The sequence below is a fragment of the Nocardioides sp. P86 genome (assembly GCF_023712465.1).
In the GTDB taxonomy this organism is placed as follows: Bacteria; Actinomycetota; Actinomycetes; order Propionibacteriales; family Nocardioidaceae; genus Nocardioides; species Nocardioides kribbensis.
Genome location: NZ_JAMAYE010000004.1, coordinates 1 through 55486 on the forward strand (window position 1 = coordinate 1; position 55486 = coordinate 55486).

58 protein-coding genes, 1 tRNA gene and 1 pseudogene (1 of these 60 cut by a window edge) are annotated in these 55486 nt (G+C 73.6%); 36 read left to right on the top strand and 24 right to left on the bottom strand.

The window, feature by feature from the left end; genetic code table 11:
- Positions 1-823: pseudogene (locus M3673_RS17625) on the bottom strand (hypothetical protein); the annotation flags it as partial.
- Between the two features lie 155 nt (positions 824-978).
- Here M3673_RS17625 and M3673_RS17630 point away from each other — a divergent pair.
- Both M3673_RS17630 and M3673_RS17635 read left to right on the top strand, forming a co-directional pair.
- Positions 979-2043, top strand: a complete 1065-nt coding sequence (locus tag M3673_RS17630; RefSeq protein WP_251535308.1) for a phosphotransferase family protein — start codon at positions 979-981, stop codon at positions 2041-2043.
- Positions 2044-2587: 544 nt separating this feature from the next.
- Positions 2588-3421 (top strand): enoyl-CoA hydratase/isomerase family protein, encoded by an 834-nt coding sequence (locus tag M3673_RS17635; protein WP_251535310.1) that lies wholly within the window; start codon positions 2588-2590, stop codon positions 3419-3421.
- An 18-nt stretch (positions 3422-3439) separates the two neighbouring features.
- On the opposite strand, the gene M3673_RS17640 is transcribed toward M3673_RS17635, so the two are convergent.
- Complete coding sequence (locus tag M3673_RS17640; protein ID WP_251535312.1) at positions 3440-4156, bottom strand: HAD family hydrolase; 717 nt, start codon at positions 4154-4156, stop codon at positions 3440-3442.
- Positions 4157-4282: 126 nt separating this feature from the next.
- Here M3673_RS17640 and M3673_RS17645 point away from each other — a divergent pair, with 126 nt between their 5' ends.
- Both M3673_RS17645 and M3673_RS17650 read left to right on the top strand, forming a co-directional pair.
- A complete protein-coding gene (locus M3673_RS17645; protein ID WP_193665457.1) occupies positions 4283-4555 on the top strand; it encodes a Rho termination factor N-terminal domain-containing protein in 273 nt (90 codons plus the stop codon).
- A gap of 147 nt (positions 4556-4702) precedes the next feature.
- Positions 4703-4984, top strand: a complete 282-nt coding sequence (locus tag M3673_RS17650) for a hypothetical protein (protein ID WP_193665454.1) — start codon at positions 4703-4705, stop codon at positions 4982-4984.
- 57 nt (positions 4985-5041) lie between these two features.
- Here M3673_RS17650 and M3673_RS17655 read toward each other — a convergent pair whose 3' ends face one another.
- A complete protein-coding gene (locus M3673_RS17655) occupies positions 5042-6034 on the bottom strand; it encodes a TIGR03557 family F420-dependent LLM class oxidoreductase (RefSeq protein WP_193665452.1) in 993 nt (330 codons plus the stop codon).
- Positions 6035-6268: 234 nt separating this feature from the next.
- On the opposite strand from M3673_RS17655, the gene M3673_RS17660 reads away from it, so the two are divergent.
- Entirely contained in the window at positions 6269-7069 is an 801-nt protein-coding gene (locus tag M3673_RS17660; RefSeq protein WP_193665450.1) for an SDR family NAD(P)-dependent oxidoreductase, read from the top strand.
- A 49-nt stretch (positions 7070-7118) separates the two neighbouring features.
- Positions 7119-8315 (top strand): FAD-dependent oxidoreductase, encoded by a 1197-nt coding sequence (locus M3673_RS17665; protein ID WP_308196179.1) that lies wholly within the window; start codon positions 7119-7121, stop codon positions 8313-8315.
- Positions 8316-8545: 230 nt separating this feature from the next.
- On the opposite strand, the gene M3673_RS17670 is transcribed toward M3673_RS17665, so the two are convergent.
- The gene (locus M3673_RS17670; protein ID WP_228942501.1) at positions 8546-9223 is read right to left on the bottom strand and encodes an SDR family NAD(P)-dependent oxidoreductase; all 678 of its coding nucleotides are present in this window, start codon (positions 9221-9223) and stop codon (positions 8546-8548) included.
- Between the two features lie 113 nt (positions 9224-9336).
- Positions 9337-10050 (bottom strand): response regulator transcription factor, encoded by a 714-nt coding sequence (locus tag M3673_RS17675; protein ID WP_193665446.1) that lies wholly within the window; start codon positions 10048-10050, stop codon positions 9337-9339.
- A gap of 162 nt (positions 10051-10212) precedes the next feature.
- On the opposite strand from M3673_RS17675, the gene M3673_RS17680 reads away from it, so the two are divergent.
- The 3 genes from M3673_RS17680 to M3673_RS17690 all read left to right on the top strand — a co-directional run bounded on the left by M3673_RS17680 (position 10213) and on the right by M3673_RS17690 (position 12835).
- The gene (locus M3673_RS17680; protein ID WP_251535314.1) at positions 10213-10620 is read left to right on the top strand and encodes a hypothetical protein; all 408 of its coding nucleotides are present in this window, start codon (positions 10213-10215) and stop codon (positions 10618-10620) included.
- Positions 10617-11564: a DICT sensory domain-containing protein gene (locus M3673_RS17685; RefSeq protein WP_193665442.1), complete on the top strand. Its 948-nt coding sequence runs from the start codon at positions 10617-10619 to the stop codon at positions 11562-11564. Before M3673_RS17680 ends, M3673_RS17685 begins: the two co-directional genes overlap by 4 nt.
- Before the next feature lie 95 nt (positions 11565-11659).
- Entirely contained in the window at positions 11660-12835 is a 1176-nt protein-coding gene (locus M3673_RS17690) for a glycosyltransferase 87 family protein (protein WP_251535316.1), read from the top strand.
- A 16-nt stretch (positions 12836-12851) separates the two neighbouring features.
- On the opposite strand, the gene M3673_RS17695 is transcribed toward M3673_RS17690, so the two are convergent.
- Positions 12852-12924 (bottom strand) — tRNA-Lys (locus M3673_RS17695).
- Positions 12925-13259: 335 nt separating this feature from the next.
- Between M3673_RS17695 and M3673_RS17700 the strand changes: the two genes are divergently transcribed.
- From M3673_RS17700 to M3673_RS17720, 5 genes are all read left to right on the top strand, one after another.
- Positions 13260-13463 carry a cold-shock protein gene (locus tag M3673_RS17700; protein WP_056863399.1) on the top strand — a complete coding sequence of 68 codons (204 nt, stop codon included), beginning with the start codon at positions 13260-13262 and terminating at the stop codon, positions 13461-13463.
- Positions 13464-13684: 221 nt separating this feature from the next.
- Complete coding sequence (locus M3673_RS17705; protein ID WP_193665765.1) at positions 13685-13891, top strand: hypothetical protein; 207 nt, start codon at positions 13685-13687, stop codon at positions 13889-13891.
- Positions 13892-14005: 114 nt separating this feature from the next.
- Positions 14006-14308: a metal-sensitive transcriptional regulator gene (locus tag M3673_RS17710; RefSeq protein WP_193665297.1), complete on the top strand. Its 303-nt coding sequence runs from the start codon at positions 14006-14008 to the stop codon at positions 14306-14308.
- Positions 14309-14352: 44 nt separating this feature from the next.
- The gene (locus tag M3673_RS17715) at positions 14353-14559 is read left to right on the top strand and encodes a heavy-metal-associated domain-containing protein (RefSeq protein WP_251535318.1); all 207 of its coding nucleotides are present in this window, start codon (positions 14353-14355) and stop codon (positions 14557-14559) included.
- A gap of 83 nt (positions 14560-14642) precedes the next feature.
- Complete coding sequence (locus M3673_RS17720) at positions 14643-16940, top strand: cation-translocating P-type ATPase (protein ID WP_251535320.1); 2298 nt, start codon at positions 14643-14645, stop codon at positions 16938-16940.
- Between the two features lie 37 nt (positions 16941-16977).
- Here the strand turns inward: M3673_RS17720 and M3673_RS17725 are convergent, their stop codons facing one another.
- Complete coding sequence (locus tag M3673_RS17725) at positions 16978-18078, bottom strand: hypothetical protein (protein WP_193665293.1); 1101 nt, start codon at positions 18076-18078, stop codon at positions 16978-16980.
- Between the two features lie 43 nt (positions 18079-18121).
- On the opposite strand from M3673_RS17725, the gene M3673_RS17730 reads away from it, so the two are divergent.
- The 9 genes from M3673_RS17730 to M3673_RS17770 all read left to right on the top strand — a co-directional run bounded on the left by M3673_RS17730 (position 18122) and on the right by M3673_RS17770 (position 26560).
- Positions 18122-19078 (top strand): NUDIX hydrolase, encoded by a 957-nt coding sequence (locus M3673_RS17730; RefSeq protein ID WP_251535322.1) that lies wholly within the window; start codon positions 18122-18124, stop codon positions 19076-19078.
- Between the two features lie 211 nt (positions 19079-19289).
- Entirely contained in the window at positions 19290-20423 is a 1134-nt protein-coding gene (gene pstS / locus M3673_RS17735) for a phosphate ABC transporter substrate-binding protein PstS (RefSeq protein WP_193665289.1), read from the top strand.
- Between the two features lie 166 nt (positions 20424-20589).
- On the top strand, positions 20590-21543 hold the full coding sequence (gene pstC, locus M3673_RS17740) for a phosphate ABC transporter permease subunit PstC (protein ID WP_082500102.1): 954 nt from the start codon (positions 20590-20592) through the stop codon (positions 21541-21543).
- A gap of 4 nt (positions 21544-21547) precedes the next feature.
- The gene (gene pstA / locus M3673_RS17745; protein ID WP_193666297.1) at positions 21548-22630 is read left to right on the top strand and encodes a phosphate ABC transporter permease PstA; all 1083 of its coding nucleotides are present in this window, start codon (positions 21548-21550) and stop codon (positions 22628-22630) included.
- 29 nt (positions 22631-22659) lie between these two features.
- Complete coding sequence (pstB, locus tag M3673_RS17750; protein ID WP_193666296.1) at positions 22660-23439, top strand: phosphate ABC transporter ATP-binding protein PstB; 780 nt, start codon at positions 22660-22662, stop codon at positions 23437-23439.
- A gap of 59 nt (positions 23440-23498) precedes the next feature.
- Positions 23499-23867, top strand: coding sequence for a metalloregulator ArsR/SmtB family transcription factor (locus M3673_RS17755; protein WP_251535324.1), 369 nt, complete (start codon positions 23499-23501; stop codon positions 23865-23867).
- Positions 23864-25003, top strand: a complete 1140-nt coding sequence (gene arsB, locus M3673_RS17760; RefSeq protein WP_285839752.1) for an ACR3 family arsenite efflux transporter — start codon at positions 23864-23866, stop codon at positions 25001-25003. The genes M3673_RS17755 and arsB overlap by 4 nt, the downstream gene beginning before the upstream one ends.
- 1 nt (position 25004) lies before the next feature.
- On the top strand, positions 25005-25406 hold the full coding sequence (locus M3673_RS17765; protein WP_193666295.1) for an arsenate reductase ArsC: 402 nt from the start codon (positions 25005-25007) through the stop codon (positions 25404-25406).
- 38 nt (positions 25407-25444) lie between these two features.
- Positions 25445-26560 (top strand): NAD(P)-binding domain-containing protein, encoded by a 1116-nt coding sequence (locus M3673_RS17770; protein ID WP_251535326.1) that lies wholly within the window; start codon positions 25445-25447, stop codon positions 26558-26560.
- Between the two features lie 16 nt (positions 26561-26576).
- Here the strand turns inward: M3673_RS17770 and M3673_RS17775 are convergent, their stop codons facing one another.
- The 6 genes from M3673_RS17775 to M3673_RS17800 all read right to left on the bottom strand — a co-directional run bounded on the left by M3673_RS17775 (position 26577) and on the right by M3673_RS17800 (position 34543).
- A complete protein-coding gene (locus M3673_RS17775) occupies positions 26577-27218 on the bottom strand; it encodes a DUF4396 domain-containing protein (protein WP_251535328.1) in 642 nt (213 codons plus the stop codon).
- Positions 27219-27364: 146 nt separating this feature from the next.
- Positions 27365-29050, bottom strand: coding sequence for a ribonuclease J (locus tag M3673_RS17780; protein WP_251535330.1), 1686 nt, complete (start codon positions 29048-29050; stop codon positions 27365-27367).
- A gap of 72 nt (positions 29051-29122) precedes the next feature.
- On the bottom strand, positions 29123-30700 hold the full coding sequence (locus M3673_RS17785; protein WP_251535332.1) for a peptide chain release factor 3: 1578 nt from the start codon (positions 30698-30700) through the stop codon (positions 29123-29125).
- Positions 30697-31701 carry an inorganic phosphate transporter gene (locus M3673_RS17790; RefSeq protein WP_056863412.1) on the bottom strand — a complete coding sequence of 335 codons (1005 nt, stop codon included), beginning with the start codon at positions 31699-31701 and terminating at the stop codon, positions 30697-30699. The genes M3673_RS17785 and M3673_RS17790 overlap by 4 nt, the downstream gene beginning before the upstream one ends.
- A gap of 7 nt (positions 31702-31708) precedes the next feature.
- A complete protein-coding gene (locus tag M3673_RS17795; protein WP_228942510.1) occupies positions 31709-32329 on the bottom strand; it encodes a DUF47 domain-containing protein in 621 nt (206 codons plus the stop codon).
- Positions 32330-32398: 69 nt separating this feature from the next.
- On the bottom strand, positions 32399-34543 hold the full coding sequence (locus M3673_RS17800; protein WP_251535334.1) for an RNA degradosome polyphosphate kinase: 2145 nt from the start codon (positions 34541-34543) through the stop codon (positions 32399-32401).
- A gap of 185 nt (positions 34544-34728) precedes the next feature.
- Here M3673_RS17800 and M3673_RS19765 point away from each other — a divergent pair, with 185 nt between their 5' ends.
- Both M3673_RS19765 and M3673_RS17810 read left to right on the top strand, forming a co-directional pair.
- On the top strand, positions 34729-35661 hold the full coding sequence (locus tag M3673_RS19765) for a glycoside hydrolase family 16 protein (protein WP_251535336.1): 933 nt from the start codon (positions 34729-34731) through the stop codon (positions 35659-35661).
- 82 nt (positions 35662-35743) lie between these two features.
- Positions 35744-36814: an alpha/beta hydrolase gene (locus tag M3673_RS17810; RefSeq protein ID WP_251535338.1), complete on the top strand. Its 1071-nt coding sequence runs from the start codon at positions 35744-35746 to the stop codon at positions 36812-36814.
- A gap of 7 nt (positions 36815-36821) precedes the next feature.
- Here M3673_RS17810 and M3673_RS17815 read toward each other — a convergent pair whose 3' ends face one another.
- The 5 genes from M3673_RS17815 to M3673_RS17835 form a co-directional block, all read right to left on the bottom strand.
- Complete coding sequence (locus M3673_RS17815) at positions 36822-37250, bottom strand: hypothetical protein (RefSeq protein WP_251535340.1); 429 nt, start codon at positions 37248-37250, stop codon at positions 36822-36824.
- A 392-nt stretch (positions 37251-37642) separates the two neighbouring features.
- On the bottom strand, positions 37643-38218 hold the full coding sequence (locus M3673_RS17820) for a DUF6318 family protein (RefSeq protein WP_251535342.1): 576 nt from the start codon (positions 38216-38218) through the stop codon (positions 37643-37645).
- A gap of 382 nt (positions 38219-38600) precedes the next feature.
- The gene (locus tag M3673_RS19405; RefSeq protein WP_285839753.1) at positions 38601-41975 is read right to left on the bottom strand and encodes a hypothetical protein; all 3375 of its coding nucleotides are present in this window, start codon (positions 41973-41975) and stop codon (positions 38601-38603) included.
- An 81-nt stretch (positions 41976-42056) separates the two neighbouring features.
- Complete coding sequence (locus M3673_RS17830; RefSeq protein WP_251535344.1) at positions 42057-42617, bottom strand: hypothetical protein; 561 nt, start codon at positions 42615-42617, stop codon at positions 42057-42059.
- Positions 42618-42751: 134 nt separating this feature from the next.
- Positions 42752-43114: a DsrE family protein gene (locus M3673_RS17835; protein ID WP_056863419.1), complete on the bottom strand. Its 363-nt coding sequence runs from the start codon at positions 43112-43114 to the stop codon at positions 42752-42754.
- Positions 43115-43313: 199 nt separating this feature from the next.
- Between M3673_RS17835 and M3673_RS17840 the strand changes: the two genes are divergently transcribed.
- From M3673_RS17840 to M3673_RS17850, 3 genes are read left to right on the top strand one after another with little or no spacing between them, the layout of a single operon-like run.
- On the top strand, positions 43314-43808 hold the full coding sequence (locus M3673_RS17840) for an FABP family protein (protein ID WP_193666286.1): 495 nt from the start codon (positions 43314-43316) through the stop codon (positions 43806-43808).
- A 7-nt stretch (positions 43809-43815) separates the two neighbouring features.
- Positions 43816-44295 carry a Fur family transcriptional regulator gene (locus M3673_RS17845; RefSeq protein WP_193666285.1) on the top strand — a complete coding sequence of 160 codons (480 nt, stop codon included), beginning with the start codon at positions 43816-43818 and terminating at the stop codon, positions 44293-44295.
- On the top strand, positions 44292-45242 hold the full coding sequence (locus M3673_RS17850; RefSeq protein WP_251535346.1) for a folate-binding protein: 951 nt from the start codon (positions 44292-44294) through the stop codon (positions 45240-45242). Before M3673_RS17845 ends, M3673_RS17850 begins: the two co-directional genes overlap by 4 nt.
- A gap of 27 nt (positions 45243-45269) precedes the next feature.
- Here the strand turns inward: M3673_RS17850 and mshD are convergent, their stop codons facing one another.
- Positions 45270-46100: a mycothiol synthase gene (mshD, locus tag M3673_RS17855; RefSeq protein WP_251535348.1), complete on the bottom strand. Its 831-nt coding sequence runs from the start codon at positions 46098-46100 to the stop codon at positions 45270-45272.
- Positions 46101-46178: 78 nt separating this feature from the next.
- Here mshD and M3673_RS17860 point away from each other — a divergent pair, with 78 nt between their 5' ends.
- Entirely contained in the window at positions 46179-47255 is a 1077-nt protein-coding gene (locus tag M3673_RS17860) for a YihY/virulence factor BrkB family protein (RefSeq protein WP_251535350.1), read from the top strand.
- Positions 47256-47316: 61 nt separating this feature from the next.
- Here the strand turns inward: M3673_RS17860 and M3673_RS17865 are convergent, their stop codons facing one another.
- Complete coding sequence (locus M3673_RS17865; RefSeq protein ID WP_056863424.1) at positions 47317-47745, bottom strand: Hsp20/alpha crystallin family protein; 429 nt, start codon at positions 47743-47745, stop codon at positions 47317-47319.
- A 130-nt stretch (positions 47746-47875) separates the two neighbouring features.
- Between M3673_RS17865 and M3673_RS17870 the strand changes: the two genes are divergently transcribed.
- Complete coding sequence (locus tag M3673_RS17870) at positions 47876-48184, top strand: MerR family transcriptional regulator (RefSeq protein ID WP_251535352.1); 309 nt, start codon at positions 47876-47878, stop codon at positions 48182-48184.
- A gap of 18 nt (positions 48185-48202) precedes the next feature.
- Here M3673_RS17870 and M3673_RS17875 read toward each other — a convergent pair whose 3' ends face one another.
- Positions 48203-48937 (bottom strand): response regulator transcription factor, encoded by a 735-nt coding sequence (locus M3673_RS17875; RefSeq protein ID WP_193666282.1) that lies wholly within the window; start codon positions 48935-48937, stop codon positions 48203-48205.
- Positions 48938-49050: 113 nt separating this feature from the next.
- Here M3673_RS17875 and M3673_RS17880 point away from each other — a divergent pair, with 113 nt between their 5' ends.
- The 5 genes from M3673_RS17880 (at position 49051) to M3673_RS17900 (ending at position 51867) form a co-directional block, all read left to right on the top strand.
- Positions 49051-49326 (top strand): MoaD/ThiS family protein, encoded by a 276-nt coding sequence (locus tag M3673_RS17880; RefSeq protein WP_193666281.1) that lies wholly within the window; start codon positions 49051-49053, stop codon positions 49324-49326.
- A 69-nt stretch (positions 49327-49395) separates the two neighbouring features.
- The gene (locus M3673_RS17885) at positions 49396-49893 is read left to right on the top strand and encodes a thioredoxin family protein (protein ID WP_251535354.1); all 498 of its coding nucleotides are present in this window, start codon (positions 49396-49398) and stop codon (positions 49891-49893) included.
- 291 nt (positions 49894-50184) lie between these two features.
- Entirely contained in the window at positions 50185-50640 is a 456-nt protein-coding gene (locus M3673_RS17890) for a DUF4395 domain-containing protein (RefSeq protein ID WP_193666279.1), read from the top strand.
- 67 nt (positions 50641-50707) lie between these two features.
- Positions 50708-51571 carry a sulfurtransferase gene (locus M3673_RS17895; RefSeq protein ID WP_193666278.1) on the top strand — a complete coding sequence of 288 codons (864 nt, stop codon included), beginning with the start codon at positions 50708-50710 and terminating at the stop codon, positions 51569-51571.
- Positions 51571-51867, top strand: a complete 297-nt coding sequence (locus tag M3673_RS17900) for a DUF1416 domain-containing protein (protein WP_056863429.1) — start codon at positions 51571-51573, stop codon at positions 51865-51867. Before M3673_RS17895 ends, M3673_RS17900 begins: the two co-directional genes overlap by 1 nt.
- Positions 51868-51951: 84 nt before the next feature.
- On the opposite strand, the gene M3673_RS17905 is transcribed toward M3673_RS17900, so the two are convergent.
- Positions 51952-53247: a sulfate adenylyltransferase subunit 1 gene (locus M3673_RS17905; RefSeq protein WP_056863430.1), complete on the bottom strand. Its 1296-nt coding sequence runs from the start codon at positions 53245-53247 to the stop codon at positions 51952-51954.
- Complete coding sequence (gene cysD, locus M3673_RS17910) at positions 53247-54161, bottom strand: sulfate adenylyltransferase subunit CysD (RefSeq protein WP_251535356.1); 915 nt, start codon at positions 54159-54161, stop codon at positions 53247-53249. Before cysD ends, M3673_RS17905 begins: the two co-directional genes overlap by 1 nt.
- Positions 54162-54372: 211 nt before the next feature.
- Here cysD and gmd point away from each other — a divergent pair, with 211 nt between their 5' ends.
- Positions 54373-55410 (top strand): GDP-mannose 4,6-dehydratase, encoded by a 1038-nt coding sequence (gmd, locus tag M3673_RS17915; RefSeq protein ID WP_193666277.1) that lies wholly within the window; start codon positions 54373-54375, stop codon positions 55408-55410.
- Here the strand turns inward: gmd and M3673_RS17920 are convergent.
- A protein-coding gene (locus tag M3673_RS17920) for a sulfite exporter TauE/SafE family protein (RefSeq protein ID WP_251535358.1) crosses the window boundary here: on the bottom strand, positions 55378-55486 show its final stretch. Its footprint extends 950 nt past the window's final position; only the last 109 of its 1059 coding nucleotides appear in the window; its start codon lies beyond the right edge, outside the window; the stop codon is at positions 55378-55380. The genes gmd and M3673_RS17920 overlap by 33 nt on opposite strands.

Here is a 55486-nt window from a genome sequence, read left to right on the forward strand (position 1 = left end):
GGGGGGGGGGGGGGGCGGTGCGGGGGGGGTGGTTTCGAGACGCTCGCTGCGCTCGCTCCTCAACCACCGGGGTGGGGGCCGGTGCTCGTCCCTCGGCCGTCGGGGTGGGGGCTGGTGCTCGCTCCTCGACCACCGGGGGCGGGGCTGGTGCACGCTCCGCGGCCGTCGGGGGCGGGGCGGGGTGGTCGATGAGGTCGACGATGGCGCGACCCGCGGCCACGGCGTCACCGGGCTGCGCGGGGGAGGGCCTCGGCTCCGGATCCGGCTCCGGCTCCGGAGCAGCGTCGACGACGGGGGCGGGCTCGGGGAGAACGGCAGCGGGGGCGCCCGTCGTCGAGTCGGCCACGGTGCCAGGGACGGTGCCGGGGACCGGGTCGCCCGGGTCGCCCGGGTCGCCCGTGTCGCCCGTGTCCACCGCGACGGCGTCGTTGGGCTCGCTGGCGCGGCGGCGGGCGAGGAGGCCGCGGCGGGGCTCGGACTTCGGGCGGCGCGCCGAGGGGATGATGACCGGCTCGAAGTCGGCGAGTCCGAGACCGGGGCGGATGCCCCCCGAGGGGGGCCGCGGGCGGGCGGGGGCAGCGTCGTACGCGTCGAGCTCGCGGCTGGCGGCCGGGGCCGGGGCCGGAGGGATGGTGGTGCTGTCGAGCCGCTCGGAGGCCGGGGCGGCGACGTCCTCGGGCGGTGCCGGCCGACCCGTGCGCTCCCGCAGCGCCGCGCCTTGGCGGCGCAGCTCGGCAGCGCGCGCGTCGGCGCCGCCGTCGCGGTGCGTGAGCCACCGGTCGACGAGGTCGGCGCCGGCCTCGTCGGGTGTCGCGTCTGCCATGGACGGCAAAATACGCGGATCCGGGCCGCAGCGAGGCTGAACGCAGCAGACCGCGCCGCCACGGTGCACTCGCCGACGGGCACGTGCCGCCACGGTGCGGCGGACCTCCGTAGAGTGCGAGCCGACGCCGGGGCCGCCCGGCAGGAGAGGCCCCGGTGACCGCGACCGATCAGGACACCCCCGGCGACGCCGGGCTCAGCGCCGACGAGCTCGTGGCCGTGGCCGCGGTCATGACCGGGGCCGGCGAGCCGCCGGCGGCGCCCTTGCGGGCGCGCCTCGTCTCCGGCGGCCGCTCCAACCTCACCGTCCGCCTCGACGACGGCGAGGCCGCATGGGTGCTCCGTACGCCGCCGCGTGCGGGCCGGACGCCGTCGGCGCACGACGTGGCCCGCGAGTTCCGGGTGACCAGCGCCCTGGGCCGCGCGGGGGTCCCCGTGCCGCCGGCGGTGGCGCTGAGCGAGGACGAGTCGCTCATCGGCGGTCCCTTCGCCGTGGCCCGCTTCGTCGAGGGCCGCTCGCTGCAGTCGGCCGACGACCTCGCCGGTCTGCCCGACGACCGGGTCGAGGCAGCCGTGGCGGCCCTGGCCGACGCCCTCGCCCGGCTGCACGAGGTCGACCACGTCGCCGTCGGCCTCGAGCGCTTCGGACGCCCTGACGGCTACGCCGCCCGCCAGCTCAAGCGGTGGTCGGGCCAGTGGGAGATCGTGGGCGAGGCCCAGCCCGAGCCCGTGCGCCGCGCGGCCGCGGCGCTCGCCGCCCGCCTGGGGCAGCGCCTGCCCGAGCAGCGCTCCACCGGCATCGTGCACGGCGACTACCGCATCGACAACACGCTGCTGCGCGTGCCCGCCACCGGCCCGGTCGAGGTCGCGGCGATCGTCGACTGGGAGCTGTCGACGATCGGCGACCCGGTCGCCGACGTGGCCATGATGTGCGTCTACCGCCACCCGGCCTTCGACCAGGTGCTCGGCTTCCCGTCGGCCTGGACCGAGACGCGCGTGCCCGACGTGGCCGGCCTGGCCGCGGCCTACGAGCGCGCCGGTGGCGTGCCGCTGGTCGACCTCGGGCGCCATCTCGCCCTCGGCTACTACAAGCTCGCCGTCATCGCCGCCGGCATCGACCACCGCCACCGAGCCGCCGGGGGCGAGGGGCTCTCCTCGGCCGGCGAGTCCGTCGGCCCCCTGCTGGACGCCGGACTGGCCGTCGACCCCGACCCGGCCTGACCCGGCCCCGGCTGGCCCTGGCTGGCCCTGGCTGGCCGTCGACCCCGACCCGGCCTGGTCCGAACCTGCCTGACCCTGCCTGACCCTGCCTGACCCCGCCTGACCCCGCCTGACCCCGCCTGACTCGGCCGAGCGGCCCGGCTCGGCCGGCCTGGTCTCGTGGCGCACGTGCGCCCGCCGAGCGAGGCGCGGACCCCGGCAGAGGAGGGAGCCCCCAGCCGACGCCCCGTCGGCCGTCGAGCGGCGTGGTCGAGCCCCGACTTTGCGCGGTTGCAGCAGCCGGTCGGCGCCGCCGACCGCGCGGATCGTGCAAAGCCCGGGCGCGGGGCGGTCTGGATCGCGCAATTGCCTGATCCGCGCAAGTGCTGTGCGGCGTCGGCTGCCGAGCCCGTGACCGGGCGCGGAGCGGGTCTGGATCGCGCAATTGCGTGATCCGCGTAGGTGCTGTGCGACGTCAGCTCCCGCCGTCCCCGACCTCGGCCCCCCGACCTCGGCCTCTGGACGTCGGGCGAGCGCTGGCCCTGCCGGTGGCAGAGTGACGGCCATGGCGCCCCACGACCCCTCAGCCGCCGTCGGCCCCTCCCGCGACACCGACACCGACACCGGCCCGTCGCACGTCCGCTACGCGTTCCTCGACGGCGTCGCCCGGATCACCCTGGTCGACGCCGATCGCGGCAACCCGGTGCACCTCGACTCCGTCGACCAGCTCTTCACCGCCGTGCGCCGCGCGGCGGCCGACGACGCCCGGGTGGTCGTGCTCGCCAGCACGGGGCGCTTCTTCTGCGTCGGCGGCGACGTCGCGGCCTTCGCGGGGGCCGAGGACCTGCCGGGCTACGTCGACGAGCTCGCCGACCGCCTGCACCGCGTGGTCTCCGAGCTGGTGCGCAGCGAGGCCGTCGTGGTCTCGGTGGTGCAGGGCGCGGCGGCCGGGGCCGGCTTCCCGCTCGCGGCCGCCGCCGACCTCGTGCTGGCGGCCGACACCGCGACCTTCAGCCTCGGCTACACCCGCCTCGGACTGTCGGTCGACGGCGGCACGAGCATGCTCACCCACACCCTCGGCCTGCACCGGGTGCTGCGCCTGGCGCTGCTCAACGACCGGCTCACCGCGGCCGAGCTGCTCGACGCCGGTCTCGTGGCCCGCGTCGTGCCGGCGGCGGAGCTCGACGCGTGCGCCGAGGGGGTCGTGGCCACGCTGGCGGCGGGCTCGGCCCCGGCGTACGCCGCGAGCAAGCGGCTCCTGCGCGGCGCGGTCGAGGAGCACCCCGAGGCCCGGCTGCGCGCGGAGGCGCTGGCCATCCGGGAGCTGGCCGGCGGCGCCGACGGCCGCGAGGGCGTCGCGGCCTTCGTGGCCAAGCGCACCCCCACCTTCGGGGCCTGAGCCCGGCCCGCGGCCGGGTCAGCCCCGGTGGGCCTCCGCGGCCAGGGCGAGCGCCTCGTCGAGGTGGTCGACGAGGTCGCGCGGGTCGTCGTAGACCGCGACGGCCCCCGCCTCGAGCAGCTCGGCGGTGCCGATCCCGCCGCAGCGCAGCCCCAGGCAGGGCACCCCGGCGGCGCGAGAGGCCTCGACGTCCCAGACGGCATCGCCGACGGTGACGGCGCGGGTGGCCTCGACGCTCTCCAGGGCGATCTCGAGCAGGTCGGGGGCGGGCTTGCTGGCCTCGGCGTCAGCGCCGGCGACCTTCTCGTGCAGCAGGTGGTGGGCGCCCTCGACGAGGTCGAGCAGCTGCTCGGTCTGCTCCTTGGCCCCCGAGCTGGCGAGCACGACCTGCAGGCCGCGCCCGCGCAGCGCCTCGAGCAGGGCGGCGGCGCCGTCGGTGGCGCCGATCTCGCCCGTGCGGCGCTCGACGTCCTCGTCGTGCAGCGCGCGCACCCGGTCGCCGACGGCCCGCTCGGCGGCGTCGCCGGCCACGTGGGTGACCAGCCGGTCGCCGCCCAGTCCGATCGCGCGGTGGAGGCGGTGCGAGGCGACGTCGAGCCCGACGGCGGCGAAGGCGGCGCGCCAGGCGAGCACGTGCACGTAGACGGAGTCGACGAGGGTGCCGTCGAGGTCGAGCACCACCGTGTCGACGGTGGCGGAGGGGGAGTCGGGCCGGGCGGGTGTCGTGGGGGTCATCGCACCCACCGTGGCACGGGCGCGCGGGGTCGACGTTCACCCCGAGGGGCGTGGGTCGTGGCCGGTGCCGCTCCTACCGTCGGAGGGAGCCGGGAGGACCCGGTGGCCGACCAGGAGGAGACGACCATGCCCGCCGAGAAGAAGCCCGGCCCCAGCGTCAAGGACGACGAGCTCTACGAGAAGCTGCGCGAGGAGGGCAACAGCAAGGAGAAGTCGGCGCGCATCGCCAACGCCGCCGCCGCGAAGGGCCGCTCCGCCGTCGGGCGCAAAGGTGGCTCCTCGCCGGCCTACGAGGAGTGGACGGTCGAGGAGCTGCGCGAGCGCGCGGCCGAGCTCGACGTCGAGGGCCGCTCGTCGATGAGGAAGGACGAGCTGGTCGAGGCGCTGCGCGAGCACTGACCGGCCGGCGGCCGGCCACCGCGCCCGCGTCGAGCTGGTCCGCGCCGGGCGGCGCCGTCGCCGGGCAGGTCTAACCTGGGTCCAGGCCCCCTCGACGGCGCGACGCCAGGTCGCGCTCGGCGGAGGGCCGGGAGGGCTCCCGCGCCCATGAGCACGACCAGATCCACGGGCCACGGTCCGGCCTCCGGCCCCGGCGGCGACCCGCGTCGGCGCATCCCCGCCCTGCTCACCGCGATCGACACGGCTCGCGAGCGGCTCCAGGTCGAGCTCGAGCAACGAGCAGCCGGGTCCCGCGAGGCCGAGCAGGCCCGCCACGCCCTCGTCTCGGCGCTCGAGGCGTACGCCGCAGCGCTGGCGGCCGCCCACCTGCCGATGCCCTACCGCCTCCACGCCGAGCTGCGGCTCCAGCGAGGTCTGGGCGGCCACTGACCGACCGGGACGCCCGGCCCGGCTCGCGCGGGTCGCGCCGGGGTCGTCCCGGGCGGCTCAGGGGGCCGCGGCGCGCAGCCTCTCCAGCAGGGGCTCGGCCGCCTCGGCCAGGAAGCGGTCCTGGTGCTCGTCGCCGACCTGCACGAGGGCGACGTCGGTGAAGCCGGCCTCCCAGAAGGCGCCCACGGCCTCGACGATCTTGTCGAGGTCGGGCCCGCAGGGGATCGAGTCGGCGACGTCGTCGGGCGTGACGAACTGCGTCGCCCCGGCGAAGCCGGCCGTGGTCGGCAGGTCGCTGTTGACCTTCCAGCCGCCGGCGAACCAGCGGAACTGCTCGTGGGCCCGGGCCACGGCCCGCTTCTCGTCGGGGTCCCAGCAGATCGGGATCTGGCCGATGGCGCGGGCGCCGTCGCCGATCCGGGTGGCGCCCTCGACACCGTTCCAGGTCTGCACGAGGTCGCCGAGCGGCTCGGTGGCGACGAGGTCGTCGGCGATGGGCGCGAAGTGCTCGATGCCCTTGTCGCCGGCCACCGCCAGCGCCAGCCGCACCCGCTCGTCGTCGCCGGGCAGGTCCCACAGGCGCGAGCCGTCGACGGAGAAGTGCTCGCCGTGGAAGGTGAGCAGCTCCCCGGCCAGCAGGCGGCGGATGATCTCCACCGCCTCCACCAGCATCTCCTGGCGCCGCGCCACGGGGGGCCAGCCGCGTCCGACGGTGTGCTCGTTGAGGTTCTCCCCGCTGCCCAGGCCGAGGGTGAAGCGGCCCTGCGACAGCAGCGCCATGGTCGCGGCCTTCTGGGCCACGACGGCGGGGTGGTAGCGCATGGTCGGGCAGGTCACGTAGGTCATCAGCTCCACGCGCGAGGTGACCTGGCTGATCGCGCCGAGCACGCTCCACGCGTAGGGGGCGTGGCCCTGCTCGGTCAGCCACGGGGAGAAGTGGTCGCTGGAGACCTCGAAGTCGAAGCCGGCGCGCTCCGCGGCGGCGGCGTACTCGACCAGCTGGCGCGGGCCGCTCTGCTCGGTCATGAGGGTGTAGCCGATGCGGGACACGTGTCCTCCTGGCCCGTCGGCTCTGCCGGGGGCGTCGTCGTGGTCGGGCCCTGCCACGCTAGGTCGGGCCGGCGCCGCGGACGTCCACCCGCGGGGGTGACCGTGTCGAGCGGCCCCACCCCCGCCCGCCTCCTCGCCCACCTCTGAGGGTGATCGGGGGGCCCGGCCGCCGCCGTACGGTCGGAGGACGGGTCCGCGCGACCGCGCCGACCCGCCTGCTCGCATCGGAGGATCATGGATCTCGGAATCACCGGACGCACCGCCCTCGTCACCGGGGGCGACTCCGGCATCGGCTGGGAGACCGCACGCATCCTGCTCGACGAGGGCGCCACTGTCGTGCTCAGCGACCAGGACGCCGACTCCCTCGCCGAGGCCGCCGCCCGGCTCGACGCCCCGGAGGGGCGCCTGCACCACGTGGCCGCCGACCTGTCCACCGACGAGGCCGTCAAGGAGCTCGCCGCGTCGGTCACCGACCTGGTCGGCGACCTCGACATCCTGGTGCAGTCGGCCGGCATCACCGGGGCCCAGGGCCTCTTCCACGAGATCGACGACGAGGGCTGGACCACCACGCTCACCGTCGACCTGCTCGCGCCGATCCGTCTCACCCGCGCCTTCCTGCCCGGCCTGCGCCGCGGCGGCTGGGGCCGCATCGTCTACCTCGCCTCCGAGGACGCCGTGCAGCCCTACGACGACGAGCTGCCCTACTGCGCCGCCAAGGCCGGCGTGCTGGCCTTCGCCAAGGGCCTCTCGCGGACCTACGCCGAGGAGGGGCTGCTGGTCAACTGCGTCTCGCCCGCCTTCATCAAGACGCCGATGACCGACGCCATGATGGAGAAGCGCTCGAAGGAGATCGGCTCCAGCGTCGACGAGGCCATCGAGAGCTTCCTCGACGAGGAGCGGCCCTACATGGAGCTGGGCCGGCGCGGCCTGCCCGAGGAGGTCGCCTCCGTGGTGGCGTTCCTGTGCTCCGACCGCGCCAGCTTCGTCAACGGCTCCAACTACCGGGTCGACTCCGGCTCGGTCGCCACCATCTGACGACCCACCGACCGACCGACCCACCGACCCACCCCAGGAGGGCACCGACGTGCACCACGACTACGACTTCCTCATCGTCGGCGGCGGCATGGTCGCCGACGCTGCGGCCAAGGGCATCCGCGAGCAGGGGAGCGAGGGCACCATCGGCATCCTCGGCGAGGAGCCCACACCCCCCTTCCCCCGCCCGGCGCTGTCGAAGAAGCTCTGGACCGATCCCGACTTCACCTTCGACGACGCCGCGATGCACACCTCGGAGGAGACCGGCGCGACCTTCCACCTGGGCAGCCCGGTGACCAGCGTCGACACCGAGGCCCGTACGGCGACCACCGCGGCCGGCGACACCTTCGGCTACGGCACCCTGCTGGTGGCCACGGGCGGGCGCCCCCGCCGCATCGAGGGGCTGGAGCCCGGCGACCGGGTGCTTTACTTCCGCGACCTCGCCGACTACAACCGCCTGCGCGAGCTGGCCCAGGGCCGTCCGCGGGTCGTGGTCGTCGGCGGCGGCTACATCGGCAGCGAGATCGCGGCCGCCCTCTCGCAGCACGACTGCGAGGTCATCGTCGTGCACCCCGGCGAGGTGCTGGGCGACCACGTCTTCCCCGACGCGCTGGCGCGGCGCTTCGAGTCGCTCTTCACCGACGCCGGGGTGCGCGTCCACGGCGGTCTGAAGGCCGTCGGCGGGCGCGAGGACGGCGACACGGTCGTGGTCGAGCTCTCCGACGGGTCCTCGCTCGAGGCCGACGTCGTGGTGGTCGGCCTGGGCATCAGCCCCGACACCGACTTCCTGCCCGCTGACGTGGCCCGTGCCGACGACGGCGGCGTACGCGTCGACGAGCGCCTCACCACCTCCGTGCCGGGCGTGCTCGCCGCCGGCGACGTCGCCGAGTACCCCGACCGGATCCTGGGGCGCCGTCGCGTCGAGCACGTCGACAACGCCGGTGAGATGGGCTCCGCGGTGGGCCGGATCATGGCCGGCTCCACCGAGACCTACGACCACACGCCGATGTTCTACTCCGACGTGCTCGGGGTGGGCTACGAGGCGGTCGGCACCCTCGACGCCTCGCTGGAGACCGTCGTCGACGAGCGCGACGGGGGAGCGGTCGTCTACTACCTCGACGACCAGGAGGTGCGCGGCGTCCTGCTGTGGGACGTCGAGGTCGACGGCGGACTCGACCAGGCTCGGTCCCTCCTCGCCGAGCACGCCCGCCCCACCGACGCCGCGGCGCTGGTGGGCCGGATCGGCTGAGGCCCGGGGCCTCACCCGGGCCCCTACGACGACACCCGACGACGACACCGCCCCGACACCCGGATCCCCGGGTGTCGGGGCGGTGCTGTGCGGGTACGCTGCGCAGTGAGGCCCGCCCGGGTCCGGTCGTCCCCCCCACGTCCGGCCCGGGCGGGCCTCCTTGCACGCAGGACAGCGGGCGTTCCAGTTGTGGCCGGGACGCCCGCTGCTGCTCGCTGCTCGGCTGCTGCTCAGTCCTCGCTGACCTGGGTGCGGAAGCCCGAGCGCTCGGCGTGCATCGTCCAGAGCTTCTCCGCCAGCACGTCGGGGTCCTTCTCGGGGTCGCCCTCGACGATGGCGCCGCCGATGATGAGCTGGGCCACGTGGATGCCCTCCTCGGCGAGCACCTCGTGCAGCAGCTCGGCGTAGGCGGCCTGACCGGCGAAGGCGATCGAGGTTCCGGTGACGTTGCGGCCGGGCTTGACGGCGGAGCCGCCGTTGACGAAGAGGATCGTGCCGCGGCCCTCGCCGTCCTCCTTGGGCAGGAAGCGCATGCCGGGCACGACCTGGTGCACGGCGGCGACGGGGCCGTAGATGGAGAACTCGACCGGTCCGACGAGGTCGGCGGGAGTGGTCTCCAGCACCGGTCGCATGAAGTCCTTCTGCGGCAGCGGGCTGTACTGGAGCACCTCGATGGGACCGAGGGTCTCGGTCACCTGCTCGAGGGCGGCGGCGATCGAGGCAGGGTCGCGCACGTCGGCGGCGAAGCCCTGGGCCTGCACGCCGTCACCGGCGAGGTCCTCGGCCAGCAGGTCGAGACGGGCCTGGTTGCGTGAGATCAGACCGACGCTGAAGCCTTCGCGCCCGAAGCGGCGGGCGACGGCGGCGCCGAGGCCGCGCCCGGCCCCGATGATGGCGATGGTGGTCATGCGGTGGCCTCCTGCGGGTGGATGTCATGGGTCATGACGTCCACGGTGCCCCGGGGCGCGGGGGTGCAGGAGACCCAAGCGGGTGACCGGGCCCGGGGGGCCCGGCGGCCGGCTCAGGAGGCGGAGACGTCCACCAGGCCGCCGCGGGCCGGCTCCATGCCCAGGCCGTGGCGCAGGCCCCAGGCCACCGCCTGGGTGCGGCGCTCGACGCCGATCTTGCGGTAGGCGCCACGGATGTAGGTCTTCACCGAGTTGATCGAGAGGTAGAGCTGCTTGCCGATCTCGACGTTGGTGTGGCCCTGGGTCACCAGCGAGAGGATCTCGGCCTCGCGCGGGGTGAGCCCGGCGCGGGCACCGTTGGCGGTGGCACCGACCACGGCGTGCGGGGTGCGGTCGAGGGGGCGGCTGGGACGCGCCGCCGAGGGGGTCGTGCGCAGCGCACGCTCGATGGCGTCGACGAGCTCGTCGGCGCCGAGCGTCTTCGACAGGCGCACCTGGGCGCGGCTGCTGCCGGGCGCCTGCGGGTCGCGCCAGGTGTAGACCACGGGCCGGGCCTGGCCGGAGGTGGCGAGGCGGCGCACGAGGTTCTGCCCGGTCTGCGAGAGCTTGACGGGCTCGTAGAGCACGACGTCGACCGCGGTCGGGTCGTCGAGGGCGGTCTCGGTGTCGACGAGCTGGACCCGGCCGGCGTGGGGGGCGAGCAGGGCGGCCACGCCGGCGGCGACGAAGGGGTGGTCGTCGACCAGCGCCACGACCAGCGGCTGCTTCTGCGGGACGGCGTGGATGCCGCTCGTGCGGGGCGTGTGCGAGGTGGTGGTGGGGTTCATGGTTCTGCCGCTCCTGGGTTCTCGGGCCGACACCCGGGCTGAAACTTAGACAAGGTGTTGGGACTTATATTCCAAACTTAGACAGACTGTGTCAAGATCATCCACAGTTCGACACGAAAGTTCGACAGCGAGTCGAAGCCCCCGCTCGACGAGAGGCCCCAGATGACCGAGCAGCGACACGACGACGGTGCGTGCCCCACCTCCATCGACTCCCTGCTGCGCGCCACGGCCAGGGGCGACGAGGCCGCCTTCGGCCGGCTCTACGACCGCAGCGTGCGCCTCGTGCTCGGCGAGGCCGTCCGGCGCTGCACGTCGCGCGGCGTCGCCATCGACGACTGCGCCGACCGCGTGCTGGCCGAGGACCTCGTCGTGTCGATCTACCTCGACGTGTGGGCCCGCGCCGGCCAGTACGCCGCCGGCGACCACGGTGGGCTGCGCAGCGCCGGGCGACCGTCGGCGTCGGCGCGTCCCGACCCCTGGCGCTGGCTCTTCGACCTGGCCGCGGCGAGGGTCGAGGCCGACCTGGCCTCGGGCTCCACCGCCGGTGCGCGGCTGCGGGAGGCGTCGTGAGCGGCCAGGCCGGGGGCGCCCCTGCGTCGTCGCTGCCGCCGGGGAGCGCCCACGGCGCCGGACTGAGCGTCAGCGACCTCGCCGAGCGCACGGGCGTGGCCGCCGCCACCCTGCGCGCCTGGGAGAGCCGCTACGGCTTCCCCGTGCCCGAGCGGCGCCCCAGCGGCCACCGTCGCTACGCCGAGGCCGACGTGCACGCGGTCGAGGGGGTGCTGGCCCGGCGCGAGTCGGGACTGACCCTGTCGGCGGCGATCGAGGAGGTCCGCCGCGAGCGGGAGGCAGAGGAGGGCCCGCGCGGCACGTCGGCGCGGCCGCAGTCGGTCTTCGCCACCGTGCGCGCCGGACACCCCCACATCCCGGTGCAGCGGCTGGGCAAGTCCACGCTGCTCGCCCTGTCCTGGGCCATCGAGGACGAGTTCTGCGCCGTCGCCGACCGCCCGCACCTCTTCGCCGCCTTCCAGCAGGCCCAGCACTACCGCGCCGCCGAGCGTCGCTGGGGCGAGCTGGCCCGGCTCTCGCGCTCGGCGTGGGTCTACGCCGACTTCCCCGACCACGGCGCCGAGCCGGACGGTCCCGACGTACGCCTGCTCGACGGGCCGACGCGGGTCACGCTCGACCAGCGCTCGCCGCTGCTGCGGGAGTGGGCGCTGGTGTGCGACTCCCAGGAGCTGCCCGCGCTGCTCAGCGCCTGGGAGCTGCCCGGCCAGGACCGTGTGCCCGACCGGCAGCGGATGTTCGAGTGCGTGCTGTCCTTCGAGCCCTCCGCGGTGCGCGCGGCGTCACGCTGCTTCCTCGACGCCGCCGGCGACGCCGGCGTCGGGTCGGCGGCACCCGTGCTCCGCGAGCTCGACTCGACGGCGCTGGCCGACCCCACCGACCTGGCCTCGGTCAGCACCCTGGTGGCCCGGCTCCTCGGCTACGTCGACCGTCTCTCCTCCCGCTGATCGACGACTGACCCGCCCGGTCTCGTCGCGCCCCGTTCACGACGGGGTCGTGGCGGGGTCGGCGCCGCGTCCTCGGGCGCTCCTAGCGTCGCGGGATGACCCGCCTGGAGCCCACCCCCGCCACCCGGGACCACCTGCTCACGCCCGGGGTCGTGCTCGCCGCCACCGGCGGCCTGGTGCTGGTGGTCGTGGCGGCGGCGCTCCTGCAGGTGCACCGGGGCTTCCTCGACCTCGAGGTCTACGCCTTCGGTGCGCGGACCCTGCTCGACGGGGGCCATCTCTACGCCGCGGACGACCCGGCCACCGGCCTGCCGTTCACCTACCCGCCCTTCGCGGCGCTGCTGATGGCCGGGCTCGCGCTCCTGCCCCTGCCGGTCTCGGCCGCGCTGTGGGCGGCGACCGGTGTGCTCGCGCTGGCCCTGGTGGTGCACGTCGTGCGACCCGACCTCGCGCCGTGGGCCGTGCTCGGCGGGTGCGTCGCGGCGCTGGCCCTCGAGCCGGTGCGCGAGACGCTGACCTTCGGGCAGGTCAACCTCCTGCTCATGGCGCTGGTCGTCGTCGACCTGCTCGGTCCGCGCCGCCGGTGGAGCGGCGCATTCGTCGGGCTGGCCGCCGCGGTCAAGCTGACCCCGCTCGTCTTCGTGGTCCTGCTGCTCGGCACCGGGAGGCGGGGCGACGCCGCCCGCGCCGTGGTGGCGGTTGTGGGGGCGGGGGTGGTCGGGGCGCTCGTGGCCCCGCGGTCCTCGTGGGACTACTGGACCTCGGTGCTCGCCGATCCCGAGCGGCCGGGCAGCCCGGCCTTCGCCACCAACCAGTCGGTGAGCGGCGTGCTGGCCCGTGCGCTCGGCGGGCCGGCGCCGACCCTGCTGTGGCTGGTCGTCGCCGGCGCGGTCTCCCTCGGCGTGCTCGCCCTCGGCTGTGTCTGGTGGCGTCGTGGCGACCCCGCGCTCGGGGTCGGCCTGGCCGCCGTGGCCATGCTGCTCGCCTCGCCGATCTCGTGGTCGCACCACTGGGTGTGGGCGCTGCCGGTCGCGCTGGTGCTGCTCGAGCGTGGGCCGCGGTGGGCCGCCGCGGGCTGGGCGGCGGTGTTCGTGCTCGCCCCCTTCTGGCTGCTGCCCCACCGCGACGACGTGGAGTACGCCTGGAGCCCGGCCCAGCAGGTGGTCGGCAGCGCCTACGTCGTGGCCGGCCTGCTGCTCGCGGCGGGGGCGGCGCTCGCGCTGGGCCTCGCGCGTCCCGCGCGCCCACCCTCTCCGTCCGCCGACGACTGAGGCGGCACGGTCGCGGTAGGCCCCGTGGGACTCGAACCCACAACCAAGAGATTAAAAGTCTCCTGCTCTGCCCATTGAGCTAGGGGCCCGCCGTCGCCGAGCGACGGGGCGGCCAGTATCACCCATGCGCTCCCGGGCCCTGCTGGTGCGGTGCGGTGCACCCGTCCGTCACGCTCCTGACGCCGAACCTTCACGGGGTCGATCCACAAAGTCTCGTCCGGATCGTTCGGTTCCGGCTCCGGCGGGGTAGGGTCGGTGCTAGCAACAGATGCAAGTTCCAGCTGGTCTGACGCCTGCGGAGTTTGTGATCCAACGGCGTTTCTGCTTTGTGGTGTTCCACTAGGTCGGAGCGACGTGTCACCGCATCAGTTGTGGGGTCGTCGAAGTGACGGCCTCTCGTTCCGATAACAGGAGTAACGAGCACATGGCTCAAGGCACCGTGAAGTGGTTCAACGCTGAGAAGGGCTTCGGCTTCATTGCGCAGGAGGACGGCGGCGACGACGTCTTCGTGCACTACTCGGCGATCCAGACCCAGGGCTACAAGTCCCTCGACGAGAACCAGAAGGTCGAGTTCGACGTCACCCAGGGCCCCAAGGGCCCCCAGGCGGAGAACGTTCGCCCCGTCTGATCCAGACGTGCACCGGTCGGCCCGCTGGCCGGTGAAGCACCACCCGAGGCCCCACCCCCGATCCTGGGGGTGGGGCCTCGTGCGTGCGCCGGGTCCCGTGCGCCGGGTCCCGTGCGCTGGGCCCCTGCGGCGCACGTGTGGGCCATGTCGCACCACCCGATATGACCAGATCGGCCCCCGCCGGGTTTGATCCTGAGGGTCGTCGGGCACGCTTGGTCCTGATGAACAGGTACGAGGTGAGCGGGGGAGCGGTGCACGATCAGTTCGATGTGTCGCTCGAGGACGCCGACCTGCTCGGCGAGGTCGAGCTGACCACCAACCTCATCATCGCTGCGAGCGAGTCCGACGAGCACCTGCCGCAGACGATGATCGACGAGATCCTCGGGATCGGCCCCGCCGACGCCCAGCCCGGCACCCAGGCCGGCTGACCCGTCCCCCTGCGCCTCCCGCACCCGCGCTCTCGTGCGGGTGCTCCGGTGTGCCCGCGCGCCCCGAGATGCCGGGGCCTTGAGGTCGATACCCTAGGGGGGTATCGTGCAAGTATGGACGAGGCGACCGGCCACCAGCACGGCTACATCCAGCGCAAGGACGACTACCTCAAGCGGCTGCGCCGCATCGAGGGCCAGGCCCGCGGCCTGCAGCGGATGGTCGAGGAGGAGAAGTACTGCATCGACATCCTCACCCAGGTCTCCGCGATGACGAAGGCGCTGCACGCCGTCTCGATCGGGCTGCTGGAGGAGCACATGAACCACTGCGTCGTCGACGCCGCGCGCGCCGGCGACGACGAGGCCCGCGAGAAGGTCACCGAGGCCGTCGAGGCGATCGCCCGGCTGGTCCGCTCGTGACCGCCCACCACCGGCAGCAGCACCACGACAGCGAGGAGCACGAGATGAGCACCACCAGCACCTGGACCGTGACCGGCATGACCTGCGGCCACTGCGTCGCCTCGGTCACCGAGGAGCTCGAGGAGATCGACGGGGTCGAGCAGGTCGAGGTGACCCTCGAGGGCGGCCACGTGGAGGTCACCAGTGGGCGCGAGCTGACCCGTGACGAGGTCGAGGCCGCCGTCGCCGAGGCGGGCTACGCCCTGGCCTGAGCCGCCCCTCGCCTGGGCAGCACCCCACCCCGAATCCCCCTCACCACACCCACCACGTCGCCCCACGCAGGGAGGAGCCCGCGATGAGCACGCCCGAACTGGAGCACCCGGCCAGCCGCCCGGCCGACCACGAGGTCGACCTGGAGATCTCCGGGATGACGTGCGCGTCGTGCGCGAACCGGATCGAGCGCAAGCTCAACAAGCTCGAGGGCGTGAGCGCGAGCGTCAACTACGCCACCGAGAAGGCCCACGTCGTGGCGCCCCCCGAGGTCAGCGTCGAGGACCTGCTCGCCACCGTCGCCGCCGCGGGCTACTCCGCCACCCCTCCACCGTCACATGCTGACCGCAGGACCGACGGGGGCGAGGGCGCCGACGGCCCCGGGGGCCACGAGGAGCGTGCCGACGCCGAGCTCGGGGCGCTGCGCCTGCGGCTGCTGGTCTCCCTGGCGCTGAGCCTGCCGGTGGTGGCGATGGCGATGGTGCCGCCGCTGCAGGTCGACGGCTGGCAGTGGGTCTCGCTGGTCCTCGCCACGCCGGTCGTGCTGTGGGGTGCTTGGCCCTTCCACCGGGCCGCGGTCGTCAACCTGCGCCACGGCGCCCTGACCATGGACACCCTGGTCTCGGTCGGGGTCACCGCGGCCTACGCCTGGTCGGTGGTGGCGCTGGTTTTCGGCAGTGCCGGGGAGAGGGGCATGACCCACGGCTTCGAGCTCGGGGTCGGGCGCAGCGACGGTCTGGGCAACATCTACCTCGAGGCCGCCACCGGGGTCACGACCTTCCTGCTGGCCGGGCGCTGGTTCGAGAAGCGCTCCAAGCGGCGCGCCGGCGACGCCCTGCGGGCCCTGCTCGAGCTCGGCGCCAAGGACGTCACCGTGCTGCGCGGCGATGTCGAGACCACCGTGCCGGCGGCGAGCCTCGCGGTCGGGGACGTGTTCGTCGTCCGCCCGGGTGAGAAGGTCGCCACCGACGGCGTCGTCGAGCGTGGCACCTCCGCCGTCGACGCGTCGCTGCTCACCGGCGAGCCGGTGCCGGTGGAGGTCGGTCCGGGCGACGAGGTCACCGGGGCCACGGTCAACGCCGGCGGCCGCCTCGTCGTGCGGGCCACGCGGGTCGGCGCCGACACCCAGCTGGCCCAGATGGCGCGGCTGGTGGAGGAGGCGCAGAGCGGCAAGGCCGAGGTGCAGCGGCTGGCCGACCGGGTCTCGGCGGTCTTCGTGCCGCTGGTGATCGCGCTCAGCCTCGCCACGCTCGCCGCCTGGCTGCTGCTCGGCTTCCCGGCCTCGTCGGCCTTCACGGCCGCGGTCGCGGTGCTGATCATCGCCTGCCCGTGCGCGCTGGGCCTGGCCACGCCGACCGCGCTGCTGGTCGGCACCGGCCGCGGCGCCCAGCTGGGCATCGTCATCCGCGGCCCCGAGATGCTCGAGTCGACGCGTCGGGTCCAGACGGTGCTGCTCGACAAGACCGGCACGGTGACGACCGGCCGCACGGCGCTCGTCGACGTCGTCGCCGCCCCCGGCACCCCCGAGCAGCTCGTACGACGCACCGCCGCGGCCCTCGAGGCCGGCTCCGAGCACCCGATCGCCCGCGCGGTCGTGGCCGGCGCGCAGCAGGGCCACGCCTCGGAGGGGCCGCTCCCGCGGGTCGAGGGCTTCGCCAACCGGGAGGGACTCGGCGTCGTCGGCACCGTGGCGGGCGAGGCCGCGGTCATCGGGCGTCTCGCGCTGCTGGAGCAGGAGGGCCTGGTCGTGCCCGGGCCCGTGCGCGCCGCGGTCGAGACGGCGGAGGCCTCCGGGCGCACCCCGGTGGTCGTCGGGTGGGCCGGCGAGGCGCGCGGAGTCCTGGTCGTCTCCGACACCGTCAAGCCGGGGGCGGCCCAGGCCGTGGCCGAGCTGCGGGCGCTGGGCCTGGACCCCGTGCTGCTCACCGGCGACCACGAGCGGGCGGCGCGCGCCGTGGCCGCCGAGGTCGGCATCGAGCGCGTCGTCGCCGGGGTGCTGCCCGCGGGCAAGGTGGAGGAGGTGCGGCGGCTGCAGGAGCAGGGGGTGGTCGTCGCCATGGTCGGCGACGGCGTCAACGACGCCGCCGCACTGGCCCGGGCCGACCTCGGCATCGCGCTCGGCACCGGCACCGACGTGGCCATGCAGGCCGCCGACCTGACGCTGGTCAGCGGCGACCTGCGGACCGCGGCGACCGCCGTACGGCTGGCGCGGCGGACCCTGGGCACCATCCGGGTCAACCTCTTCTGGGCCTTCGCCTACAACGTCGCGGCGCTCCCGCTGGCCGCCCTGGGCCTGCTGACCCCGATGATCGCGGGGGCCGCGATGGCGTTGTCGTCGGTCGTGGTGGTCTCCAACAGCCTGCGGCTGCGCGCCTTCCGCTGAGCGACCGGACCCGACCGGCCCGGGCCCGGCGGGCGGGTCAGCAGGTGGCGAAGAGCACCGGCCCGGTCGAGAGGTCCGACAGCACGAAGGAGCCCTCGGCGGGCGTGAGGTCGGCGACGACCAGCGGGCCGTCGGCGGTGACGGAGTCGACGGCGAAGCGGTCGGTGAAGTCGCCGCCCTGGCCCGGCGCCGGCCCCTCCAGGAGGGTGGCGCGCGCGTCGGCGTTGCGGCGGGCGCGGTCGTCGTCGGAGAAGCCCAGCACGAGGCGGGCGCCCAGGCCGGGCTCGAGGGCGAGCGCGAAGACCTCCAGCGGGTCGACCTCGCCGGCTGCGCCGACCAGACGCTCACCCTCGGCCTGCTCGGCGGGGTCGGCCTGACCCATCGCCAGCGACGCGCACGCGAACTCCCCGGGGTAGACGGCGGCGGCCAGGGGGTCGCCCCCGGAGGCGCCGTCGACGAGCGCGTCGACGGCTCGGGACACGTCGTCGTCGGTGCCGTCGTCGCCGAGGCCGTCGACGACCGAGGCGAGGTAGGCGGCGTCGTCGCCGGTCACGACGAGGTCGCGCTCGGCGACGAGGGCGACGTACTGCAGGGTGGGCGAGGCGTTGTAACCGGTCTCGAGCGAGGCCCGGGCGAGGGCGTCGGCGCCCTCCCACACCCCGTCGTCGGACTCCGGGCGGGTGTAGCCGAGGCCCTCGAGCCGCTCGCCGAGCGCCTCGACGTCGGTGCCCTCGGCCAACCCGACGAGGTCGGCGCCCCCGGTGGTGGACTGGGTGAAGAGCTCCCACTCCACGCTGGCCGGCGACCAGCCGAGCTCCTGCTGCAGCAGCGAGGCCGACTCGGCCTGTGCCGTCGTCGAGGCCAGGTCGAGGTCGTAGGCCTCGGAGAGGAAGTCCTCGACCTGCTCGGGGCTGGAGGAGGCGTCGACGTCGGCGCCGACCTCGGCGCGCACCCCGGCCCAGTCGGTCCAGGAGTAGCGCTGCACGTCGTCGGGCGCCAGCGCGACGGCACGCCGCAGGTCGCTGTCGCCGCCGCCCCACACGCGCAGCGCCACCGCGACGCCGCCGGCGACCAGCACCAGCACGACCGCCACCGCCACGAGGAGCCGCACCGGCACACGGCGGGTGGCACGGGGCACGGCGGTCCTCCTCGGGGGCGGGCGGTGGTGTGAGACTACGGGCATGGCCTCCTCCCCGCCCCAGGGCGTCCGGGCTCCGTCCGGCTCCTCCGCGAGCTCCCTGGCGCGCTCGCTCGCGCGGCGCGCGGAGGTGCCGGCCGGCGACGTCAGGGCCGCCGGGGCGGTGGTCTTCCGCCCGGGGCGGCAGGTCCTGCTGGTGCACCGCGGGCGCTACGACGACTGGTCCTTCCCCAAGGGCAAGCTCGACCGCGGCGAGCACGAGACGACTGCCGCGGTGCGCGAGGTGGCCGAGGAGACCGGGCTGCACGTGCGGCTGGGCCCGCCCCTGCGCGACCAGCGCTACACCGTCGCGCGCGGCACCAAGACCGTGCACTACTGGGCGGGGCGCGTCGTGGGCGACGACGACGTCAGCGGCTACGCCGTCAACGACGAGATCGACGCCGTCGAGTGGGTCGACCGTGACGAGGCCGCCACCCGGCTCACCTACGACCGTGACCGCGCGACGCTGCGGGAGGCCCTCGGCGTGCGTCGCCGCACGCAGGCGCTGGTCGTGCTGCGCCACGCCTCGGCCCGCTCGCGCAAGGCCTGGCGCGGCGACGACCGCGACCGTCCACTCCTCCAGGCCGGTCGCGCCCACGCCCTGCGGCTGGTGCCGGCGCTGGCGGCGTACGACGTGGACCGGGTGGTGAGCTCGCCGGCGCTGCGCTGCCTGGAGACGGTGGCGCCCTTCGCCGAGACCGTCGGGGTCGGGCCCGAGCGCGACGACCGGCTCTCCGAGGAGGACGCGCGCGGCGCCGGGGTGCGCGCGCTCGTGGAGCGGCTCGTCGACGACGGGGGCCGGACCCGGCGCGGGGCCCTGCTGTGCACCCACCGGCCGGTGCTGCCGAAGGTCTTCGCGGCCCTGGGCCTGCCCGATCCGGCGCTGGACCCCGGCGAGCTGGTCGTGGTGCACCTGCGCAAGGGCCGGGTGGTGGCCTGCGAGCGCCACCGGGTGCTCTAGACCGGTGAGTTGACAGACCCCTCTAGTTCACCACGAGGGTCAGGATCAAGGGCGGACGGCCGGGTTCACGTGATGTACGCCGCAGTGCCCGCCAGGTGTCACGGAACGGGCGGGACGCGTTCACGCCGCGTTCACCGACGGCCACGGATCCGTCCACCTGCGCTGCCTACCTTCCTGGCGTCCCCACATCTGAGACTTCAGGAGCAACGAAGTGAAGCGCACTTCCATCCGCCGCGTGATCGTGCCCGGCATCGCAGCGATGACCCTCGCTCTGGCCGGCTGCGCCGCCGGCAACGAGACCGACTCCGGCTCCACCGGCTCCGACGGCGACAGCGCCTCGAGCGACGTGACCGTCGAGGGCCAGTACACGATCGGCGGTGCGTCCTCCCAGGAGGCCGCCCAGCTCGCGTGGACCACGGGCTTCAGCGACGTGCAGCCCGGCGCGACCGTGACCTACGAGCCGGTCGGCTCGGGCGGCGGCCGGGAGAACTTCATCTCCGGCGCCTACCTCACCGCGGGCTCCGACGCCTACCTCGTCGACGAGGCTCCCGACAACGAGCTGACCGCCGCCACCGAGCGCTGCGAGGGCGAGGCCCCCATCGAGGTGCCGAACTACGTCAGCCCGATCGCGATCATCTTCAACGTCGACGGCGTCGACGAGCTCAACCTCTCCCCGGAGACCCTCGCCGGCATCTTCGCCGGTGAGATCACCGAGTGGAACGACCCGGCCATCGAGGCCGACAACCCCGACGCCGACCTGCCCTCGGCGACGATCAACCCCGTGCACCGCTCCGACGAGTCGGGCACCACGGAGAACTTCACCAACTACCTCAGCGTCGCCGCCGGCGACACCTGGACCGAGGGTGCGGTCGAGACCTGGCCGCAGGCCTTCGGCGGCGAGGGCGCCCAGGGCACCTCCGGCGTCGTCAGCGCCGTGACCGACGGCCAGAACGCGATCGGCTACGCCGACGCCAGCCAGGCCGGCGACCTGCCCGCCGCCAACATCGGGGTCGGCTCCGACTTCGTCGAGCCCTCCGCCGAGGCGGCCGCCAACATCCTCGCGGTCTCGCCGGCCGCCGAGGACGCCGGTGAGAACCAGCTGATCTTCGACCTCGACTACACCACCGACGAGGCCGACACCTACCCGATCGTGCTGACCTCCTACATGATCGCGTGCCCGACCTACCCCGAGCAGGCCGACGCCGACTTCGTGAAGGCCTACCTCTCCTACGTCCTCAGCGAGGAGGGCCAGCAGTTCGGTGCCGACGAGGCCGGCGTGGCCCCGCTCGCCCCGGAGCTCGAGGAGCAGGCCCTCGCGATCGTCGACACGATCACGGCCGGCTGACGCCGACGTGACCCTCGGGGGTGGGGGGGCGGCCCCCCCCGCGCCCCCCCCCCCCGACCCACGCAGGCGGCACCGTCGCTCGCGATCCGGCACAATCGACCCGCACACCAGCACCACACGGCAGCACGAGCGGCCCCGACGGGGCCACCGAACCAGGGGGACCCAGGTGACCAGCACCAGCACCGAGCCACGTGGGGGGCCGACCGAGCCCCTCGAGGACCAGGTGGTGAGCCGACGCGGCGACGTGGTCTTCGCCGGCCTCGCCCGCGGAGCGGGCCTGCTGATCATGCTGGCCCTCGCCGGAGTGGCGCTCTTCCTGCTCCTGCAGAGCATCCCCGCCTTCTCGGCGAGCGGCGACCAGGCCTACGGCAAGGACAACATCGTCCTCTACGTGTGGCCGCTGCTCTACGGCACCGTGATCGCCGCGGTGATCGCGCTGATCATCGCCACCCCGCTGGCCATCGGCGTCGCGCTCGTCATCTCGCACTACGCGCCGCGGCGCCTGGCGCGCTACATCGGCTACGCCATCGACCTGCTCGCCGCCGTGCCCAGCGTCGTCTACGGCCTGTGGGGCCGCGAGACGCTGCAGTCCTGGGTCTTCCCCGTCTACCAGTGGCTGGCCGACAACCTCGGCTTCATCCCGCTCTTCGCCGGCCCGGTGACCACCGGCCGCACGATCCTCACCGCTGGCGTCGTGCTCGCGGTGATGGCGCTGCCGATCATCACCGCGCTGTGCCGCGAGGTCTTCGCCCAGACCCCGCGCATGCACGAGGAGGCCGCCCTGGCCCTCGGCGCCACGCGCTGGGAGATGATCCGGATGACGGTCTTCCCCTACTCCCGCTCGGGGGTCACCTCGGCGGTCATGCTCGGCCTGGGCCGCGCGCTCGGAGAGACCATGGCCGTGGCGATGGTGCTGGCGGCCTCGGGCGTCATCACGATCAACCTGATCTCCTCGCAGAACCCTTCCACGATCGCCGCGAGCATCGCGCTGAACTACTCCAACGCCTCCGGCATCAAGACCAACGTGCTGATCTTCGGCGGGCTCGTGCTCTTCGTCGTGACCTTCGCCGTCAACTTCCTCGGCCGCTGGCTCGCCGCCCGCGGCCAGGCCAAGGGGTGACCCCGTGACCGATCTCCAGACCCGTCCCTCGCCGGCCCCCGGCGAGAGCATCACCCTGACCCGCCCGCAGCTGCCCGGCTGGGCCCCGGCCGTCGCGGCCCTGGTCGCCTTCGGCCTGGCCGCGCTCGTCGGCCTGCTGCTGGGCTGGGGCCCCGTGCCGGTCGTCGTGGTCGGCTGGATCCTGCTCGTCGTGGCCCTCCCGGCCTGGTCGACCGCCGTCGAGGGCTCGCGCAAGGGCACCGACCGCCTGGTCACCACCGTCGTGTGGACCACCTTCGCCGTGGCGATGATGCCGCTCGTGGCCGTGATCTGGGAGGTGGTCAGCCGCGGCGCCCCGGCGCTGTCGGTGGAGTTCCTGACCTTCTCCCAGGACGGCGTCCTGGGAGAGGGCGGCGGCATCTACCACGCCATCATGGGCACGCTGATCATCACCGCGATCGCCACGGTGATCTCGGTGCCGATCGGCGTGCTGGCCGCGATCTACCTCATCGAGTACGGCAAGGGCAGCCGGCTGGCCCGCGTGCTGACCTTCCTGGTCGACGTCATGACCGGCATCCCCTCCATCGTGGCGGGCCTCTTCGCGCTGGCCCTCTTCACGCTCATCTTCGGCCCCGGCACCCGCATGGCCATCGGCGGCTCGATCGCGCTGTCGGTGCTGATGATCCCCATCGTGGTGCGCGCCACCGAGGAGATGCTCAAGCTGGTGCCCGACGAGCTGCGCGAGGCCTCCTACGCGCTGGGCGTGCCGAAGTGGCGCACGATCACCAAGGTCGTGCTGCCCACCGCCATCGGCGGCATCATCACCGGCGTCACGCTCGCCGTCGCCCGGGTGGCGGGGGAGACCGCGCCGCTGCTGCTCATCGTCGGCACGCTGCGCTCCACCAACTTCAACCCCTTCGAGGGCAGCATGGCCACCCTTCCCGTGCTGATCTTCTCCGAGGCGACCCGCGGCGGACTCGCGGAGTACGTCCCCTTCCAGGTCGAGCGCGCCTGGGGCGCGGCGCTCGTGCTGATCACCATCGTGATGCTGCTCAACGTCATCGCCCGCGTGCTCGGCAGCTTCTTCGCCCCCAAGACCGGCCGCTGACCGCGGCACCCTGAGAGGACCCACCCGTCATGGCCAAGAGCATCGACGTCTCCGACCTGGACATCTACTACGGCGACTTCCTCGCCGTGCAAGGCGTGACCATGTCCATCAAGGCGCGGGCGGTGACCGCGCTGATCGGCCCCTCGGGCTGCGGCAAGTCGACCTTCCTGCGCTCGCTGAACCGCATGCACGAGGTCATCCCCGGCGCCCGCGCCGAGGGCAAGGTCGTCGTCGACGGCCAGTCGCTCTACGACCCGTCGGTCGACCCGGTGGCCGTGCGCCGCCAGATCGGCATGGTCTTCCAGCGGCCCAACCCGTTCCCCACGATGTCGATCTACGACAACGTGCTGGCCGGCAACCGGCTCAACGCCAAGCGGATGAAGAAGGCCGAGGCCGACACCATCGTCGAGCGCTCCCTCAAGGGCGCCAACCTGTGGAACGAGGTCAAGGACCGTCTCGGCAAGCCCGGCATGGGCCTCTCCGGCGGCCAGCAGCAGCGGCTGTGCATCGCCCGCGCGATCGCCGTCGAGCCGCAGGTGCTGCTCATGGACGAGCCGTGCTCGGCGCTCGACCCGATCTCGACCTCGGCCGTGGAGGACCTCATCCACGAGCTCAAGGCCGACTACACGATCGTCATCGTCACCCACAACATGCAGCAGGCGGCGCGCGTCTCCGACGACACCGGCTTCTTCAACCTCAAGGCGACCGGGGAGCCGGGCCACCTGGTGGAGTTCAACCCCACCAAGAAGATGTTCACCAACCCCGACATGGAGTCGACGGAGTCCTACATCTCCGGCCGCTTCGGCTGAGCCGGGGCGGGGCGACCGGCCGATGGCGGGACGGCATCGACATGTGTCAATATTGACGCATGTCGATGCATGAGGGCCTCGCGCCCGACCCGGACGACCCGCTGGCGTGCTGCACCCCGCTGGCCCGCGAGCCGATCTCCGACGAGCAGGCCGGTCAGCTGGCGCCGCTGCTCAAGGCGATCGCCGACCCCGTGCGGCTGCGGCTGCTGTCCATGGTGCTGTCCCACGAGGGCGCCGAGGCGTGCGTGTGCGACCTGCTGCCCGCCTTCGACCTCTCCCAGCCGACCATCAGCCACCACCTCAAGGTGCTGCACGACGCCGGCCTCCTCGACCGTGAGAAGCGCGGCGTGTGGGTCTACTACCAGGCCCGGCCCGCGGCGATGGCCGCCCTCGGCTCGCTCTTCGACGCAGCAGGGGTGCCCGCATGAGCGCCTTCTCGACCCCGCCGTCGACCCCGCCCGGCACCGCGGCGCAGGAGGACCCCCGCGACGGTGCCGTCATCGCGAAGCTCTCCACCCTCGACCGGTTCCTGCCCGTGTGGATCGGGGTGGCGATGGTGGTCGGGCTCGTGCTCGGCCGCTCCGTCGAGGGTCTCGACGACGCCCTGTCGGCGGTCGAGGTCGACTCGGTCTCGCTGCCGATCGCGGTCGGGCTGCTGGTGATGATGTACCCCGTCCTGGCCAAGGTCCGCTACGACCGGCTCGGCACCGTGACCTCCGACCGTCGGCTGCTCGCGGCCTCCATCGGGCTGAACTGGGTGGTCGGCCCCGCACTGATGTTCGCACTGGCGTGGCTGATGCTGCCCGACCTGCCGGAGTACCGCACCGGCCTGATCATCGTCGGCCTGGCCCGCTGCATCGCCATGGTCCTCATCTGGAACGACCTGGCCTGCGGCGACCGCGAGGCCGCCGCCGTCCTGGTCGCGATCAACTCGGTCTTCCAGATCGTGGCCTTCGCCGCGTTGGGGTGGTTCTACCTCGACCTGCTGCCCGGCTGGCTCGGCCTGGAGCAGAGCGGCCTGGACGTCTCGGCCTGGGAGATCGCGAAGTACGTCGCGATCTTCCTCGGTGTGCCGCTGGTGGCCGGCTGGCTCAGCCGGGTGCTGGGGGAGCGCGCCCGCGGCCGGGAGTGGTACGAGTCGACCTTCCTGCTCCGGGTGGGCCCGCTGGCGCTCTACGGCCTGCTTTTCACCATCGTGGTGCTCTTCGCCCTCCAGGGCGACACGATCAGCAGCCGCCCCGGCGACGTCGCGCGGATCGCCCTGCCCCTGCTGGCCTACTTCTTCCTCATGTTCGGCGTCTCCTTCGCCCTGGGCCACCGCCTGGGCCTGGGCTACGAGCGCACGGCCACGCTGTCGTTCACCGCGGCCGGCAACAACTTCGAGCTGGCCATCGCCGTGGCCATCGGCGTCTTCGGCGTCACCAGCGGCCAGGCGCTGGCCGGCGTCGTCGGCCCGCTCATCGAGGTGCCGGTGCTGGTCGCCCTCGTCTACGTCGCGCTCTGGGCGCGCCGTCGCCTCTACCCCACCCCTACCCCCGACCCCGCCCACTCCCAGGAGTCCTGACATGACCACCACGCCCGAGGTCCTCTTCGTCTGCGTGCACAACGCGGGCCGCTCGCAGATGGCCGCCGCCCTGCTCCAGCACCACGCCCAGGGGCGGGTCAAGGTCCGATCGGCCGGCTCGGCGCCGGCCGACACGATCAACCCCGCGGTCGTCACCGTGATGGACGAGCTCGGCATCGACGTCTCCGCCGAGGTGCCCACCAAGCTGCTCACCGAGGACGTCGCGGCCTCCGACGTCGTCATCACCATGGGCTGCGGCGACGCCTGCCCGATCTTCCCCGGCAAGCGCTACGAGGACTGGGCGCTCACCGACCCGGCCGGCAAGGGCCCCGACGAGGTGCGCGCGGTGCGCGACGAGATCGACCAGCGCGTGCAGAAGCTGCTCGCGGAGCTGACGGCCTGACCACGCCGCCGCGCGGAGGGCTGCCCGCCGCCGTCGACGTGGTCGTCGTCGGCGGCGGGCAGTCGGCGCTGGCCGCCGCCTACCACCTCGTGCGCGCCAACCGCCGCCGCGAGCGCCCGCTGACCTTCGTCGTGCTCGACGACCGCGCTGCGCCCGGGGGCGCGTGGACCGAGGGCTGGGCGAGCCTGCGGCTCTTCTCCCCGGCGGCCTACTCCTCGCTGCCCGGCTGGCCGATGCCTCCTTGGAGCGGCCCCGGCACCCCGCCGGCCGCCCACGTCCGCGACTACCTCGCCGCCTTCGAGGCCCGCTACGCCCTGCCCGTGCTGCGGCCCGTGCGGGTGCGGGAGATCGACGCGAGCGACCCCCACGCGGTGCTCGTGCGCACCGACGCCGGGGACCTGCGCGCCCGGGCCGTGCTCAGTGCCACCGGCACCTGGAGCCGCCCCTTCCGCCCCGCCTTCCCGGGCGCCGAGGACTTCGGCGGGCGGCAGCTGCACACCGTCGACTACCACGGCCCTGCCGGGTACGCCGGGCGCCGCGTGCTCGTCGTCGGCGGCGGCAACTCCGCGGCCCAGGTGGCCGCCGACCTGCTGCTGGCCGACCCTCCGCCCGCGCGGGTCGTCTGGGCCGCCCGCGAGCAGCCCCGCCTGCTGCCCGACGACGTCGACGGCCGCGCCCTCTTCGAGGCGGCCACCCGCGCGGTCGCGGGCGAGGGTCCCGGCGTCGGCGGCCTCGGCGACGTGGTCGCCGTCGCCAGCGTCCAGCACGCCCGCGACCGGCGCGGCCTGCGTGCCGTACCGCTGCCGGAGCGGCTGACGCCCACCGGCGCCCCCTGGGCCGACCCCGGCGGCGGGGGAGGCCGGGAGGAGCGCTTCGACGACGTCGTGTGGTGCACCGGCTTCCGGCCCGCGCTCGTGCCCGTCACCGGGGTCGGGCTGCGCCGCGTCGACGGGCACCCGCTGACCCGGGCCGACCACCCGACGGTCTCCGCCGACGACCCCCGGCTGCTCTTCGTGGGCTACGGCGACTGGACCGGCGCCGCCAGCGCCACGCTCATCGGCGCCAACCGCTCGGCCCGCGACGCCGTCGGGCACCTGACCGAGCTGCTGGACCGGCCCGAGGAGCAGGTGCCCGGCCCCGGCCGGGACGCCTGAGCCCCCGGGCGCGAGGTCAGGCGGTCGCCACGCCGCGCCGCTCGGCGAGCCACCGCACCACGGGGTAGCCGGTGACCAGACCCAGCACCACCCCGAGCTGCATGAGGAACCAGAAGGCGCCCTCGGACGCCGGCGGCATCAGCTCGGCGAGGTGGAGCAGCACCATCCAGCCGCCCATGCCGACGTCGAAGGCCAGCACGGTCAGCACCGCCGCGAACGCCGCCGAGCCCACCGGGGTGCCGAGGGTGGCCCGCTCGTGGACGACGAGCAGAGCGATCGCCAGCGCACCGATGACCAGGATCATCACCCACAGGTCGATGCCCGCGATGGTGAGCCCGGAGGCGACCACCAGCGGCACCCCGACCAGGTGGGCGAGCGCGGAGGCCGACCCGCCGGGCAGCCCCTCGACCGCGGTCGGCAGAGCACCGTCGGTCCGGTCGGCCGGGTCGCGGTGACGGCGCCACAGCAGCAGCGCGAAGGGTCCGAGGTAGAGCCCGGAGCAGATCCACACCACGTCGAGGGTGCGGGTGCGCTGGCGGTGGCCGCGCAGCAGGACGTCGACGGCGATCACCGCGGCCGTCGCCAGCGAGAGGGCCAGGAACACCCAGGCGAGGGGGGTGACCCAGTCGGGGACGCGGTCGTTCATCGGCATGTCCATCAGGGCGCCCACGGTAGCCGTGTGCCCCCAGGACGCCACCGGCGCGGCACCGTCCTCCTCGGACGGTGGCCCCCCAGCCCGCAACGGCGGGGGCCCGGCCCCCCCCGGAGGTCCCCGCGCCGGTGGTCGTGCTCCTGGCCGGTCGCTCAGGCGTCGATGACCAGCGGGATGATGAGCGGGCTGCGACGGAAGGTCTTGTGCGACCAGCGGCCGATGTCGCGGCCCAGCATCTGCTCGAGCTGCTGGGAGTCGCCGATGCCCTCGGCGGCGGCGCGGGCCAGGGTGCGCTCGATGACCTTGACCGCGGGGTCGAAGGCGTCGGGGGCGTGCTCGAAGCCGCGCACGAGGAAGTCCGGCGGGTCGGCCAGCTCGCCGGTGTCGGCGTCGACGATGGCGAGCACCGTGACGACGCCCTCCTCGGCGAGGGTGCGCCGGTCCTTGAGCGTGGCCTCGGTGACGCCGCCGACGGTCTGGGCGTCGACGTAGACGTTGCCGCAGCGCACCTTGCCGACCACGGAGGCCTTGCCGTCGACGAGGTCGACGACGACGCCGTCCTCGGCGAGCACGACGTTGGCGGGGTCCATGCCGATGCTGATGGCCAGGTCGGCGTTGGCGCGCAGGTGGCGGTACTCGCCGTGCACGGGCATGACGTTGCGCGGCTGCACGACGTTGTAGCAGTAGACGAGCTCGCCGGCGCTGGCGTGGCCCGAGACGTGCACCTTGGCGTTGCCCTTGTGCACGACGTTGGCGCCCCAGCGGGTCAGGCCGTTGATGACGTTCGAGATGGCGTTCTCGTTGCCCGGGATCACCGAGCTGGCCATGAGGATGGTGTCGCCCTCGCCGATGCGGATCTTGTGCTCACGGCTGGCCATGCGCGACAGCGCGGCCAGCGGCTCGCCCTGCGAGCCGGTGCAGACCAGGGCGGCCTTGTGGGGCGGGAGCTTCTCGAGCTGGTCGAGCGGCACGATGAGGCCGGGAGGCACGGTGAGGTAGCCCAGGTCCTGGGCCACGCCCATGTTGCGCACCATCGAACGCCCGACGAAGGCGACCTTGCGCCCGTGGGCGTGGGCGGCGTCGAGCACCTGCTGGATGCGGTGCACGTGGCTGGCGAAGCTGGAGACGATGACGCGGCGCGGGGCGGTGCGGAAGACCTGCTCGATGGCCGGCAGCAGCTCGCGCTCGGAGGTGGTGAAGCCGGGCACCTCGGCGTTGGTCGAGTCGGTGAGGAAGAGGTCGACACCCTCCTCGCCGAGGCGGGCGAAGGCGCGCAGGTCGGTGATGCGCCGGTCGAGGGGGAACTGGTCCATCTTGAAGTCGCCGGTGTGCAGCACCATGCCCGCGAAGGTGCGGATGGCGACGGCCAGGGCGTCGGGGATGGAGTGGTTGACCGCGACGAACTCGAGGTCGAAGGGCGCGTAGGAGCGGGTCTCGCCCTCCTTGACCTCCACCAGCACCGGCTGGATGCGGTGCTCCTTGAGCTTCTCCTTGATGAGGGCGAGCGTGAGCCGCGAGCCGACCAGCGGGATGTCGGCCCGCTCGCGCAGCAGGTACGGCACGCCGCCGATGTGGTCCTCGTGGCCGTGGGTGAGCACGACGGCGACGACGTCGTCGAGACGGTCCCGGATCCACTCGAAGTCGGGCAGGATCACGTCGACGCCGGGCTGGTGCTCCTCGGGGAAGAGGACGCCGCAGTCGACGATGAGCAGCTTGCCGTCGTGCTCGAAGACGGTCATGTTGCGACCGACCTCGCCGAGGCCGCCGAGGGCGACGACGCGCAGGCCCTTGCGGGGCAGGCGCGGCGGGCGCTTCAGCTCGGGATGGGGGTGACTCATGGGTGCTCCTTCAGGGTGGTGCTGGCGATCGCGGGAGGGCGGCGCGCGTGCCCACCGACGCGGGTGCGTCGGTCAGGTGCTGGCCGGGAGCTCCTCGATCAGGATGTCGGGGTGGTCGCGGGCCACGGTGTGGGCCCGCCACTTGTCGGGGAAGAGCACGATGTGGGCGCCGTCGGCGCGCTCGAGGACCTCGATCTGCCGCACACCGCGCAGCACGTCGGCGTCCTCGGCGCGGGTGCGCCGCGCGATCGTGTAGCTCAACGAGTCCATGGTGACGGGTGCGTTGAACTCCGTCTCCATCCGCGCCGCCACGACCTCGAACTGCATCGGGCCGACCGCGGCGAGCACGGGGTTCTGGTCGCCGCGCACCGTCGAGCGCAGCACCTGGACCACGCCCTCCTGGTCGAGCTGCTCGATGCCGCGGCGGAACTGCTTGTAGCGCCCCGACTCCTTGGCGCGCACGCTCATGAAGTGCTCGGGGGCGAAGGTCGGGATGGCCGGGAACCGCACGGATGGGCCGTCGTGGATGGTGTCGCCCACGCGCAGGGCGTTGGCGTTGACCAGGCCGATGATGTCGCCGGGCAGGGCGGTCTCGACCGAGGAGCGCTCACGGCCGAAGACGGCCTGGGCGTACTTGGTGGCGAAGGGCCGACCGGTGGAGGCGTGCTTGACCACCATGCCGCGCTCGAAGACGCCCGAGCAGACCCGGGCGTAGGCGAGCCGGTCGCGGTGGGCGGAGTCCATGCCGGACTGGACCTTGAAGACGAAGGCGCTGAAGGGCTCGTCGACCTCGCGCACACCGCCCGCCTCGGTGGGCGTGGCGTGCGGGGGAGGGGCGAGCTCGAGCAGCCGCTCGAGGATCTGGGCGACCCCGAAGTTGAGCAGGGCCGAGGCGAAGAGCACCGGGGTGGTGGCGCCGTCGAGGAAGCGCTGCTGGTCGTGGTCGGCGCCGTCGGCCGAGAGCAGCTCGTGCTCCTCCTGGGCGGTGGTCCAGGCCTCGCCCTCCTCGGCGGCGGCCTGCTCGGCCGGCAGGTGCTGCTCAGGGGCGCGGGTGGAGCCGCCGGCGGTGCGCAGGTAGCGGATGAACTCCCCGCTGCGGCGGTCGAGCACCCCGCGGAAGTCGCCGGCGATGCCGACCGGCCAGGTCAGCGGGGTGGGCCGCAGACCGATCTGCTTCTCGATGCCGTCCATCAGCTCCAGCGGGTCGAGGCCGGGGCGGTCCCACTTGTTGATGACGGTGATGACCGGGATGCCCCGCAGGGCGCAGACCCGGAAGAGCTTGAGGGTCTGCGGCTCGAGGCCCTTGGCGGCGTCGACCAGCATGACGGCGGAGTCGACGGCCGAGAGCACGCGGTAGGTGTCCTCGGAGAAGTCGGCGTGCCCGGGGGTGTCGACCATGTTGACGACGTGGTCGGCGTACTCGAACTGCAGCGCGGCGGAGGTGATGGAGATGCCGCGGTCGCGCTCCATCTGCATCCAGTCCGAGACGGTGCCGCTGCGCCCGGCCTTGCCGTGCACGGCGCCCGCCTCGGTGATCACCTGGGCGTGCAGCACCAGCGCCTCGGTCAGCGTCGACTTGCCCGCGTCGGGGTGGCTGATGATGGCGAAGGTCCGGCGGGGCCGGTGGTCGTCGGAGAGAGGTCGGCTCATGGCAGCTGGAAGACGTACTTGCAGAGGAAGTAGAGACCCGCGGCGACGGCGCCGGCCGCGGGGAAGGTCAGCACCCAGGCGGTGACGATGGAGCGGGCCACGCCCCAGCGCACGGCTGAGAAGCGCTTGGTGGCGCCGGCGCCCATCACCGCGGAGGTGATGGTGTGCGTGGTGGAGATCGGCGCCTCGAAGACGAAGGCGGTGGTGTAGAGCACGCCGGCGGCGACGGTCTCGGAGGCGAAGCCGCGGGCGGGGTCGAGGTGGATGATGCGTCGGCCCAGGGTGCGCATGATCCGCCAGCCGCCGGCCCACGTGCCGGCCGAGATGGCCGCGGCGGCGGCCAGGATCACCCAGATCGGCAGGTCGTCGTCGGCGCCGGCGTACCCGCCCGTGACCAGGGCCAGGAAGATCACGCCCATCGTCTTCTGGGCGTCCTGGAGGCCGTGGCCCAGCGCCATGGCGGCCGCCGAGAGGGTCTGGGCGATCCGGAAGCCGCGCATGGTGCGGTGGGGGTTGCGGCGCCGGAAGCCCCACATGATGCCGAGCATGAGCAGGAAGGCCGCGGCGAAGCCGAAGAGCGGCGAGGCGATCATCGGCAGGATGATCTTGTCGACCACGACGTCCCACTTCACCACCGAGCCGGAGGCCAGCGCCGCGCCGACCAGGCCGCCGATGAGGGCGTGGGAGGAGGAGGAGGGCAGGCCGTAGTACCAGGTCAGCAGGTTCCACGCGATGGCCCCGAGCAGGCCCGACATCACGATCACCAGCCCGTGGGACCCCCCGGACTCCGGGGTGATCACCGAGCCGACGGTGTTGGCGACCTCCTGGCCGAGGAAGGCGCCGATGAAGTTCATGATCGCGGCCATGCCCAGCGCGACCCGGGGGGTCAGCGCCCGCGTCGACACCGAGGTGGCGATGGCGTTGGCGGCGTCGTGGAAGCCGTTGGTGTAGTCGAAGACCAGGGCGACGACGACGACCGCGATGACGATCGCGAGGTCCATGAGGGGCTCAGGACTCCTTGACGGCGATCTGCTCGACGGTGTTGGCGACCCGCTCGAAGGCGTCGATGGCGGCCTCGAGGCCCTCGACGATGTCCTTGAGCTTGAGCACCTCCATCGCCTTGTACTCCCCGGAGAAGAGGTGGGCGAGGATCCGTCGGTGGTTGCGGTCGCCGACGTTCTCGAGCCGGTTGATCTCGATCCAGTACTCGTCGAGCGACTGCATCGAGCGCAGGTTGGGCATCGCGGCGGCGGTGATCTCCGCGCAGCGCTGGAGCACGTCGACCTGGTCGGTCAGCAGCTCGGTGGGCATCGCCTTGACCTCGTAGAGCATGAGCATGTCGACGACCTCGTCCATGCAGTCCATGACGTCGTCGAGGCCCGAGGCCAGCGCGTAGATGTCCTCGCGGTCGAAGGGGGTCACGAAGGTCTGGTTGACCCGGCGGATGATCGCGTGGGTCGTCTCGTCGGCGGCGTGCTCGGCCTCCCGCATGCGCGAGGCCACGTCGGCGAGGTCGGCGGTGCCGTCGAGCGACTCGGCGAGCAGGCCCGTGCCGACCAGCAGGTGCTGGGCCGACTCGGAGAACTGGTCGTAGAACGCCGTCTCGACCGGCCGGAAACGCAAACCCACGGAGAACTCCTGGTGAGGAGGAAAAGAACCGTCGGCCATGCTAGGCGCAAGGGGCCCCCTGCGGGAAAGTCAGGTGCTCTGGCGCCGCCGGCGCTGCCCCTCGATCAGCTTCTCCTGCAGGTGCACCGGGCCGTGGTTGCGCGTCCACGTGCCGTCGCTGTCGAGCAGCCAGGCGTCGGTCTCGGGGTCGAAGGCGATGTCGAGCACCCGGTCGATCTCGGCCAGGCTCTCCTCGCCGGGCAGGCGCACCAGCACCTCGACGCGGCGGTCGAGGTTGCGGTGCATCATGTCGGCCGAGCCGATCCAGGCCACCGGCTCGCCGCCGTTCTCGAAGCGGAAGACGCGGCTGTGCTCCAGGAAGCGGCCCAGCACCGAGCGGACCTCGATGTTCTCCGACAGGCCCGGCACGCCGGGGCGCAGCGAGCAGATGCCGCGCACCAGCAGCTGCACCGGCACACCGGCCTGCGAGGCGAGGTAGAGGGCGTCGATGACCGCCTCGTCGACGACCGAGTTGGCCTTGAGGCGGATCCGCGCGGGACGGCCGGCCAGGTGGTGGCTGATCTCCTGGTGGATCTGCTCCACGAGGCCGAGACGCACCGAGTCGGGGGCCACGAGCAGCTCGTCGTAGGAGGCGTTGCGCGACCAGCCCGAGAGGTTGTTGAACAGGTGCGCGACGTCCTCGCCGATGCGCTCGTCGGTGGTGATGAGGCCCAGGTCCTCGTACATCCGCGAGGTCTTGGGGTTGTAGTTGCCCGTGCCGATGTGGGTGTAGCGGCGGATGCCGTCGGGCTCGTCACGCACGACCATCGCCAGCTTGCAGTGGGTCTTGAGCCCGACGAGGCCGTAGACCACGTGGCAGCCGGCCTGCTCGAGCTTGCGGGCCCAGCGGATGTTGGCCTGCTCGTCGAAGCGCGCCTTGATCTCCACGATGACCAGCACCTGCTTGCCGGCCTCGGCAGCGTCGATGAGGGCGTCGATGATCGGGGAGTCGCCCGACGTGCGGTAGAGGGTCTGCTTGATCGCCAGCACGTGCGGGTCGGCGGCGGCCTGCTCGATGAAGCGCTGCACCGAGGTGGCGAAGGAGTCGTAGGGGTGGTGCAGCAGCACATCGTGGCGCCGCGCGGCCTTGAAGACGTCGACCGGGGCCGCCGACTCGACCTCGGCGAGGCGGTAGTGGGTGGTCGGCACGAACGCGGGGTACTTCAGCTCCTCGCGCGCGATGTCGGCGATGCCGTGCAGGCCGCGCAGGTCGAGCGGGCCGGGCAGGTGGAAGACCTCGTCATCCCTGACCCCCAGCTCCTCCTTGAGCAGCTCCAGCACGCCGGGGGAGATCGACTCCTCGACCTCCAGGCGCACCGGCGGGCCGAAGCGGCGGCGCAGCAGCTCCTTCTCCAGCGCGGCCAGGAGGTTCTCGGCGTCGTCCTCCTCGACCTCGAGGTCCTCGTTGCGGGTGACGCGGAAGGTGTGGACCTCGAGGATGTCCATGCCGGGGAAGAGCCGGCGCAGGTGCTCGCCGATGACGTCCTCCAGCGGCACGAAGCGCTCGTTGCCCAGCGGCACGAAGCGGCTGAAGATCGGGGGCACCTTGACCCGGGCGAAGTGCTCCTTGCCGGTCTTGGGGTTGCGGATCAGCACCGCGAGGTTGAGCGAGAGGCCCGAGATGTAGGGGAAGGGGTGGGCCGGGTCCACGGCCAGCGGGGTCAGCACCGGGAAGATTCGGTCCTTGAACATCCGCTTGCACTGCTTCTGCTCCTCGCGGTCGAGGTCGTCCCAGCGCACCAGCTCGATGCCGTGGTCGCCCAGCGCGGGCACGATCTCGTCGCGGAAGAGGTGGGCCTGGCGCTCGCTGAGCTCGCGCGTGGTGGTCCAGATGTGGTGCAGCACGTCGCGCGGCATGAGGCCGCTGGCCGCGCGCACGGCCAGGCCCGCGGCGATGCGCCGCTTCAGGCCGGCCACGCGGACCATGAAGAACTCGTCGAGGTTGCTGGTGAAGATGGCCAGGAAGCGGACCCGTTCGAGCAGCGGCAGGTCGCGGTCCTCGGCCAGCTCCAGCACGCGCTGGTTGAAGCGCAGCCAGCTCAGCTCGCGGTCGAGGAACCGGTCGTCGTACTTCTCCACCGCCGCCAGCGCCTCGTCGTCGGGCACGTAGGGCGGCTCGACGTCGAAGGGCTCCTCGGGCGCGGCGTCGTGGCTCTCGACGATCTCGGCGGACATGGGGCCAGTGTGGCAGTCGCGCGTGAACGGGAGGTGTCTCGCGCACCGGCTCGCGAGATCGGGGCGCCGGACCGGTGCGCGGGGCCGGTGCGCGCCGGTTTCGCCGCGCGACGCGTGCGGGGTTGACTGGAGGTCGTACGACGTCCCGCGCGGCTCGGTCGCGGGTGTGAGCCGGAGGAGGGTCCGTGCGTCGAGACCCGCTCCGTGCCCGCCGATCCCTGGTCGCGCTCGGCCTCGTGGCGCTCGTGCTCGCCGGTTGCTCCGGCCCGCCCGACGTCCCCGACCCCGTCGTCCCTGTCGACCCGGCCGACTCGTCGGGTCCGGCCGCGGCGTCCCCGACGTCCCCGGTGTCACCGGGGGAGGAGGGCACCGTCGGGGCGCCCGGGCTGGTGTGGTCCGACGAGTTCGACGGCGAGGCCGGCGCCCCGCCCGACCCTGCTGTCTGGCAGCCCGACGCCTTCGGCCACGGCGGAGGCAACAACGAGCTGCAGTGCTACACCGACGACCCGGCCAACGCCTCGCTCGACGGGCAGGGCCACCTGGTCGTCTCGGCGCTCTCGGCGCCGGGCCACACCTGCGCCGACGGCACCGTGCGCGACTACACCTCGGCGAGGCTGACCACCGAGAGCAGCCTCTCGTGGCAGTACGGCCGCCTGGAGGTGCGCGCGCAGGTGCCCGCCGGGGTCGGCACGTGGCCGGCCTTCTGGGCGATGGGCACCGACCGGGCGGAGGTGGGCTGGCCCCGCTCGGGGGAGATCGACGTGATGGAGCACGTCGGGCGCAGCCCGACCCTCGTCACCGGCTCCATCCACGGGCCCACCGAGGCCGGCACCCGCTGGCAGGTCACCCGCGAGCACGACTCCGGCGCGCCCCTCTCCGACGGCTTCCACACCTACGCCGTCGACTGGGGACCCGACGGGCTGGAGTGGGAGCTCGACGGCCGGCCGTGGGGCGGGGTGTCGCGAGCCGAGGCCGAGCAGCTGGGGCTGTGGGCCTTCGACAAGCCGTTCTACCTGTTGCTCAACCTCGCGATCGGCGGTGACCTGGGAGGCCCGGTCCCGTCGGAGACTCCCTTCCCGCAGTACCTCGTCGTCGACCACGTGCGCGTCTACCAGTGACGGTGCCGCGTGCGTCGGCGCGGGACCTCCGGTGGCTGGATCTCCTGCCGCTGGACCGGTCCGTCGGCTAGGTTCCCTACTCGTGAGTAACGGATCGCCCCTCCAGGCCCTCGCCCACGCTGCGCAGAAGGCCGCGCTCGGCGCCGCCATGTCGCTGCCGCCGTCCGTCCAGCGGCGCCTGGCGGGCTCCCCGGTGGTGCTCGATGGGCAGACCCTCGCCGTCGACACCCAGCTGATGCTGAAGCTGCAGAAGCTCTCGGGCGATCCGCCGATCGAGACGATGGCCTTCCCCGACGGCCGGGTGCAGGCGCGGGTGCAGACCGCGATGGCCGGCGGCAAGCAGCCGATCGGCGCCGTGCGCGACCTTGAGGTCGCTGGGCTCCCGGCGCGGCTCTACACGCCGCGCGCCCGGGTGTCGGTCGCCGTACGGCAGCCCCCGGCGCCGCTGCTGGTGTTCTTCCACGGCGGCGGCTTCTTCTTCGGCGACCTCGACACCCACGACGCGACCTGCCGCATCCTCGCCGAGCGCGGTGAGGCCCTCGTGCTGGCCGTCGACTACCGGCTGGCGCCGGAGCACCGCTTCCCCGCGGCCTACGACGACGCCGTCGCCGCCTACCGCTGGGCCGTGGAGCACGTCGAGGAGCTCGGGGTCGACCGCGACCGGATCGCCGTGGGCGGCGACTCCGCCGGGGGCAACCTCGCCGCCGGCGTGGCCCTGGAGGCGGCCCGCTCGGGCCTGCCGTGCGCCTTCCAGCTGCTGGTCTACCCCGCCACCGACGCGACCCGCGCCACCGAGAGCCTGCGCCTCTTCGGTGCGGGCTTCTACCTGTCGGCGGAGTTCATGGAGCTGGCCAACGACAGCTACATGACCGAGGGCCTCGACCCGCGCGACCCGCGCCTGTCGCCGGCGTACGCCGACGTCCCCGAGGGGCTGGCCCCCGCCTACGTCTGCACCGCCGGCTTCGACCCGCTGCGCGACGAGGGCGAGGCCTACGCGCGCAAGCTCTCCGACGCCGGCGTCACGGTCGAGCTCAAGCGCTTCGAGGACCAGATCCACAGCTTCTTCAACATCGTCGGCGTGGGCCGCAGCTCGCGCGCCGCCGTCGCCGAGATCGCCGACCGGCTCCGCGCCGGGCTCGCGCCGCGCGCTTGAGGCGGCGTCAGCGGTAGTCGACGAGCTGGTTGGTCACCTCGGTGACGGTGAGGTCGACGGGGTCGCTGGTGATGTCGACGCTGCCGGGCACCGGCTGCCACGGCCCGCCGTCGACGCGGTAGTCGGCGGTGTAGACCGTGGTCACCTGCGGCCGCACCTGGCCCTGCTCGAGATAGGTGTGGGTCAGCTCGAGGTCGGGGTACGGCGCTCCCGGCTCGGTGGTGGTCAGTCCCTCGCCGTCGCCGAAGGCCCACCGGAACTGGCTGGGGCTGATGTCGAGGTCGACGCGTCGCCCCAGCAGGGTGACGGTCTCGGTGAAGGGCTCGGCGGCGGTGAAGAAGTTGGTCTCGAAGTTGATCAGAGTCCTGCCCCCGGGCGGCTGGACCGAGAGGTCCGGCTCGGGCAGCGGTACGCGCTCGAGTGCTCGCTGCACCATGCCGGGGGTGACCTGTGGGGGAGCATCAGAAGATGCCGTGGGGGCTCCGTCTGACGCACACGAGGAATAGGCGCTCAGAATTTCCCCATCCGAACTCTGGAACCACCACGAGATGGCTGGGGTGCCGTCGCTACAAACTTGGGGTTCGGCACAGGTTTGCGCGCCGCCGACCTGACAGATCGGCGCGGAGTTCCAGGTCCCTTCGGGTGCTGACCCGGCCGACACAACCGTGTCTGCGCTGCTGCCGGTCAGCCCGCCAGACGTAGCTTGCGAGACGCCAGCGAAAAAGCTGCCCTGGTCAGCTCCGACCGTCGGGTCGTCGGCTGTGGCCGACTTGGTAGGCCCGAAAAGCATGCAGCCGAAAAAGAGGGCCCATAGAAGCGCTCGAGCCGTCATGACGGCGTCTCGTTCCAATCGAGGATGCGCAGCCCGTTCTCGAAGGGCTCAAGAAAGAACTGATAACTGACGGTGCCGCCCGGGTACCGGTTGACCTCGCCCTCCGGGTACGTGACGACCTGGGGTTCGGTCGTCACGTCTGCCTCCACGAGGTATCTGACGTCGTCGCCGATCTTGACGGTGCGCGCGGAGGCCCGCTCTAGCGTGGCGACTCCGCCGTCGATCTCGCCATCCTGCGCGTAGATCTGATCGAGCGCCTCCGCGCCTCCCGAGCACGCCGCGCAATTGGGAGCGGTGCTTGCTCGTAGTGGATCAATGTCGCCCGTGGCGGTCGCATAGTTGACGAGGTCGAAGTAGTGCCGAACAGCCGCCATCGCCGCTTTCCTGCTTTCACCCTCCGGCGCTGCGGCGGGGGGTGCGGTTGCAGTCGGCTCAGTGGGGGCCGTAGATGACTGCAGAGGCGATGGAGCGGCGGTCGGGCTCGCGATCTCAGGCTCCGGATCCTCCGAGCAGCCAGCGATGCTCAGCAGTGACACGGTCGTGGCTGCGGCGACGAGAGCAGAGGGCTTCACGGAGGGGTCCTTCCCGAGGGGACCGGCCCCAGGACCGAGGGGACCGTACGGTGAAATTAACCCGAATCGGCGCGTCGAAACCACTGGTGTGCCGCTGCCCTGTGGACAACTCGGCGGCCCGGCCACGGGCCGGTCGGGGTCGCGCGGCTCCACTCGGCCCCTGACCGCGCGCTGCCGGCGCCACGTCCGGCTGCCCCGTCGATGGGCACCGGAAGTGGCGGGAAACGACGCGTCGACGTGCCCGGAGGCTGTCGTCTGCCGCCACTTCTGGGAGGACGACCTGCTGGGCTCCTGCCTCGACGGCCTGCGGGTCCGACCGGACGTCGAGCCCGGTCCTGCGGCACCCGCCGAGCAAAGACGAGCGCGTGCCCGTCGTCGCGGGTCAGGCGGTGGGGCGCCAGGTGCGCAGGGCGCGGGTGAATGCCTCGGGGTCGACGGTCTTGGCGGTGATGACGACGGGCGGGAGGCTGCGGCGCACGAACCTCACCTCCCAGCCGCGGCTGCCGGGCTCGCCGACCACCTCGACCTCGGTGGCGGGCTGCTGGAGGTCGAAGCTGTGGTGGCTGTCGGCGGTGCGGATGTCGACCACGCCGGCGGCGTCGATGCTCACCCGGGTGGAAGGGGTGCGGGCTCGGGCGCCGACGTAGACCAGCAGCACGGCGAGCAGCGCCAGGCCCAGCACGACGGCGTCGGTGGGGCTGCCGCCGATCGCCACACCGGCGGCGGCCACGAGGGCGGCCACGGCGAGGACCAGGGCGACCAGCGACGCGCGGCCGCGGGTGCGGGTGACGTCGGTGGCCGCGCCGGACGCCCGCTCGCCGATGGCCGCGGGCGAGCCTGCCCCCTCGTCGGCGTCGCCGCGGTGGCGCGAGTCGGTGACGGGGCGGGCGGCGACCGGTCGTCCCAGCAGCTGCTCGCGCGCCTCGGCGAGCTCGCGGGTCAGCTCGGCGGCGTGCTGCTCGGCCTCGAGACGATCCTGGAGCGCGGCCTCGACGAGCTCGGCCTGGTGACGCACCGACGACTCGACGGCCTGGCGGTCGATGGCCCGCTGCTCGGCGAGCGCCTCGGCCTCGGCGCGCAGGCGGGCCTGCTCGGTGGCGGCCTGCTCGGCGGCCTCCCGGGCGTCGTGGGCCGTCCGCAGCTCCTCGGCGTGCTGCTGCGCCGCGAGGGCGACCTCCTCGAGCGCCTCGATGGTGCGCTGCTCCGCGGCCTCGCGGTCGGCCACCGCGGCGGAGGCGAGCGCCACCTGCCGGGCGGCCTCCTCCTCGGCGGCGGTGCGGGCGCGCAGGGCCTCCTCGGCGGCGTGGTCGGCGGCCTCCCGGGCGTCGTACGCCGCACGGGCAGCCGCAGCGTGCTCGGCTGCGAGGGCGTCGGCGGCGGCGCGTGCCTCGTGGGCCGCCCGGGCCGCCTCGGCCTGTCCGGCGGCGGCGTCCTCGGCGGCGGTGCGGTCGGCGTGCGCGGCGAGAGCGGCCTCGGCCTGCGCCCGTGCGGTCTCCTCCGCGGCGGCGCGCTCGGACTGCGCGTGGTCGGCGGTCTCGCCCGACTCCCGGGCAGCCTGCTCGGCGGCGCGGCGCCCGGCGTGGGCCGACTCGGCCTCGGCGAGGGCGGCGGCGGCGGACTGGGCTGCGGCCGACTGGGCCTCGCCGGCCCGCCTGGCAGCCTCCTCCGCCTCGGCGCGGGCGGCCGTGGCGGCGGAGGCCGCGGTGGCCTGCTCGGCGGCGCGCTCGGCGGCGCGCTCGTCGGCCTGCCGACGGGCCGACTCGGCTGCGGCGGCGGCCTGGGAGGCCTCGGCCGCGGCGCTGTGGGCGGCGGTCTCGGCCAGCGCGGCCGCCGCGGCGGCCTCGGCCTGGCGCTGCGCCGCCTCCTCCGCGACCAGACGGGCCTGCTGGGCCTCCTGGGCCTGCTCGGCGGTCCGGGCGGCGGCGGCCTCGGCCTCGCGACGGGCCTCCAGGGCCGAGGCGGCCTGCGCGGCCGCCCGGGCCGCGGCACTGTCGGCCTGCTCGCGCCCGGCGAGGGCCTCGGTGCTGGTGCGCTCAGCGGCCTGCCGGGCGGTGACGGCCTCGGCGGCGACCTGCTCGGCCGCCTCCCGACCGGCTGCTGCTGCGGCGGCGGCCACCGCCGCCGCGGTCGCGGCGACCTCGGCGGCACCGCGGTCGCCGAGGGCCTGCTCGGCCAGGCGGGCCTGCTCGGCGGCGGCGACCTCCGCGCGGTCGCGCTCGGCGGCGGCGGACTCGGCGTCGGCCAGCGCGAGGTCGGCGGCCTCCCGGGCCTCGGCGACCGAGGCGGTGGCGGCCTCCTGCGCTGCGGTGATCGACCGTGCGGCGGCGGCACTGGAGGCGGCGACTTCCCGGGCGGCTGCCTCCCGCGCCTCGGCGACCGAGCGGGCAGCGGTGGCCTCGGCCTCCTCGACGGACCGCGCGGCGACGTCGGTGGCCTCTGCGACGGCGCGGGCGGCGTCGTGCTCGGCGCGCACGCGTGCCTCGAGGGCCTGCTCGGCCCGTCGGGCCGCCTCGGTGGCGGCGGTGTCGGCGGCCTCACGGCCGGCGAGGGCCTCGGCGGCGGTGGCCTCCGCGGCCGCGCGGGCCGTGGCCGACTCCGCGGCGCGGGCCTCGGCGCGCTCCTGCGCGGCGGCGGCGCTCGCTGCGGCCACCGCGGCTGCGGCCGCGCCCTGCTCCGCCGCGGCGCGCTCGGTGTGGGCCTGCTCGGCGCGGGCGGACTGCTCGGTCGCGGCCTCTTCGGCCTCGCGGCGGGCGACCGCGGCCGCCTCGGCCTCGGCGGTCGCCCGTGTGGCCGCCTCCTGGGCTCCGGCGATCGACCGGGCAGCGCTCGCCTCGGCCTCAGCGACGCTCTGCGCGGCGGCCTGCTCGGCGGCGACGCGGCCGGCCAGGGCCTCTTGCGCGGCGCGGGACGCCTCGGCCGCGGCGAGGTCGGCGGCCTCGCGGCCCGCGAGCGCGGTCGCGGCCGACTCCTCGGCCCGGGTGCGGGCCTCGGCGGCCTCCCGGGCGGCGGTGTCGGCGGCCTGGCGCGCGGTGTGGGCGGCGACGGCGGCGTGCTCGGCGTTCTCCCGGTCGGAGTGGGCGTGGGTGGCCGCCTCGGCGTGGGCGCGGGCGGCGTCGTCGGCGGCCCGGCGGGCGGTCGACGCCTCCTGGGCCACGCGGGCGGCCTCGGTGGCGGCGGCCTCGGCCGCTGCGCGCCCGGCGTACGCCGTCTCCGCGCCGGCGAGCGCCTCGCGCGCCGACTCCTCGGCTGCGGCCCGCTCGCGCGCAGCGGTCGCGGCGACCTCCTGGGCCTCCCGCAGGGCGACGGCGAGCTCCTCGGCCGCGACCGCCGCCGCTCGGGCGGACTCCTCGGCCCGGGCGCGGGCGGTGGCGGCCTGCTCGGCGGACTCCTCGGCGTCGCGCCGGGCGCGGGAGTGGTCGGCGGCGGCGCGGTCGGCGGCCTCGCGGGCGGCCCAGGCGTCGGCGGCGGCGCGCGCGTGGTCCTCGGCGCTGCGCTCGGCCTCGGTCAGGGCCCGGGAGGCGGCGCCGGCGTGCTCCTCGGCGACGAGGCGCTCCGCGGCCTGCTCGGCCGCGGCCAGCTCCGCGGAGTTGCGCAGCGACGCGGCGCGCTCGGCCGCGGCCGTGAGCTCGACGATGCGCGCCTGTAGCTCCTCGAGGCTCAGCGGCGGCAGCGGCGTCCCCTCGGCGCGGTCGCGGCGGCGCCAGAACCGGCCCGAGGTCTCCTCGGGCGGGAGGGGGGCGTCACCGGTGGGAGTCATGAGGACTCGCACCCTACTGGGGTCGACGCCCTCCAGCAGACCCTGCTGCGGCCTCGTCCGCGCCGGTGGGCCCGGGGGTGCTCAGTCCTCCTCGTCGGGGTCGTCGCGGTGGTCGGTGGGGGAGGCGCCACGCGTCGGTGGTGGCGGTGGGGCCCGTCGGACACCGTCGTGCGGGGGCGCCCCTGGGGAGGGCGGCAGGCCCAGCGCCTCGGCGAGGTGGGCGCTCTCCTCGTCGTCGAGACCAGGGTCCTCCCCGCCGGGTGCGGAGGCGGGTGCGGAGGCGTCCGCTGCCGCCGGGTCGCCGTCGCCGCGTCGGTGCGCGAGCGGGCGGGGGAGACCTGTCGGGTCGTCGGTGGTCGCGTGACGGTGCTCGGAGGCCGCGTGACCGGGGTGCTGCGTCACCGTGCGGGCCATGGCCTCGTCGAGGAGCGGGCCGAGCGCGAGACGAGCCTGGGCGGCATCGCCCTCGAGGGCCGCCGACCATCGGCCCAGCAGCGACTCCGCGAACCTCTCCGGCGACTGGCCCAGGGTCGCGGCGTCGCGTTCGATCGCCCGCACCGCGTCTGCGGGCGACACCCCCGTCAGGCCGCACACCACCCCGACCGCTTGCTGCACCACCACCGAGTCGTGGTCCGGGGGCACCGTCGACTCCTCTCGCCCGAGGACGCGGAGCCGGACCGGCGCACGCCCTCCGCCCCACGATCCCAGGCGGTCCTGCCCGCGTTCTTCACCCGTACGGCGGAGCCCGGACCCCTCGGTGACCTCGGCGCAGGGGGTCAGTAGACGAGCGCCTGGACGCCCTCGGCGAGGACCTCCTCGGTGAACACCGCGGCGCCGGCCACGCGCACCCCGGGGAGCACGTCGGCCTCGGTGATGCCGCGTCGCGTGGCGCACTGCGAGCACACGGTCACCCGGCCGAGCTCGCGCACGGTGTCGAGCAGGTCGGCGACGGGGGTGGCGTGGGGGAGCCCGAGGTCGGGCCCGCGACCGGCCACCGCGTAGGACGCGGCGTCGCCGGTGAGCCAGAGCGAGACGTCGGCGCCCATGGCCACGGCGGCCGCGGCCACGGTGAAGGCCTGGTTGGCGCGCTCGGGGTCGCCCTGCGCGCAGGTGACCTTGACGACGAGGGAGCGAGGCATGACCCCACGGTAGAGGGCGCGCAGGGAGGTGGCCCGGGCTGGACGCCCGGCCCTGCTCGAGGGTCACTCCGGCGTGCACACCGGCACCGGGGGAGCGGCGCGCGGTCGCCGCGAGGGCTCCAGGTCAGCCAGCGCGGCACCACCACGAGCAGGAGTTCGGCCGTCGGTGGGCGGGAGGGCGCGCCGCTAGAGTGACCCGGTGGTCTTCCAGCTCCCTGACAACCTCCACCCCCACTGCGGCCCGCTGGCCTGGATGCTCGGCACGTGGCGCGGCAGCGGCAAGGGCGATTACCCGACGATCGAGCCCTACGACTACCAGCAGGAGCTGATCTTCCAGCAGGACGGTCGCCCCTTCATCCACTACTTCGCGCGCTCGTGGATCGTCGACGAGCAGGGCCAGAAGGTCCGCGACGCCGCCCAGGAGACCGGCTTCCTGCGCTGCCCCGAGGCCGGCAAGGTGGAGCTGCTGCTCACGCACAACACCGGCTTCGTGGAGATCTGGTACGGCGAGGCCGCCGACGGCAAGCTCGAGCTCGCCACCGACGCGGTCGCGCGCACCGAGACCGCCAAGGAGGTCACCGCCGGCCACCGTCTCTACGGCAACGTCGAGGGCGACCTGCTCTACGCCTACGACATGGCCGCGGTCGGCCAGGCGCTCCAGCCGCACCTGTGGGCGCGCCTGCAGAGGGCCTGACCCGCCGATGGCCGACCACGAGCACGACCACGCGTCCGCCTCCGGGGGCGCCCGGCCCCCGGCCGACCTGCGCAGCCGGCTGCGCGGCAGCGGCTACCGGCTGACCCCGCAGCGCGAGCTCATCCTCGCCGCGGTCGAACGGCTCGGCCACGCCACGCCCGACGAGGTGCTGGCCGAGGTGCGGCGCCACTCCACCGCGGTCAACGTCTCGACGGTCTACCGCACGCTCGAGGTGCTCGAGGAGCTCGGCCTGGTCCGTCACGCCCACCTGTCCGACAGGGCCCCGACGTACCACTCCGTGACCGACCACGAGCACTTCCACCTGGTCTGCCGGAATTGCGAGCGGGTGACCTCCGTTGATGCTGACGTGGCCGCCGATCTGGTCGGACGCCTGGCCGCCGAGCAGCAGTTCGTGGTCGACATCGGGCACCTGACGGTCTTCGGCCACTGCCAGGACTGCTCGGCCAACCGTGAGGACACCCCGTGAGCGACCCCCGCCCGACGCCCAGCACGCTGCTCTCCCTGCCCGGTGCGGTCGCCGGCGACGGTGTCGACGCCCCGGTGGCGGCGCACTACGGCTCCTTCAACACCGAGCAGCGCGCGCTCGAGGCCGGCAACGGCTTCGTCGATCTCTCCCACCGCGACGTCGTGCGCCTGGAGGGCCCCGACCGGCTGACCTGGTTGCACAGCCTCACCAGCCAGTACTTCACCGGCCTCGCCCCCGGTGTCTGGACCTCCGCGCTGATCCTCAGCCCGCAGGGCCACGTCGAGCACGCCTTCACCGGCGTCGACGACGGCGAGGCCTTCGTCGCACACACCGAGCCGGGCGCCGCCGGGGCGCTGCTGGGCTTCCTGGAGCGGATGAAGTTCATGACCCGCGTCGAGCTCACCGAGGTCACCACCGACCTCGCGGTGACCTGGCGGGCCAGCACCCAGGGCTACGACCTCGTGCCCCGCGACCAGCTCCACGCGTACGCCGATGCCGCCGGGCCGGCCGCGGGCCTGTGGGCCTTCGAGGCGCTGCGCATCGCCCGCGGCGAGCCGCGCCACGGTCTCGACACCGACGCGCGCACCATTCCCAACGAGGCCGGCTGGGTCGGCCCCGCGGTGCACCTCGACAAGGGCTGCTACCGCGGCCAGGAGACCGTCGCCCGCGTGCACACCCTGGGCCGTCCGCCGCGGCGTCTCACCCTGCTGCACCTCGACGGCACCGAGAACCGTCTGCCCACCCGCGGCGCCGAGCTGCGCCACGGCGAGAAGGTCATCGGCTTCGTCGGCACCTCCGCGCGCCACCACGAGCTCGGCCCCATCGCCCTGGCCATGGTCAAGCGCAACGTGCCCCTCGACGCGACCCTCGACGTCGAGGGCATGCCCGCCGCCCAGGAGGTCGTCGTCGACCCCGAGGTCGGCCTGCACGTGCGCCCGCTGCGCTGAGGCGGAGCCGGGGCGCTCCCGGGCTCGTCAGCCCCGGCGGTACTGCACGTGGGTGTCGGGCGCAGCGTGCCCGAACCCCAGCCGCGAGTACGTCGCGACCGCGGCCTCGTTGTCGGACTCGACGTAGAGCAGCACCTCGCCGACCCCGAGCCCGGCCAGGTGGTGCAGCCCCGCCAGCGTGACCACCCGGCCCAGGCCCTGGCCCTGGGCCACCGGGTCGACGCCGACGACGTAGACCTCGCCGAGGTCGGGGGAGTGCTGCTTGGTCCAGTGGAAGCCGACCAGCGAGCCGTCGCGCTCGGCCACGACGAGGCCCGCGGGGTCGAACCACGCCTCCGCCATCCGCTCGGCCAGCTCGGCCCGGTCCATCGCCCCCTGCTCGGGGTGGTGCGCGAAGGCCGCGGCGTTGACGCGCACGACCTCGTCGGCGTCGGTGTCGACGTAGGAGCGCACCGTGACCCCGTCGGGCACGACGAGACCGGGCAGCGGCTCGGCCATGGCCCGCCGCATCACCCACAGGTCACGCACCCGCTCGAACCCGTACGCCGCGGCCAGCGCCGCCGCCGCGGGGTGGTTGCCGTGCGACCACGCGAGCAGCTCGCCCCCGCCGGCCTCGGCCAGCTCCGCCGACACCAGCCCCGACGCGACGCCGGCGCCCCGCGCGGGCGGGTCCACCACGACGGTGAGCTCGCGCCCGACCACCAGCGCGAAGCCACCGTCGACCACCCGGTGACGGGCGCGCTCGGGGTGGCGCCGCAGCGTGCGCCAGGTGGCCTCGTCGAGGGGTGCCGCCCCGTCGTGCGCCTCGGCCGCCGCAGCGATCCGCTCGATCTCGTCCATCCCGTCCGCCCTGTCCACGCCGGCCACCCTAGGCGGGCCCGGCGTCCACCCTGCAGGGTGGCGCGGGTCCGGGGTGCCAGCGGGGACGGTGGAGGGATGAGTCCCCACCCCGACACGAGCGCCGAGCCCGCAGCCACGACGAGCGCGCGCGAGCACCGCGACCCCGACGACGACGGCAAGCCCGACTCGCCGACCGACCTCACCAAGCGTTCCTGGATCTACGTCGCGCGCAAGACGATGCGCGAGTTCTCCAAGGACCAGTGCACCGACGTCGCTGCGTCGCTGACCTACTACGCCGTCCTCGCCCTCTTCCCGGCGATGATCGCGCTGCTGTCGCTGGTCAGCCTGGTGGGGCGCGGCCCGGAAACGGTCGACACGCTGCTGCAGATCCTGCGCGACGTCGGCGCCGGGTCGGCCGCCGACACGGTCGAGCCCACGTTGCTGGAGCTGGCCGCGGCGCCCGGGGCCGGCCTCGCGCTGGTCGTCGGGCTCGCCACCGCCCTGTGGTCCGCGAGCGGCTACGTCGGCTCCTTCGGTCGTGCGATGAACCGCATCCACGAGACCGGCGAGGGTCGCCCGTTCTACGTGCTGCGCCCCGTGATGCTGGCGCTGACCGCCGTGCTGGTGGTGCTCGTGGCCCTGGTGGCCGTGGGCCTCGTGGTCACGGGTCCCGCCGCGCAGGCCGTCGGCGACGCGATCGGTCTCGGTGACACCGCGGTGCTGGTGTGGAGCATCGCCAAGTGGCCGGTCATGCTCGCCGTGGTCGTGCTGATCGTGGCGCTGCTCTACTACGTGACGCCCAACATCAAGCAGCCGACGTTCCGCTGGGTCTCGATGGGCGCCGTCCTGGCCATCCTCACCTGGGTGCTCGTCTCGGCGGCGTTCGGCTTCTACGTCGCCAACTTCTCCAGCTACAACACGACCTACGGCTCGCTGGCCGGCGTCATCGTGTTCCTGCTGTGGCTGTGGCTGACCAATCTCGCGCTCCTGTTCGGCGCCGAGCTCGACTCCGAGCTCGAGCGGGGCCGCGAGCTGCAGGCGGGACTGCCCGCCGAGGAGGAGCTCCAGCTGCCTCCGCGCATGACCAAGGGCCTGGAGAAGGCCGAGGAGAAGCGCCGCGAGGACGTCGAGAGGGGCCGCCGGCTGCGCACGTCGCGGGGCGAGGACGGCTGACACGAGCGAGGGCCCGGGCGGACTCGCCCGGGCCCTCCTCCCACTCACCCCGGCGGGGTGCTCACGCCTCGAGCGCGGCGGTCTCCTGCGGAGCGGCGGAGCCGACCTCGATCTTGCGCGGCTTGGCCTTCTCGGCCACCGGCACGACCAGGCGCAGCACGCCGTCGTCGTAGGTCGCCTCGATGCGCTCGAGGTCGAGGTTGTCGCCCAGCACGAGCTGGCGGCTGAAGCTGCCGGTCGTGCGCTCGGAAGCGAGGCGCTCCCAGTCGCCGTTGCGCCGCACGCGCTCGGCGCGCACGGTCAGGACGTTGCGCTCGACGTCGAGGTCGATGCTGTCGCGGGCCACGCCGGGCAGGTCGAACTCGATGACGAAGCGGTCACCCTCGCGCCAGGCGTCCATCGGCATGGCGGCCGGGCGGTTGGTGGTGCCCAGCAGCTGCTGGGTCAGGCGGTCGAAGTCGCGGAACGGGTCGGTGGTGCGCAGCAGCATGGCGTGTCCTCCTGGTCGTCTCTGGTGGTCGATGCGGTGGTGACGGTCTGCGTGAGCCCGTCATGTGTATCAACGGTTATAGGTTTGTTGTACCGCAGAGATGACGTAGGTTCAAGCGCGGAGGTGGACCGTGTCGACACAGCAGCGCAGCACGCAGCACAGCACGGCTCAGGAGGGCGTCTTCGCCATCTCGGTGGCCGCGCGGATGGTGCGCATGGAGGTGCAGAACCTGCGCGTCTACGAGCGCCGCGGACTGCTGACGCCCGAGCGCACCGACGGCGGCAACCGCCTCTACTCCGAGGGCGACATCGCCACCCTGCACCGCATCCGGGAGCTGCTGGCCGAGGGGCTCAACCTCGCCGGCATCGCCCGGGTCCTCGCCCTCGAGCACGAGGTCGCGGCCCTGCGCCGCCGGCTCCGCACGGCGGAGGGCGGCTGACGGAGCGAGCGGCCCCGGTCAGGCGTCGACCGACCGCCCGGTGCGCGCGTCGGCCTCGACGGCGCCCTTCTCCTTGGTCGGCAGCACGAAGCGGTAGCCGACGTTGCGCACGGTGCCGATGAGGGTCTCGTTCTCGGGGCCGAGCTTGGCGCGCAGCCGTCGCACGTGGACGTCGACGGTGCGGGTGCCGCCGAAGTAGTCGTAGCCCCAGACCTCCTGCAGCAGCTGCTGGCGGCTGAAGACCCGGCCCGGGTGCTGGGCGAGGAACTTCAGCAGCTCGAACTCCTTGAACGTGAGGTCGAGCGACCGGCCGCCGATCTTGGCGGTGTAGGTGGCGTCGTCCACGACGACCTCGCCGGAGCGGATGACGTGGGCGTCGGGGTCGGCGGCCTCGCGACGGGCGTTGAGCCGGCCGATGGCCAGCTTGATCCGCGCCTCCAGCTCGGCGGGCCCACAGGTGTGCAGCACGACGTCGTCCATGCCCCAGTCGTGGTTGACCACGGCCAGGCCGCCCTCGGTCACCACGAGCAGCACGGGCACGTCGGTGCCGGTGGTGCGGATGAGCCGGCACAGGTCGCGGGCGTGGGCGAGGTCCTGTCGTCCGTCGACCAGGAGGAGGTCGGAGTCGGGGGCCTCGAGCAGTGCGCTCCCCTCGGCGGGCAGGATCTTGACCTGGTGTCCCAGCAGCGAGAGCCCGGGCAGCACCTCGGCGGACGGCTGCAGGGCACTGGTCAGCAGTAGAAGGGTGCTCACGGTGGTCTCCTCCCAGAGGATGGGGCAGGCGACCGAAACGCAACGCTGGGCTCCGGCGAGGTGCTACGCAGGACACACTAGGAAACTCCGGGGACACATTGGAAGGTTCCAAAGTGAATGAGACCGAAATCATCCACGTTCGTTACTGGGCCGGCGCCAAGGCGGCGGCCGGCGTCGGTGGCGACCGGATCGACGTGAGCGGCCCGATCTCGCTCGCCGAGGTCGTACGCCGTGCGACCGCGCTCCACCCGGGCACCAACCTGCCCGCGGTGCTGGCGGTGTGCTCCACGCTGGTCGGCGAGCAGCCGGTCGGCAGCCGCGACCCCGACACCGTCCTCGTGGAGCCGGGCGGCTCGGTGGAGTTCCTGCCGCCCTTCGCGGGCGGCTAGGCGCGGCGGCCGGGACCACGGCCAGGACCCCGACCGGAACAACGGCCGCCCCCGTGCGGTTGACCACCCGTGTCCTCCGGAATCGTCATCGCCCTCGTCGCGGTCGTCGTCGCCCTCGCCTTCGGTCTCCACCGTCTGCGCACCGACGGTCGGTTCTCCTCGGCCCGCGCCGGGACGGCGGCCGCGCAGCCGTCCGCTGACGACGCCCCGCCGGCGGACGGGCAGCGCGTGGCGGCAGAGGTCCCCGGCGCTCCTGCGACCTGGCAAGCGGTCCTGGAGGCCGTCCCCTCCGCCCGGCTCGGCCGGCAGGCGACCCTGCTGCAGTTCTCCAGTGCCTTCTGCGCGCCCTGCCGGGCCACGAAGCGCACCCTGAGTGAGGTCGCCGACGTCGTGCCCGGCGTGGTGCACCTCGAGGTCGACGCCGAGCACCACCTCGACCTGGTCCGGCGCCTCGACGTCCTCCGCACGCCGACCACCCTGGTCCTCGACGCCACCGGCGTGGAGGTCGCCCGCGCGGCCGGCGCCCCGCGCAAGGAGCAGGTGCTGCAGGCGCTCGGTCGGGCGTGAGCGTCCGCGGCGTTGTCCGCCATACGGACCGCCGTCTCACGGGGCGAGATGTCGTGTCGTCGGTGAGCAGCGGGTCGCCGTACCCTGGACCCATGTCCTCGACCTGGCTGACGAAGCGACGCGCAGTGGACCACTGCCGCGTGCGCTCCTCGCTGTGTCGCACGCCCTGACCGAGCTGCCGCGTCTCGACTCGTAAGTCGACTGATCCAGTGCAGTAATCTCGGTGCGGTCGTCCCTCGACCCGCCAGCGAGGCGCTCCGGCGCCGCCGCCTTCGTCCGAGCAGGAGAGACATGTCCACCACCAGCACCCGCCCGTCCGCCCCGACCGGCGCCGGCATCGACCCCCGGGGGCCGCAGCTCACCGCCACGCTCACCGCGGTCGTCCTCCTGGTCGTGCTGGTCCTACCGCCGACCCCGGCCGCCGTGCTCACGGCGGTGCAGGCCGCGTTCTTCGCCCTCGGGGCGGCGCGCGGCGTGCAGCACACGCCCCACGCCTGGCTGTTCCGCACCGTCGTGCGCCCGCGGCTCTCGCCGCCCGACGAGCTCGAGGACCCGGCCCCGCCGCGCTTCGCGCAGACGGTGGGTCTCGTCTTCACCCTGGTCGCCCTGGTCGGTTACCTGACCGGCGTCGTGCTGCTCGCGCAGGTCGCGATCGGCCTCGCCCTCGTCGCCGCCCTGCTCAACGCCGTCTTCCGGTTCTGCCTGGGCTGCGAGATGTACCTCCTGATCAAGCGCGCCACCGCCTGAGCGCCGTCCCTCCGACGAAGCACACACCAGACCCCCGCGCCGCAGGGCGCAACAGAAAGGTAATGACATGAGCCGCGAGAACTCCCTCGTCTCGACCCAGTGGGTCGAGGACCACCTCGACGACCCGAAGGTCGTCGTCATCGAGGTCGACGAGGACACCACGTCCTACGACAAGGGCCACATCAAGGGCGCCATCAAGCTCGACTGGACCACCGACCTCCAGGACCAGGTGCGCCGCGACTTCGTCGCCAAGGACCAGTTCTCGGCGCTGCTCTCCGAGCGCGGCGTCTCCAACGACGACACCGTGATCCTCTACGGCGGCAACAACAACTGGTTCGCGGCCTACGCCTACTGGTACTTCAAGCTCTACGGCCACGACGACGTCAAGCTCATGGACGGCGGTCGCAAGAAGTGGGAGCTCGACTCCCGTGAGCTCACCGACGAGCTGCCCACCCGCGACAAGGCCAGCTACACCGCCTCGGAGCAGGACCGCTCCATCCGCGCCTTCCGCGACGACACCGTGGCCGCCATCGGCGCGCAGAACCTCGTCGACGTGCGCAGCCCCGACGAGTACGCCGGTCGCCTCCTCGCCCCGGCCCACCTCCCGCAGGAGCAGGCCCAGCGCGCCGGCCACGTGCCGACCTCGATCAACGTGCCGTGGAGCAAGAACTGCAACGACGACGGCACCTTCAAGTCCGACGAGGACCTCAAGGCCCTCTACGCCGAGGCCGGCATCGACGACTCCAAGGACACCATCGCCCTGTGCCGCATCGGTGAGCGCTCGTCGCTGACCTGGTTCGTGCTCAAGGAGCTCCTCGGACACCAGAACGTCAAGAACTACGACGGCTCCTGGACCGAGTACGGCTCGCTCGTCGGCGTGCCCGTCGCCCTCGGCGACGAGCCCGGCCAGGCCGACGGGCAGGGCGCCTGATGTGCGGCGCGACCGAGGGCGGTCTGTCTCTCGACGGCGTCAACGTCGCCAAGGAGGCCATCGTGCAGGGCCAGGTCGTGCGTGACGGCGAGCCCGTCGGCAACGCCTACGTGCGCCTGCTCGACCGCACCGGCGAGTTCACCGCCGAGGTCCCGACCTCGGCCACCGGTCACTTCCGGTTCTTCGCCGGCGAGGGGGAGTGGACCCTGCGCACCCTCGCCCCCAAGGCCGAGCCCGTCGACAAGAGGGTCCACGCCGCCGTCGGCAGCGTGGCCGAGGTCGTCGTCGCGATCTGAGCCTCGCGCGCAGGCGCCGCCTGCGCGTCACGCACGAAGGCCCCCGACCTCGCGGTCGGGGGCCTTCGTCGTGCTGGGCGTGGGTCAGCCGGCGTTGTTGATCATGCCGGCGCCGACGGTGATGCCGGTGGCCTCGTCGATGAGGATGAACGAGCCGGTGGTGCGGTTCTTCGAGTACGGGTCGCACAGCAGCGGCACCGTGGTGCGCAGGGTGACGCGACCGATCTCGTTGACCCCGAGCTCCTTGGTCTCCTGGTCGCGGTGCAGCGAGTTGACGTCCAGGCGGTACTGGATGTCCTTGACCAGGGCGCGGGCGTTGCGGGTGGTGTGCTTGATGGCCAGCTTCTGGCGCGGCTTGAGCGGCGCTGTGGTCATCCAGCAGACCATCGCGTCGATGTCCTGGCTGGGCTGCGGGGCGTTCTTGACCCGGGCGATCATGTCGCCGCGCGAGACGTCGACGTCGTCCTCGAGGCGCACGGTCACCGACATGGGCGGGAACGCCTCGGTGACCTCCTGGTCGAAGAGGTCGATGCCGGCGATCTTCGAGGTCATGCCGCTGGGCAGCACGACCACCTCGTCGCCCGGCTTGAGCACGCCGCCGGCGACCTGGCCGCCGTAGCCGCGGTAGTCGTGGTGCTCGTCGGACTTCGGGCGCACGACGTACTGCACGGGGAAGCGCGCGTCGATGAGGTCGCGGTCGGAGGCGACGTGCACGTGCTCGAGGTGGTGCATGAGGGTGGGCCCGGAGTACCAGCCCATGTTCTCGGAGCGGTTGACGACGTTGTCGCCGGCCAGGGCCGAGATCGGGATGACCTCGAGGTCGGGGATGTTGAGCTTCGTCGCGAACTGGGTGAACTCGGCGTGGATCTTCTCGTAGACCTCCTGGGAGTAGTCGACGAGGTCCATCTTGTTCACCGCGAGCACGAGGTGGGGCACCCGCAGCAGCGACAGGATCACCGCGTGGCGGCGCGACTGCTCGGTGAGGCCCTGACGGGCGTCGACGAGCACCAGACCGAGGTCGGCGGTGGAGGCGCCGGTGACCATGTTGCGGGTGTACTGCACGTGGCCCGGGGTGTCGGCGATGATGAACTTGCGGTTGGGCGTCGCGAAGTAGCGGTAGGCCACGTCGATGGTGATGCCCTGCTCGCGCTCGGAGCGCAGACCGTCGGTCAGCAGCGCGAGGTCGGTGTAGTCGTAGCCCTTGGACTGGCTGGTGGCCTCGACGGCCTCCATCTGGTCCTCGAAGATCGACTTGGAGTCGAGCAGCAGGCGACCGATGAGGGTCGACTTGCCGTCGTCGACCGACCCGGCGGTCGCGAACCGCAGGAGGTCCATGTTGGTGGTGATGGTCTCGGTGGTCTCGGTGTCGCTGGCGGCCATCAGAAGTAGCCCTCCTTCTTGCGGTCTTCCATGGCGGCCTCGGAGAAGCGGTCGTCGCCGCGGGTGGCGCCGCGCTCGGTGACCCGGGCGACCGCCACCTCCTCGATGATCTTCTCGATGGTGTCGGCGTCAGACTCCACGCAGCCGGTCTGGCTGAGGTCGCCCACGGTGCGGAAGCGGACGGTGCGCTCGGAGACGGTCTCGCCCGCGCGCAGCGGGTTGAGGTCGTTCTCGCTCAGCAGCATGCCGTCGCGCTCGAAGACGCGGCGCTGGTGGGAGTAGTAGATCGAGGGGATCTCGATGCCCTCGCGACCGATGTAGTCCCAGATGTCCAGCTCGGTCCAGTTGGAGATGGGGAAGATGCGCATGTGCTCGCCCTCGTGCAGGCGCCCGTTGTAGAGGCTCCACAGCTCGGGGCGCTGCATCTTCGGGTCCCACTGGCCGAACTCGTCGCGGTGGGAGTAGACGCGCTCCTTGGCGCGGGCCTTCTCCTCGTCGCGGCGACCGCCACCGAAGGCGGCCGTGAACTGGCCCTCCTCCAGCGCGTTCAGCAGCGTGCCGATCTGCAGGCGGTTGCGGCTGGTCTTGCCGTCGTCGACGACGATGCCGTCGGCGATGGCCTGGTCGACCGAGGCCACGATCAGGCGCAGGCCCAGGCGCTCGGCCCAGGAGTCGCGGGTGGCGAGCACCTCGGGGAAGTCGAGACCGGTGTCGACCTGCAGCACCGGGAAGGGGATCTTCGCGGGGTAGAAGGCCTTCTCGGCGAGGCGGAGCATCACGATGGAGTCCTTGCCGCCCGAGAACATCAGGACGGGCTTCTCGAACTCCGCTGCGACCTCACGGAAGATGTGGATCGACTCCGCTTCCAGCTGGTCGAGCTGGCTCAGCCGGTAGTCGGCGTGCGTTTCGGGCATGCGAAAGGGGACCTCTCCTCGGGACAGCAGCCCTCATCGTAGACCCGGCGCGGCCCGGGGCATGAAACGTCCACGTTGTCGCGCGTCATAGGGCACAAAGCCGGCCGGGAGGACGGCCCGGTGCGCACCGGCGGTCGCGGGGGCGGCGGGGGCGGTCGGCGGTCCGGGCCCCCGCTAGCGTTGCGTCACCATCGTCGGACGCAGGGGTTCCATGAAGCGCGCTCTCATCACCGGTATCACCGGGCAGGACGGCTCCTACCTGGCCGAGCTGCTGCTCGGCAAGGGCTACGAGGTGCACGGCCTCCTCCGGAGGTCCTCCACCTTCAACACCTCGCGGATCGACCACCTCTACCAGGACGTCCACGACCCCGACGCGCGCCTGCTGCTCCACCACGGCGACATCACCGACGCCGGACGGCTGATCCAGCTCGTCGAGCGGGTGCAGCCCGACGAGGTCTACAACCTGGCCGCGCAGTCGCACGTCAGGGTCAGCTTCGACGAGCCGGCCCACACCACCGACGTCACCGGTGTGGGGGCCGTGCGGCTGCTCGAGGCGGTGCGGGCCAGCGGCGTGCCGGCGCGGTTCTACCAGGCGTCGAGCTCGGAGATGTTCGGCGCGGTGAACCCGCCGCAGAGCGAGGAGACCGCGCTGCACCCGCGCTCGCCGTACGGCGTCTCGAAGGTCTTCGCGCACTGGATGACCCGCAACTACCGCGACGGCTACGGGATGTTCGCGGTCAGCGGCATCCTCTTCAACCACGAGTCCCCGCGTCGCGGGGAGACCTTCCTGACCCGCAAGGTGACGCGCGCGGTGGCGGCGATCAAGACCGGCCGAGCCGACCACGTCTACCTCGGCAACCTCGACGCGGTCCGCGACTGGGGCTACGCCCCGGAGTACGTCGAGGGCATGTGGCGGATGATGCAGGCCGACGAGCCGCAGGACTACGTCCTCGCGACCGGCCGCGACTTCAGCGTGCGCGACTTCGTCGCGGCGGCCTTCGACCACGTCGGCCTCGACTGGGAGCGCCACGTCCGCTTCGACGAGCGCTACCTGCGGCCCACCGAGGTGGACGCGCTGCTGGGCGATCCGGGCAGGGCCGAGGCCGAGCTGGGCTGGAAGGCCACCGTGCACGTGCCGGAGCTGGCCCGGCTCATGGTCGACGCCGACCTCGAGGCCCTCGAGCACGAGGGTCCGACCTGGATCGACCGCCCGGTGCTAACCGACTGGCCGGTCGTCGGTCGGGCCTGAGCCCTCCCCGACGCCCGCCCGTGCGGCCGCACGGTCGGTGCGCGAGCCGCCGTAGGACCACGAGTCGAGCTCGGAG

Coding starts and splice junctions, on each gene's coding strand:
- M3673_RS17660 (WP_193665450.1), top strand. CDS start 6,269: ATGGATCTCGGAATCACCGGACGCACCGCCCTCGTCACCGGGGGCGAC.
- M3673_RS17640 (WP_251535312.1), bottom strand. CDS start 4,156: ATGACCCCCACGACACCCGCCCGGCCCGACTCCCCCTCCGCCACCGTC.
- M3673_RS17680 (WP_251535314.1), top strand. CDS start 10,213: ATGACCGAGCAGCGACACGACGACGGTGCGTGCCCCACCTCCATCGAC.
- M3673_RS17705 (WP_193665765.1), top strand. CDS start 13,685: ATGAACAGGTACGAGGTGAGCGGGGGAGCGGTGCACGATCAGTTCGAT.
- M3673_RS17700 (WP_056863399.1), top strand. CDS start 13,260: ATGGCTCAAGGCACCGTGAAGTGGTTCAACGCTGAGAAGGGCTTCGGC.
- M3673_RS17780 (WP_251535330.1), bottom strand. CDS start 29,050: ATGAGTCACCCCCATCCCGAGCTGAAGCGCCCGCCGCGCCTGCCCCGC.
- M3673_RS17645 (WP_193665457.1), top strand. CDS start 4,283: ATGCCCGCCGAGAAGAAGCCCGGCCCCAGCGTCAAGGACGACGAGCTC.
- M3673_RS17860 (WP_251535350.1), top strand. CDS start 46,179: ATGAGTCCCCACCCCGACACGAGCGCCGAGCCCGCAGCCACGACGAGC.
- M3673_RS17755 (WP_251535324.1), top strand. CDS start 23,499: ATGTCGATGCATGAGGGCCTCGCGCCCGACCCGGACGACCCGCTGGCG.
- M3673_RS17650 (WP_193665454.1), top strand. CDS start 4,703: ATGAGCACGACCAGATCCACGGGCCACGGTCCGGCCTCCGGCCCCGGC.
- M3673_RS17835 (WP_056863419.1), bottom strand. CDS start 43,114: ATGCCTCGCTCCCTCGTCGTCAAGGTCACCTGCGCGCAGGGCGACCCC.
- M3673_RS17845 (WP_193666285.1), top strand. CDS start 43,816: ATGGCCGACCACGAGCACGACCACGCGTCCGCCTCCGGGGGCGCCCGG.
- M3673_RS17715 (WP_251535318.1), top strand. CDS start 14,353: ATGAGCACCACCAGCACCTGGACCGTGACCGGCATGACCTGCGGCCAC.
- M3673_RS17790 (WP_056863412.1), bottom strand. CDS start 31,701: ATGGACCTCGCGATCGTCATCGCGGTCGTCGTCGTCGCCCTGGTCTTC.
- M3673_RS17905 (WP_056863430.1), bottom strand. CDS start 53,247: ATGGCCGCCAGCGACACCGAGACCACCGAGACCATCACCACCAACATG.
- M3673_RS17670 (WP_228942501.1), bottom strand. CDS start 9,223: ATGACCACCATCGCCATCATCGGGGCCGGGCGCGGCCTCGGCGCCGCC.
- M3673_RS17690 (WP_251535316.1), top strand. CDS start 11,660: ATGACCCGCCTGGAGCCCACCCCCGCCACCCGGGACCACCTGCTCACG.
- M3673_RS17800 (WP_251535334.1), bottom strand. CDS start 34,543: ATGTCCGCCGAGATCGTCGAGAGCCACGACGCCGCGCCCGAGGAGCCC.
- arsB (WP_285839752.1), top strand. CDS start 23,864: ATGAGCGCCTTCTCGACCCCGCCGTCGACCCCGCCCGGCACCGCGGCG.
- cysD (WP_251535356.1), bottom strand. CDS start 54,161: ATGCCCGAAACGCACGCCGACTACCGGCTGAGCCAGCTCGACCAGCTG.
- gmd (WP_193666277.1), top strand. CDS start 54,373: ATGAAGCGCGCTCTCATCACCGGTATCACCGGGCAGGACGGCTCCTAC.
- M3673_RS17815 (WP_251535340.1), bottom strand. CDS start 37,250: ATGGTGCAGCGAGCACTCGAGCGCGTACCGCTGCCCGAGCCGGACCTC.
- M3673_RS17675 (WP_193665446.1), bottom strand. CDS start 10,050: ATGAACCCCACCACCACCTCGCACACGCCCCGCACGAGCGGCATCCAC.
- M3673_RS19405 (WP_285839753.1), bottom strand. CDS start 41,975: ATGACTCCCACCGGTGACGCCCCCCTCCCGCCCGAGGAGACCTCGGGC.
- pstB (WP_193666296.1), top strand. CDS start 22,660: ATGGCCAAGAGCATCGACGTCTCCGACCTGGACATCTACTACGGCGAC.
- M3673_RS17900 (WP_056863429.1), top strand. CDS start 51,571: ATGTGCGGCGCGACCGAGGGCGGTCTGTCTCTCGACGGCGTCAACGTC.
- M3673_RS17635 (WP_251535310.1), top strand. CDS start 2,588: ATGGCGCCCCACGACCCCTCAGCCGCCGTCGGCCCCTCCCGCGACACC.
- M3673_RS17865 (WP_056863424.1), bottom strand. CDS start 47,745: ATGCTGCTGCGCACCACCGACCCGTTCCGCGACTTCGACCGCCTGACC.
- M3673_RS17785 (WP_251535332.1), bottom strand. CDS start 30,700: ATGAGCCGACCTCTCTCCGACGACCACCGGCCCCGCCGGACCTTCGCC.
- M3673_RS17890 (WP_193666279.1), top strand. CDS start 50,185: ATGTCCACCACCAGCACCCGCCCGTCCGCCCCGACCGGCGCCGGCATC.
- M3673_RS17895 (WP_193666278.1), top strand. CDS start 50,708: ATGAGCCGCGAGAACTCCCTCGTCTCGACCCAGTGGGTCGAGGACCAC.
- M3673_RS17765 (WP_193666295.1), top strand. CDS start 25,005: ATGACCACCACGCCCGAGGTCCTCTTCGTCTGCGTGCACAACGCGGGC.
- M3673_RS17730 (WP_251535322.1), top strand. CDS start 18,122: ATGGCCTCCTCCCCGCCCCAGGGCGTCCGGGCTCCGTCCGGCTCCTCC.
- M3673_RS17775 (WP_251535328.1), bottom strand. CDS start 27,218: ATGGACATGCCGATGAACGACCGCGTCCCCGACTGGGTCACCCCCCTC.
- M3673_RS17720 (WP_251535320.1), top strand. CDS start 14,643: ATGAGCACGCCCGAACTGGAGCACCCGGCCAGCCGCCCGGCCGACCAC.
- M3673_RS17710 (WP_193665297.1), top strand. CDS start 14,006: ATGGACGAGGCGACCGGCCACCAGCACGGCTACATCCAGCGCAAGGAC.